Below are 55,603 nucleotides of genomic sequence, written 5' to 3' on the forward strand. Positions count from 1 at the left end.
CGGCGCCGTCGCCTCGGTCGGCTCCAAGGGCGACTCGTACGACAACGCGATGGCCGAGGCGTTCAACTCCCTCTACAAGGCCGAACTCGTCCGCAACAAGGGCCCGTGGCGTGGGCTCGACGACCTGGAGATGGCCACCGTCGAGTACATCGACTGGTACAACAACCGGCGCCTACACGGCGAGCTCGGACACGTCCCACCCGCCGAACACGAAGCACTACACGCGATGACCCACCCAGTCACCGCACCCCTGAAAACCAGCTAACCAACTCTCCATCAAACCCGGGGCTTGACAGCCAGCTTCTCCCACCCACCGACGACCAGCCAAGACGACACCTCACCCGAAGTGATTCTCGGTGTCGATACGCACAAGGACGTCCACGTCGCCGCAGTCGTCAGCATCCACGGCGTCCTACTCGGCAGCCGCAGTTTCCCGACCACGGCAGAGGGTTACCGCACGATGCTGGACTGGGCCGCCGCACTCGGCCGAGTGCGGCAAGCAGGGGTGGAGGGCACCCATTCCTACGGGAGCCGCGCTGACCCGCCACCTGCTGAGCGCCGGAATCGGCGTCATCGAGGTCAACCAGCCGGACAAGGCCCACCGTCGCCGCCGCGGTAAGACCGACGCCATCGACGCCGAAGCAGCGGCTCGAGCTGTCCTGTCCGGCCGAGCCACCGCCGTCGCCAAAACAGGCCCCGCGCGCGCAGGACAGCGAGCACGCGGCTCACCTCGAGGCGCTCTGATCTGACAGGGGACTGCCGCCGACCGCACGCTTCCGACTTGGGCCCCGGTTACGAGACCAAGTCGCTGAGTTCCGCGACGAGACGTCGCATGTCCTCACCGGCGTCAAGGGCCACCATGACAGATGCCTCCCATGCACCCGGCTCGTGTATCGATCTGAAGGTCGTACATCCGCCGCAGCGTGCCGTCATCGGTCCTGTCCTCTACGTCGACGTTCAGCACAGTGCGAATGCAGGCGGCAGCATGCGACTCGCGAGGCTTCGTCAGTTTGGACATCCGAGGCACCTACTGTCGTGCGGGTACTCACCGCGGCGCTCCCGCTGGGGCTGGGTTGCGTCCGTGCGCGGTTACGGAAGGGGAGCCACCCGCCGCCATCAACCCAGCGGCCAGCAGGACGCCGCGGTGCCAGACGTATTCCTCTGGCGGCACGGCCGCGCTCTGGACGTCGGCACCCGACCGGAGACCTCCAGGACACCCCTAGCGGTGACGAGACGGTTCGACCTGACCGACGTGCAGTGGGCGGTGCTGGAGCCGTTGCTGCCGGCGCCGAAGCGGCCAGGTCGACCGTCGTAATGGAGTAGACGGCAGTTGATCGACGGGATCCGGTGGCGGATCCGGGTGGGTGCCCCCTGGCGGGACGTGGTTTGCACCACCGCTTCCAGCCACACCTCACCGATCGCATCAGGCAGCCCTTTGCGCCCGTCGCAGACCACCATGCACGCGTCCGCCGCGCCCCGGTTCTTGAGCTCGGTGAGGACCTGAAGCCAGAACTTGGCGCCCTCGCCGCCATCGCCGGCCCACAGACCGAGGATGTCGCGGGTGCCCTCGACGGTGACGGCCAGGGCCAGGTAGATGGGCCGGTTGGCGACCTTCCCGTCGCGGATCTTCACGTGCACCGCGTCGAGGAAGATCACCGGGTAGACCGGGTCCAGGGGCCGTTCTGCCACTCGGTCATCCCCTCGACGACCTTGTCGGTGATCGTTGAGATCGTCTGCCGTGACACGTCGGCGCCATACACCTCCGCCAGGTGGGCCTGGATCTCCCCGGTCGTCAGGCCTTTGGCCGACAGCGAGATGACCATGTCGTCAACGCCGAACAACCGACGCTGGCGCTTGCGCACAATCTGCGGTGTGAACGACCCGTCGCGGTCACGCGGCACCTCAATCTCGACCGGGCCGACATCCGTCAACACCGTCTTGGCCCGCACACCGTTGCGGGAGTTCCCGCCGTTCTTGCCCGCCGGGTCGCCCTTGTCATAGCCCAGGTGATCGGTGATCTCACCTTCCAGGGCTGACTCCAGGACACGCTTCGTGACGAGGGCCAGCAAGTCGGCCGCTTCGGCGGCCCGGGGATGGCGTCAGTCCCGCAGGGCGGTGAGGGTGGCTTGGAGGAACTCGGCGATCGTGGCTGCCAGTTCTGTGTCGATGAGGGGGGTCGGGTTGTCCGAGTAGCCGGTGATGTCGAGGTAGAGGTAGAGGTTGCTGGCGACGACGCGCAGGGTGTGTATGCCGTCCTGGCCGTTCGCTGGCGGCTGGTAGGTCCAGTCGAGCGCGTCGACGTCGAGCGTCACCGCTCCCGGACCGGTGGGAGTCAGGGACGCGGGTTGGTGGGCTTGGTGGAAGTTGATGGCCTGTTGGGCGGTGTCGTGGCGTCGGATCCAGAGCGCGATAGTGCCACCTCGGCTCTTCTTTCCGGTGCCGGTGGTGCGCAGGCTGCAGTACGCGGTGCCGTGGTAGATCTGTTCGTCCGGGTAGCCGAGTTCCGGGTCACCCAGCCGGTCGTGGAACATGTCCAGCGGTAGCTTCCGGCAGAATCCCTCGCCCGGCGCCGGGTAGTCCGACGATGCCTTCGCCTTCCTGGGGCGAGGCGTGGGGCGGGGTGGGTTGCCTCGCAGCCGGCGGATGCTCTCGGTCACGAACTCGCCGGTGGCGGTGCGGAGGGTGTCCACGGTTGGGGAATTCGCGCCCTTGTCTCCCGCTCTGACCAGGACGGTCATGACGAGGTTCCGGTCGAGGATGTGAGCGGTGAGTTCGGATGCGAAGCCCGAATCGGCACTTTGGTCCTGCCAGACCACCTTGTCGACGTCGATGGTGGTGTCCGCTGACGTCGGGGACGGACCCACCCGCTGGACACGAGTGTGGTGCGCGGTAACGGCTTCGGTCGTGGTCGGGTAGGTGTACAACCACACCGCCAGGCCACCGTACGGTCGGTCGTAGGGGTCGGTGCTCTTGGTGGTGTCCAGGTGGCACTCAGCCATCAGCGTGTCAGTGACGCCTACGACCTCGGCTGTCCCCCAGGCGAACTTCCAGGCGCCGAAGTCGGCGTACGGACGGCCGACAACCTGTTCCAACAGAGGGATGGGAAGAGTCCGGCAGATGCCATGCGACGGATCGGCGTAGAGCACCGCTGTTTCCGCCGACGGCGCGTCCTCGCCGGGAGTGGAGCAGGCGCCGGCGGTCAGGAGCGCGACCATCACCACGGCCAGCAGGCGACGCCGCGCACACACCTTCGTGCTACTCACCCGGAACCTCCGACCCCGTAGAAGGTGACGCGACACCCTACCGAGCGCGCCGCTCCCAGTACGTCCCGGGCAGCGCCTGCTGGAAGTGGCACGGATCCTGAGAGGGCGGTTCGGAGTGTTAGGTCCGTTTCGGGGCGAGGGTGAATACTCCGGGTTCGTCCTCGGTGAGGACGTGGCGGTTGACCATGCGTTTCAGCTTCGCGCGGGTGCCTTCGACGTTCTTCGGTGAGGGCTCGACGTCGAGTGCGAGGCAGATGCCTTTGGCCCGCATGCCGTGGGGCGCGGTGCCGAGGACATGCAGGATCTGCTGGTAGGGCCCACTGGCGATGGTGGGATCGTCGGTGGTGAACTCGGCGGCGGCGAGAGTGCGCAGGGTGGTGCGGGTCGTGGCCAGGTCGGCCAGTTCGCCGTCGATGCGGGCGAGTTCGCCGGTCAGGGCGGTGATCTGCTCGCGGAGCTGGTCGGCGTGCCGACGTGCGGTGGTCTCCCGGTCGGTGATCAGGTCGAGGACGGTAGGGAGGTTCACCGGTGCCGCCAGGAGGGTGTGCTTGTTCCGGTCAGCCGCCGCACGATGTTCGCCGTCGAGGCCCACAGTGTTCGGGACACCGAGGATTCGGGGCGGCTCTCGTACTCGCGCACGAGACGGCGGTGCAGCATCAACGTGCCGTTGACCTGCTCGACGATCCACCGCTTACGGATCGGCACGAACCCGGGCCGGGTGTCGGAGCGTTTGACGACCTCGACGTCGACCCCGAGGACGGCACCGTGCAGGGCGAAGTCCTGTTTGAACCCGGCGTCGACCCAGGCGCGGCCCACCGTCGGGGTGTGTGCGACGACCTTGTCGAGCAGCCGGATACCGATGGCATTGTCGGTGACCGACGCCGCGGTCACCACGACCGCGATGACCAGCACCAACGCGTCCACCGCCAAGCCCCGCTTACGCCCCGACACCTTCTTCCCAGAGTCCTTGCCGGTCGTGGAGGCCGGCACATGGTTCGCTGCGCGGATCGACTGGGTGTCCAACACGACCGCGCTCGGATCCTCCCGACGGCCGACCTTCTCCCTCGCCTGGCAGCGCAGCAGATCGTGGACCACCTGGTCGGTGCCGTCGTCACGCCACAGCGCGAAGTAGTAGTAGGTGGCCGACTTCGGCGGCAGGTCGTGCGGCAAATACGCCCACTGACAGCCCGTCCGGTTCTGGTAGAAGATCGCGTTCACGATCTCCCGCAGGTCGTAGTCACCTGGCTGGCCCGACACCGACACCGCAACGCGCTTGGCCTTCCACGCCTGCAGAAACGGTCCGATCAGCTCCCACTGCTCATCGCTGACATCGCTCGGGTACGGCTTTCGATCACCCATGACCGGGCTAACGCCCGATGCGCCCGGGCGGTCACGACCAGAACTCACATTCAACCCATCGACTGGCCGCTATCCCTAGCGAACCCGCCGGAAGATCACCAATCGGACGCAACGCATAGATCAGATCAAGTTACTGCGGACCGCCCTCTGAGGAACTTCGGTGAGGAACTGGTCGCCGTCGTGGACGCGGAAGGTGGTGTCGGCGTCTTCGACGGTGAGGGTTCGACCGGCGTGGCCGATACCGACGTGGATCTTCTGGCCGGCGATGACGAGAACGCCGCGGCTGCTGACACGTCGTTCGACGCGAAGTGGCTGGGTCGCTGGGGTGGGTGGGGGTCCGGCGGGGCGGGCGTCGCGGATGCGGGCCTGCTCTTGCGGAGTGAGCGGGTTGGGCAGGCTGCGCAGCAGCGTCCGGTCGGCGTCAAGGAGGTGCAGCACGCCCCGGTCGAGGGGACCCACGAACTCGTACGCCGACAGGGGTCAAGGCCGGTGAGGGCCATGAGCCCTCGACGGCAGATCTACGGATGTTCCCTGGGCTTACTCCGACAGTGGGGGAGGGGTGAGCCAGGCGAGGGGTTGTCCGCTGAGGGCGGCGTCGGCGAGGCGGTGGGCGCTGGTGGTCTTGAGTGCCGCTCGTGAGCTGTCAATCCAGCGCTGGACATTATCGATGCCCTGGTGGCGGTATTCCACTGCTTGCACGAGGCATTCGAGCTTGTCAGCGTCGCGAGCGACGACGGCCTCCAGCGTCTCGCCGGCTTCGTACTCGGCGACGGCGGCGGTGATGACTTCGGCGACGGCCCGCGGGCAGGCGGCGACCTGGTCGGCGGTGACGGCGGTGTTGGGTACGGCGGTGAGGTAACGCTTGGCGATGTGTGGGATGTCGGTGATCCGGGTTTCCTGGGTGTCGTGCACGACGCACAGCATCGACACCCGGGCCGGGTCGGCGCCTTCCATTGCGGCGAGCATCATCCCGATGAGCGCCGTGCGGAACGAGTGTTCGGCGATGGACTCGGGGTGCTTTACGCCGGCGAACCACCAGCCGGTCCGGGCGGCACGCTTGAGCACGCCGGCCTCGAAGATGAAGCTCATCGCTCCGGCAGCGTCATGGTCGTCGGTCATCTGCCCGTCCCTGTGCCGGTGAGTCCGTCCGCCCGCAGGCTGTAGACGATTGAGGTTAGTTCCTGCCGCGACTGCGCGGAGATCCGATCACTGTCCAGGAGCGGGACACTGCGGTCGAGGGGTGCCCGAGTCGCGGCGGGGTTGTCGAGAGCAAGGCCGCGTCGTGCGGCCAGCAGAGCCCAGACGTTGTGAATGTTGAGGTCGACGAAGGGGTGCTCTGGGTCGAGGCGCTGGACCAGGTGCCGAAGAAGGATCGAACCATGCCAGTCAGCGAGCGCTTCGGGCATGAAGGAGTCGTCGCGGTGACGGTACGGGATCTCGCCCACCCAGTAGGCCGAGTAGTTGAGGGCTGTTCGCTCGCAGGCGTCGTCGGGGTGTGCGCGAGCGATGAAGTCCCGCAGCGGTTCCGGGTCGCCCTGGTTCGCGAGGGACGTGACGACGGAGCGTGCGTCGGGCCACAGCGGTGACCAGGTGCGGAAGGTGGTTACCCGGCGGGCGCGCGCGGTGGTCTGGGTGAGCCATCCTGCCGCTGCCTTGGTGGGGGTCCATGCCGGAGAGGAAACAGGCTTGCCGGTGCAGCAGCACGTTCCGATGCCGTCCGGCTGCGGCGCGCTCGGCGAGCACGTGAAGGTGAGCGAAGAACGCGCGTTGCTCGTCAACGGGCAGGGTCGGCCCGGACGCGACCGGACCCCGCCGGGGACGGGCGATGGGTAGCCCTCTGGCGAAGGCCGGTGTCTGCCCGAGGACGGCCCAGAGGATCAGGTCGGTCAGACGGTGGGTGAGTACGGACCAGCCCAGCGGTTGCTCGGCGATGTCGCAGCGGTCCATCTGTTCGTCGAGGACGGCGGCGATGATGAGATCCGCCTCGGCGGCGTCGTCGAGTGCGGCGAGCAGGACTGTGTTCGCGCCGAGCCGTCCGAGCCTGCGCCGGACGGCGATCGCTTGTCCGAGCGGCACCGCGGTGAATGGCCGGCGCCCGGATTCCCAGCTCTGCACGGTCACGCGATCGACGTCCAGGTCGACGGCGAGCTGCTCCTGCGTGAGCGGGATGGACTCCCGGATCAGCTTGAACAGGTAGCCGGTCACCTCGCCACGATGTGGTGCTGGTCGTCCGCGACCTGTCATCCGTCATCCCTACGTTGACCGGTGGTCGACGTTCCCGCCGTGGAATCAATGCTGCGGCAGCACATCTGGCCTGCTCACTCGTACTGCGGGTGAGTCCAGCCGCCGCCGTCGTGATCGTAGCGTCGTAGTTACCGAACGTTCCAGATCCGGTCCCGTGGTTCGGGGTCGGCCATGGAGTGCTGCCCGGTGGAGGGAGCCAGCGCCACGGGGACGGGACGTTTCACTACAGCGACGGCTCCCACACGTGGATCCCGCCGGATCCCGACTACGACCAGAAGGTCTGGGATGAGCAGGTTCGCCAGCACAAGCATGGGCACCTGAGAAACGAGCGCCCCAAGGCCCGCATCCAGCGCCTCGTGTGATGCCAGCAGTACAGCAGCGAAGAACAGCAACCGTGCCAGCCGATGGCGCCGCCGAGCGACTTTAATCCATTGTGGACGTACGCTACGCTCTCCGCCGGGCCTGCCGACTCGACCGGTACGTGCGGCGGAGGCAGCCACCGGCAACGGTGGCCGACGTCGAACGCAACCCGGGTGACCTGGGGCGATCCACGGACCCCGGGGCCGCTCCCGAGTGGGTTTCCCTGCCGCCGCTACCTGCGCCGCCGCCGCCACATCTACGAAGGACCGATACAGTTGTACGACGCGATCGTTATCGGTGCCCGCTGTTCGGGTGCGTCCACCGCTCTGTTGCTCGCCCGGCGTGGACACCGGGTGCTGGTGGTGGACCGCTCCTCGTTTCCCAGCGACGTCATCTCGACGCACTTTCTCTGGCCACACGGGATGTCCTACCTGAACCGGTGGGGACTGCTGGATGAGGTCCTGGCGGTCACTCCGGCGCACACCACGGTCGAGGTGGTCAACGACGGGATCTCGCTGACCGGTTCGGTGCCGACTGAACTGCTGCACGAGTACTTCCGGGACCTGCACGGCGACGACTCGGGCGTGGTGCAGAGCTATGCGTCCGTGCGGCGCCGGGTGCTCGACGAGATCCTGGTCGGCGCGGCCGCCAAGGCCGGCGCCGAGGTGCGAACCAACTTCACCGTTCGTGAGCTGATCGTCGAGAACGGGCAGGTCGTCGGCATCCGGGGGCGTGCGGTCGGCGGAGAGCTGGTCGAGGAGCGGGCCCGGATCGTGGTTGGTGCCGACGGCCGGAATTCGTTCGTCGCCCGCGCCCTCGCGCTGCCGAAGTACGACGAGCGGCCCCGCTGCACGTTCGCCTACTGGAGCTACTGGTCCGGCTTCGACCTCGGCCCGGCACAACTGCACCGGCGCGGCCGGCTGGCCTGCGCGGTGGTGCCGACCAACTTCAACCAGAACATGGTCCTGGTCTGGGGGCCGAGTGAGTGGTCGCGGGAGTTTCGCGGTGACGTGCCGGGCAACTACCAGAAAGCGTTGGACTTCGTCAGTCCGGAGCTGGGCGAGGTGGTGCGCACCAAGGGGACCAGGGAGGAACGCATCTACGGCACCCTGGACCAGTCGGCCTTCCTCCGGCCGCTGCACGGGCCCGGGTGGGTGCTCGTCGGTGACGCCGAGTCGGCCAAGGACCAGTGCACCGCGATCGGCATGACCCACGCCTTCCGTGACGCCGAGCTGGTCAGCGTCGCACTCGACCGGTGGCTCCGCGGTGACGCGTCGATCGACGAGGCGATGACCGCCTACGGGGACCGCCGCCGAAGCCAGAACGCTGCCGCCTACCACGACTACGTCTGCACCCTTGCCGAGATGCGTCCGTATCGGCACGACGAGTTGCAACTGTTCGTTGCGTTGCGGGGCAACCAGCAGGAGATCGACCGGTTCATCGCCACGCACGCCGACGTCGCACCGGTGTCGGAGTTCTTCCAGGCCTCCAACCTCTTCCTGCTCAACGACGCCGCGAAGGAGTCCTCCGCCGACCACCCGGTCTTCGAGAACTTCGCGGAGACCTCCCGCAGCTACCAGCAGAACCTCTTCGCCTGATGATCCACCAGGGAGACGACACCGTGACCATCGAGCTGGACCAGCGTGAAGACGGCGAGCTGATCGGGATCATCCTCGAGGCGGCACACCGCCGGGACTTCGAGACCATGACGCGTACCGCGACCGAGGTCTCCGAGATGACCCGCAACTGGGCCACCCACATTCCGTGGGACGACCTCGCGTCGCTCGAAGGCGACGACGACGAACTGGCCCAGGTGGTCGCCGACCTCACCGAGATGTGGGAGCCGGCCCACCTGCGCAACCCCGTCGACCCCGACGAGGAGTACGCCCTGGACAAGAACGCGTACGACTTCTACCGGCCCGCCGGCTGCAACCTGCTGACCCGCACCGAGGACTTCTACGGCTGGGTGCAGGCCCGTCGCCGCACGGAGACGTGGCAGTACTCCCGAGTGTTGGAGGCGGCACCGGACAGTGTCGCCCAGATCACCAACGACCTGGGCCGGCGGGCCCGGGGCATCAACTTCAACTCCCAGGACTACCTGTCGTTCAACACCCACCCGGCAATCCGGGAGGCGGCGGCCAGGGCGATGCGCGACTACGGGCCGCACAGCGCCGGCTCGCCGATGGTGCTCGGCAACACCCGCATCTCCGACGATCTGGAGGCGGCCCTCGGCGACCTGGTCGGGCTCGACCACGTGACGCTCTTTCCGACCGGCTGGGCGGCCGGCTTCGGCGCGGTCGTCGGTCTGGTCCGGCAGTCCGACCATATCCTGATCGACCGGCTGGCCCACTCCTGCCTCCAGCAGGGGGCACGGGCGGCCACCCGGAACGTGGTCCGCTACGAGCACCTCAACGTCGAGGCGGTACGCCGGCACCTGACCGAGATCCGGGCCACGGACACCCGCAACGGCATCCTGGTGGTCACCGACGGGCTCTTCTCGGTGGACGCGGACTGGCCGGACCTCGTCACCCTGCAACGCGTCTGCCGGGAACACGACGCCACGCTGCTGGTCGACGTGGCGCACGACCTGGGCTCGATGGGGCCCGGCGGCACGGGCGTGCTGGGGATGCAGGACCTGCTCGGCAGCGTCGACATCGTGATGGGCGCCTTCTCCAAGACGTTCTGCTCCAACGGTGGCTTCGTGGCTTCCAACTCGCCGGCGTTGAAGCAGTACATCAAGATGTTCGGCGGCTCGCACTTCTTCTCCAACGCGCTGTCGCCGGTGCAGACCGCGGTGGTGCGGGAGGCCACCAGGATCATCCGGTCGGCCGAGGGGGACGTGCTGCGGGCCCGGCTCTTCACCGCGATCCACGCCCTGCGTGACGAGCTGACCGGCCGGGGCCTGACCTGCATGGGTGAGCCGTCACCGATCGTGCCGCTACTGATCGGCAACGAGAAGCTGGCGCGGACGGCCAACCGCCTGCTCTTCGACCGAGGGGTGCTGGCATTCATGGTCGAGTTCCCGGTGACCCCGACCGGCTCGTCCCGGTTCCGGCTTCAGGTGCAGGCCGGGCACCGGCCCGAGGAGGCCCGCGAGGCGGCCCGGATCATCGAGGGCGCCATCGCCGACTCCCGGGCGTACCTGTCCAGCGCCTTCGGCAGCGCTCCCCGCTGAGGGACGTCTCGTGACTCGACGAAGGCGAGCTGCCCGACGCCCGGACTGGACCGTCAGCCGGGTGGTGGCGCATCCGGGGCACGCATGCGCCACGCGTCGGTGACGAGTTCCTCCAGGCGGTCGACGTCCACCTGCGCCAGCCGCAGCATGACCAGGGGCAGCCCGTGGTACGCGGGTGTGGTGAAGAAGACCTCGGGCTCGCCGAGGAGCAGCGCCTGCTTCTCGGCCTCGTCCCCGACGTACAGCACCGCGATGTCGGTCCGGATGCGGCGTGGCGTACCCGGTCTGCGCTCGGGATAGGACCAGACGAATCCTCTGCCGCCGACCCGGAAGTCGAAGCCCTGACTGTCGATCTCGATCACGTCAGGCAGCGCCAGTGCCAGGCGACGGACATCGTCGGCGTCAGCCATCGAGATTGCTCCGGGACACCGCCTCCTGCATACGCACAGGCTAACCGTCGCCTCGGACACCGTCTCCGCCGGCTCGCAGGACCCGGCCGCGAGCCGACCCGCCGTCCACCCGTGGCCGGGCCGCCGTCAAGCCCTCGACGCCGACCTCCTCGCCCGCCCGGCGACCGCTGCTCTGATCACATCTGGTGGCGGGGCGCCACGAACCCGGGAGCCGGCTGTGGGGATTGGCCACTGACCTGCGTGATGATCTCCGAAGCGACGTCGCGCAGCTTGCGGTTACGGTGCTGCGATGCCTGCCGGAGCAGGGCGAAAGCCTCCGTGGCGGTGCACCGTTGTTGGCCCATCAGCACCCCGAGGGCCTGGTCGATGACGCTGCGGGAGGCCATCGCGTCGGTGAGTTGCTGATGCAGGAGCGCCTGGTCGGCCTGGCGGAGGATGATGGTCAGCGCCGCCGTCCCCTGGGCGGCGAACGCCTCGGCGTGCCGACGCGCCGTCCCGGTGAAGGCTGCGGGACGGGTGGCGTAGAGGTTCAACGCCCCGACGGTCTCCCGTTCGACGGTCATCGGCAGCGACAGCGAGCTGACGATGCCGAGGCGGAGCGCGTGTTCCCGGTAGCGGCACCAGCGTCCGTCCTCGCGTAGGTCGTCGACCTCGACGATGCGTCCACGACGCAGGGCTTCGAGGCAGGGTCCCTCGTCGGCGCCGTACTGGATCTCGTCGCCCTGGGCGGCGAGGTCGCCGCTGCTGGCGACGGTGAAGGCGCCGCCGTCGCGGCGTACGGTCAGCCCGCAGGCCACCGCCGGGGTGACGACCTCCGCGGCGACCCGGACGATCTGGTCGAGGAACGGGTCGACGTGGAGTGAATCCGCGAGCAGGGTCAACAGCCGGCCGTACGCCGAGGCCAGGCGCGAGTCTGCGGCATCGGACACCACCGCCACCTCCCGAAGACCATGTGTCCGTGGTTGCACCGAGTGCACTGCCTCGGCTCGCCCCCGGGCGGCCGCCGGCCGGTGCGGTTCATCGCCGCCCTGTCCGCGCCTGCCGGTGGGCATGGTGCGGATCGGGCGGGAGGCGGCTAGGGTCGGTGTGGGTTCGGACATGAGCCCAGGACCAGTGCCGCCCGCCGACGGTGGGCCGAGCGCCGACCCGGTCCCGACATCCTCACCGAGGAGCTGCTCATGTCCGTCCATCAGGCACCGCCCCTGGCGACGCGGGAAACCACCTGCCAGCCGATCCTGTCCCTCGCGGTCGCCCGGGAAGGCCCGGCGACGGTGGTGGTGGTCCGTGGGCCCCTCGACATGGACACCGCCGGCCTGCTCGTCGACCTCGTGGACGACGTGATGTCCGGCCAACCGCCTCCGGTGCTGGTGCTCGACCTGAGCGGGGTGGCCTTCTTCTGCGCCGCCGGGGTCACGGCGCTGCTGGCGGTACGCCGGCGAGTCACCTCGGGCGGATGCGCGCTGGTGGTACGCGAGCCGTCCCGGATCACCGTCGCCGTCCTCGAGATGGTCGGCCTGCGGCACGAGTTCACCACTGACGGACCTGCCTTTCCCTCCACGTCTGTCGGGTCGTAACCGGTGCTGACGCAGGTGGACCTACCCAGCAATTGATCAACTCAAACCCGCCGCGCCTGCGCCGGGAGCAGGAGCGCCAGGCAGCTGCGGGGGCCTCCCGACGGCTGGTGGTTGTTAGACTCCGCCCTCCACGATCATCACGGGGGAGGGATCATGGACGCCGGCGTTGCGGGCGGTGGCGGTGTGCTGGACCCGGACGGCGCGATGGAGCGGCTGTCGGCCTGGAAGGGCCGGATCGACAAGGTGGCGGCCGACACCAGGGCCATGAGCGACCGTCTTCAGCAGCTGCGGGTGACCGCGGCCGACGACAACGGCCTGGTCGAGGTCACGATCGATGCCGCCGGCGCACTGGTGGACCTGCGGTTGGGTCGCCAGATCCAGCGGGTCGCGCCCGAGGTCGTCGCCAGGACGATCATGAGCACCATTGGTGCGGCCAAGGGGCAGTTGGCCGACCGGTCGCAGGAGATCATCGCCGAGACCGTGGGGACCGGGTCGGCGGCGGCGCGAGCGATCGCCGAACGGGTCGGGCAGCAGTTGCGTGGCCCGGATCCGGTCGCCGGGACCGCCGACGACCACCGAGGTTGGCGGTGAGTCCGACGGGTGACGGATTCGCGGTCGACGCGGAGGAGATCCGCACGCACGCGTACCAGATCGAGGCGCTGAAGGCGCGCTTCGAAGCGGTGAAGGCCGCCAGCGCGCACATCACGCAGGACGACGCGGCGTACGGGTTGCTGTGTGGCTGGATCTCCGGGGTCCTGGAGGGTCGGCACGCGCGGCAGGACGAGCTGATCGCCGCCGTCGAGGAGAACCTGTCGTTGGCCGCGAGCGGACTGCGCAGGACCGCCGACAGCTACGACTCCGCCGACTCCGACAACGCCACCCTGATCAGCAGGGTGGGAAGCCGGTTGGGCGGGTGAGGACGGCGCGATGACCGACACGTCGCTGGTCGCCGACGTCCGCTCGACCCGGGAGGTCTGGACCGGCGCCTCGCTCGCCGACAGCCTCGAGGGCCTGGTCGACGCGGTCAGGAGTGAGGGCTGGGTCGACGATCTGCTCGCCGGCGCCGGACTCGGGATCGAGGTAGTGGCGTCCGCGATCGACCCGTTCAGCGCGCTGCTCGCCAACGGGCTCGGTTGGGCGATGGAGTACTTCGAGCCGCTGCGGGAGATCCTCGACGGCCTCACCGGGATGCCCGATGTCGTCGCCGCGCACGCGGCCACCTGGGACAACATGGCCGCCGAGCTGCGCGGCATGGCCGGCGACCTGCGGTCGCGCCTCGACGGGGACCTGCCCGAGTGGCGGGGGCGGGCCGCCGAGGCGTACCACGGGTTGATGGCCCACAACGTCGAGGCCATCGGCGGGCTCGGCGCGGTCTCCGCCGCGATGGCGGCGGCCACCCAGGCTGCCGGGAACCTGGTGGCCTTCACCCGCGACATCGTGCGCGACCTCATCGCCGACCTCGTGGCGCGGGTGGTCGTCTGGGCGGTCGAGGCCATCTTCGTCGTCACGATCCCGGTGATCGCCGCGCAGATCGCGGCGGCCGTCGTCAAGTGGGCCGGGCGCATCCTCACCTACGTCGGCGCCCTGGTCACCAGCCTGACCAACCTCTCCCGGCTCCTCAACGGATAGGGCATCCATGGCGACCCCCAAGAAGCCCGACGGCCCGGACGGTGGTGACGGCACCGCCGGCAAGCCCTCGAAGTACGGCAACATCGACGCCGGCAAGGGCATCTCCAGCGCCCAGGCCGCCATCGCCCAGGCCGCGCAGAAGGGCCACCCCGGGGGCGGCGGCCAGGGACCGACCCCTGCGTCGAAGCCGCCCAAGCTGGACCCGTCGTCCAAGCCGGCCGCGCCGCCCGACATGGACGACATCCACCACAGTGAGACGTCGCGGCAGCACATCGTCGAGGGCGACGGCGGCCGACAGGGCGGTCATCTCGCGGGCACCGGCTTCTCGAAGAAGACGGAGTTCCCGAAGGACTGGGACGAGTCGAAGATCCTCGACGCGGCGCACCGGGTGACGCAGCAGGGGCCGCCGGTGAAGGGGCCGTACCTGACCAAGGACGCCGACGGCAAACCGGCGTGGGCCTACGACTACCAGGGCACGGTCGACGGTGTCGAGGTCAAGACGACCGTGCTCGCCAACGGCGAGATCCGTACCGCCTATCCGCCGAACGGCGCCGATCCGGGCGTCATCACCAACCCGCCCGCCCCGAACCCCGCCCCGAAGGGTGTGCCGGTGAGCAACCCGCCCCGTTACAGTCACCCTGATGTCGGGGGCGACGGCAGTTGGACGTGGGAGGGCCCGAAGGGCGGCAAGATCATCAGAGTCGTCCAGGACGCCCAGGGCAACGTCACCACGACCGAGCTCGGCGACTACAAGAAGAAGTGAACGTCATGGATGCGAAGACCTACGCGGCGGTCGCCGACGTGTGCGCGCGGCTCGCGGGCCGGCTGTCCGACGACACCCTGGGCACCGTGCGCGAGCACTACGCCGCCGGTGAGTGGGACCTGGCCGACGCCACGCTCCTGCTCAACCTGGCCTTCGAGGGCGTTGGCATCACCCGTGCGGAGCAGGAGCTGATCCGCTCCTTCCTCGGCGACCCGGACAGCCCCGAGCTGCACGACGTGCCGGTCGTCGCCGAGGTGCCGTCACCGCCGTACCGGTTCAGCCCGACCGGCCCCGCGGACGCGCCCGACCCGACCCGGGCGGACGGCGTGCTGTCCGCCGACGCCCCGCGCCACGGCGGCCACCGGCTGTACCGGGCGTGGCGGCACCCCCACGACGGCGCGCCCGACGGGGCGGCCTGGGTGTACGTGCTGCTGGTCGCCGAGGGCACCGATCCTCTCTCGGCGTACTCGGGCCTGTCGTCGCGGCTGTGGACGGCACTGAAGGAGAAGTGGCCGCTGGAGGTGGTCGTGGAGGGTGGGGCTCTGCCGCCGTACCAGGCCGCCGCGCTGGCGTCGGCGAGCCTCGTCCGGGCCGACTGACGCCTGGTGTGAGATCACGCCGGCCACGGCACCGCGTACGTCGGCGGCGCCGTCGTCAGGCCGTGGCGGCGCGGTGCGCGGCGGCGAGTCGCTTCGGCGCGCGGGCGTACCAGGCGTCGAGGATCAGCTCCGCCAGCTCCGGCTCGGGGATCCGGTCCAGCCGCACCAGCACCGACCGGTGGCCGTCGAAGTGCGGCGTGGTGAAGTGGACCGTCGGGTCGTCGGCGAGCAGGGCCTCCTTGACACCGAGGTCCGCCACCAGCACGCCGAGGACGGGCCCGTCCGGCGCGGCGTCGCCCAAGGCCTCGCGGTCCGCGCGGCGCAGCGGCCGTTCCCAGACGAACGCCTTGTCGCGGACCCGCCAGGCAGGCAGACCGTCGTACGACGGCCGCTCCGTCGTCTCCGGCAGGGCGAGTGCGAGCCGGCGTACGTCGTCCCAGGTGGCCATGGTCCGACGATACGGCGGCCGGGCCCGGCGCAGGGGGGCGTATCCGCCCACGAGGACGGCATCGCCCTGCTCCCCGCGCGGTAGGGTGCGGCGTGACCGATCATCCGCCGTCGATCGTGACCGTGCGGGCGCTCACCGCCGCCGACTGGCCGGCGCTCTGGCCGATGCTGCGCGACATGGGCGTCAACGACCAGCCGCCCGAGGCGCAGCGGGACCGCTACCTGCTCCTGCTCGCCGATCCGCGCTGGGCGATCCTCGGCGCGGAGGCCGACGGTGAGCTGCTCGGCTACGCCGCCGCCCAGGACCACGGTCCGCACCTGCGGGCCGGCGACGACCATCGCACCGCCCGGCTGCACGACCTGTACGTGAGCCCGCACCGGCGCCGGGGCGGGGTGGGTCGGACGCTGCTGGCGGCGGTCCGGGACTGGGCAACCGGCCGGGTCCGCCACCTGGAGTGGCAGGCCCACCACGAGCGGGCGGCCCCGTTCTACGAGTGCCTCGGCCACCACGGCGACCCCTGCCCCCAGCCCGACTATCCCACCTTCCACCTGGACCTGCGTCCCTGACCGTCCCCGTCCCTCCCGGGAACCTCGGGTCTGCGGGGCGAACGGCCCTTCCCGGTCGAACCGGGGTGCGGTGGGAGTCAGGGGACAGGGTGGGAGATGTCGCGGGCGTGGTCGGCGATGGCGGCGGCGGTGACCGTCGCCTCCAGCGGGAGCATCTCCAGGCAGCGACGGACGGCGGCGGCCATCAGCGTGTTCGGCACCCGCATGGAGAGGGTGCAGTGCGGCACCCAGCGCCCCGGCAGGTACTGCTCCGACAGGGCGATGCCGGCCCGGGCCAGCCGTCGGTGCACCAGGGCGTGGTGGGCGAGCAGGTCGGCGGTGGGGGTGACACCGAGCCACAGCACCCGGCCGACGAACTGGCCGGCGTACTGGAAACTCAGCCGCAGCGGGGCGGCCACCGTCGTTCCGTGCAGTGCCTCGGCGACCCGGTCCGGGTCGAAGCGGGGCGCCACCGCCAGCGACACGTGCGGGCGGTGCCGCTGCTCCAGCAGCGAGCGCATGCTCTGCACCCCCTCGGCCTCCAGCGCGTCCCAGAGCACCCGGATACGCCGGGTGGCGTCGGTGTCCAGATACAGCTCGAGCGCCGCGACCACGTGATCACCCTAGAGGCCGGGGTCTTCCGCCCCGGGCGGCGGTACGGAGCCGGGAGACGTGGCCGAGGACGGCCTCCCGCACGTCGGCCAGGCCGCCGACCTGCCTGGGCCGGTGGCGTCGGGCTGAGCCGTACGGCGCAGGGCGGCGTGGGCCGGCCCGGAGCGACCCGCGGTCCCGGCGTACGTCGGTCAGCGCGCGCCGGCGGGCCGGCCCTCCACGGCGTCGTCGGTGCCGGTGCGTGGCGCGGGCACGGCCGGGTCGACGGCCGGCCGGGGACCAGGCCGCCGGGACAGCCCCCGGTCGACGCCGACGAAGAGAAGCCCGAGCAGCCAGAACGCGAAGGCGAAGAAGGCCGCGCTGAGCGAGACGCCGCCGTAGCCGAGCTGCCCGGCGTCGATGAACGGGTACGGATACCGGTCCACGATCAGCCCACGCACCAGGGCGAAACCGAGGTACGCCAGCGGGAAGGCCAGCCACCAGGCGGCGTACCGGACCCGCAGCCGACCGCGCTGGTCGAACAGCGCCCAGTCGGCGATGGCCAGCAGCGGTACGACGGTGTGCAGGAACTGGTTGCCCAGCGCCTCGCCGAGCGCCCGGTCCGGCTGGGGCATCGCGAACGGGCTGGCCGGGTTGGCCAGGACCAGGTGGTAGACCACGCCGGTGATGGTGATGTAGAGCGTCACCGCGCCCTTGAGCGCCGACGGCGGCTCCGGCAGCTCCTGCCAGGCCCGCCAGGCGGCGTGGCCGGCGAAGAGACCCACCGCCACGTTGCTCTGGATGGTGAAGTACGGCAACAGGCCGGTGACCGTGGCCGGACCGAGCGCGGTGAGCACGATCCCGGCCAGCACACTGATGACGATCGCCAGGCGGAAGACCACCGCCAGACGTCGACGCCGCAGATTCATCGGGGCAAGCTACCAGCTCGGGCGGTCACGGGCGCGCGCCGGTCACCGGAACGGAGCCCGCCCCGGTACGGTGGTCAGGTCGACGTCCACCCATGTCATCCGCTGGTGGCGGCCCGATCACGACGGGAGCCGACCGTGCCGCTCACTGAGGGGTCCTCCGCCGGGGGTGTCCGGCCGTTGCCGCCGGGCCAGCAGGTCGCGCCGCTACGCCGTTTCGGGCTGCCGTGGTTCGCGAGCCGGGTCCCCGCCCCGCCCGTCGCACCGGTGATCACCGTCGGTGGGATGGTCCGTCGGCCCACCCAGGTCCCGGTCGCCGAGCTGATGGCCCTGGGCCCGCGCCGCGACCTCGTCGCCGACCTGCACTGCGTCACCACCTGGACGGCGACCGGGCTGCGCTGGGGCGGGACGCCGTTCGCCACGGTGCACCTGCACCTCGCCGACCTGGTGCACCCGCATCCCCGGGCCCATTGGATCGCGGTGACCGGTCTCGACGGCTACCGGGCCTGCCTGCGGCTCGACGACGCGCTCGCCGACGACGTCCTGCTCGCCGACACCTTCGGCGGCGCGCCGCTGACCGGCCCGGTCGGCGCCCCGGTACGTCTCGTCGCTCCGCGCCAGTACGGCTACAAGAGCGTCCGGCACGTCTGCGCGATCGACTACCTGCTCGACCACGAGGGCGGCTCGGCCGGCTGGCTCGGGCATCCGCGGGCCCGGGTGGGACGGGAGGAACGCAGTCGTTTCCTGCCCGGCCGGGTGTGGCGGCCCGTCTGGCGGTGGGCCCAGCCCCGGGTGCGCCGTGCCTTCCACGCCGTCGACCGCTGACCCGGCCCGCCCTGGGGCGCGTGTCGAGGCCCTCGGTCGAGCCGGGGACCTCGACACACCCGTCAGTCGGGGCGGGGCGGGTCCGTCCGGTCCGGTGCCGGCAGGGTCGGCTTGCCGGCCGGAATGGACGGTTCGGCCGGAACCGGCGGCGTCGCCGGAATGGGTGGGATCGTCGGAACGTCGGTGGAATGCGTGGGACGCCCACTCGACCCGACGGTGGGGGTGGCGTCGCCCCGGTCGGGCGTCGGGGCGCCCGGTCGCTCCGCGTCCTTGACCGCCCGTTCGCAGTAGCCGGCGACCTTGTTGCGGCCTCCGGCCGTCACGACGAGGTCTCGGTAGACCGGGTTGTCCAAGGTCTGCTTGGGCTTGTCGCCGGCCTCGGTCTGGAAGGCGCGACACAGGCCGAGGATCGACGCCGGGGGCGAGGACGGCGGCGTGTCCGTGGTGGCGGGAACGCCCGACGGGCCCGTGTCGGCCGTGGCCGACGGGGTGGTCGCCGGGGCGGCGGACGGCCGCGTGCCGGGATCGTCCCGGTGTGGCTGCCCGGGCAGCGTGCCGGTGACGGCGGCGAGCGCGACGCCGCCGGTCGCGGCCACGGCGAGGGCGGCCAGCGCGAGCTTCAGCCCGGCCAGCCCGGCCAGGACACCCGGTCGGGCGGGCAGGGCGCGGACCGGGAGCGGCGCTCCGGCGCGCGCTCGGTGGAACGCCTGCATCGCGGCAGCCTCCCCCCGCAACTCGGCGGGGTGGGGCGCGGCCCGGACCGCTGCCAGGAGTCGTACCAGCGACGCCGGGCCGTCCTGCGGGTCGACGACGGAACCGACGAGCAGCCGCTCGACGGTCTCCTGGTCCATCCGATGTGCGTTCATCTCGTGTTCCTCAGCGCCGCCGGCCGCCGGGACGTCACATCCATCGGGGTCGGGGTGGCGCCGATCACTCGGAGGACCGGGGACGCGCCGCCGCGGCCACCGGCTCCGGCGGGGACCGTGCCCGCCGGAGCCGCCGGGGTCAGCCCATCGTCTTGGCCCCGTCGATGCTCTCGCGCAGGATGTCGGCGTGCCCGGCGTGCTGCGAGGTCTCGGCGATCAGGTGCAGCAGGACCCGACGCGTCGACCACGTCGCACCCGGCGCGAACCAGGGCGCCTCCGGCAGCGGCCGGGCGGCGTCGAGGTCGAGGGTGGCGATCAGGTCGTCGGTGCGGGCGGCGACCTCGGCGTACCGGTCGAGGAGGCCGGCCAGGGTCTCGCCCTCGGTCATCCGGAACCCGTTCTGCCAGTCGGTCGACTCGGCCAGCATCGCCTCGGCGCCGCCGAGGATGAACCGCACCCACCGCTCCTCCACGATCGTGACGTGTTTGATGAGCCCGCCGAGGCACAGCTCGCTGACCGTGCTGCGCGTGGCGGCCTGCTCGTCGGTCAACCCGCGCACGGTCTGCCGCAGAAAACCGCGGTGCAGGGCCAGGGTCTGCGCCAGGTCCGCCCGCTCGCCGGTGAGAACCCGCTCCGAAGTGGTCATCCGTCCGCCTTCCGTCGATGTCGTCGGCGTCAGCGTAGGCAGGGCCACCGACAGTTTCCGCCCCGTCGCGGGTTGCCCTGGCGGTCGGTGCGGGTAGCACCGGACGACATGGGTGAGATTCGAGTGGGCACCTCCTCCTGGGCGGACCAGACGTTGCTGCGGGCGGGGGCGTTCAGCATCTTCACCGGACACCCGACCCCGGTGAAGATGCTGCCCCGGGATCTGCGGCCGGCCACCGGCCCGACCCGGGTCCGCCGCCGTGATCTGCCCGAGGAGTCGTACGAGGAGTTGTGGCGCCGGTTCCGGGCGGCGCTGGAGCCGCTGGCGGCGGCCGACCGGCTGGGTGTGGTGCTGTTGCAGTTCCCACCGTGGCTGGTGTGCGGCGCGGCCGCCCGACGACGGATCGTCGAGCTGGCCCGGCGGTGCCGCCCGTGGCGGGTGGCGGTGGAGCTGCGGCACGGTTCCTGGTTCGACGGCGTGGCCGCGGCGGAGACGGTGACCTTCCTGGCCGACCACGAGCTGAGCATGGTCTGCCTGGACATGCCGCAGGGGCATCCCTCCTCGGTCCCGCCGATCATGATCGCCACGGCCGAGCCGGGGCTGGTCCGGTTCCACGGGCACAGCGCGCACTGGGCGGGCGGCGGCAAGGAGGACCGCTTCCGGTACGCGTACTCCGACGGCGAGCTGCGTCGCTGGGCGGGGCTGCTGTCCGACCTGGCCGGCACCACCGGCGAGCTGCACGTGCTGTTCAACAACTGCTGCGAGGGGCAGGCCCAGCGCGACGCCGGCCGGCTGGCCGCGCTGCTCGGCGTGACCCCCGCGACGGAGCCCGCCGAGGTCTGATCATGGTCGATTTGTGCCCCGGCGGGGCGGGTACCGCCAGGGACGACAGGGAGGTGCGGTGATGACGCACGAGCAGCAGCGACCGGGCGTACCGGACGACGCGGCGGCCCGACGGGTCCGCGAGGCCGAGGAGGCGCACGGCGGCAGCATGGCCCCGGGCGTGGTGGACGAGACCGGCCGGCCGGTGGCCGAGCCGCCGCCGGCCCCGGCCGGCGACGAGGACGGCACCGGCTCCTGACCGGTCCGGGTACGGGCGACGCCCGGGACCGCCGCGTGGTGACGGCGGTCCCGGGCGTCGACGTGCGCGCGTCCGGTGTGGACCCCGGGTGCGGGGACGCGGCGCATGCGTGCCGGCGACGGGGAGCGTCACCGGCCGTCGTGCCGCCGGTCAGCCGGTGGTGGCGCTCAACGCCGGCAGGTAGCCGGCGGAGTGGCCGCTGGCGTTCGGGTGGTACGACTCGACGATCGGCCAGGTGGTCCCGTTGATCCACGGGCTGGACGCGCACACCCCGTGCCCGGCGAACCGGCCTCGGACGTCGACGTAGCTGAAGCCGGCCGCCCCGGCGCGCGCGGAGATCACGCTGGACATCGTGTCCGAGCCGCCGTTGAGCAGCTTGCGCTTGTACTCGCTGATGCTGCCGAAGCCGCAGTAGCCCAGCTCGAACAGGCGCGGGTAACCGAGCACCACCACCCGGGCCCCCGGCGCGCGGCTGCGGATCGCCCGGTACGTCTCGTCGAGGCGTCCCGGCAGGGTGTTGGTGATGTACGACTTCGCGGTGTTCACCGCGCTGGCGCAACTGCTGTCGCTGCCGAGCCGGCAGGTGGTGACCACGTCGGCGAAGCCGGCGTCGTTGCCGCCGATGGAGACGGTCACCAGGTCGGTGCCGGAGTTCAGCGCGCCGAGCTGGCTGCTCAGCACTTCGCGGGTGGTGGCGCCGGAGCAGGCGACGAAGCGGAAGGTGGCCACGGTGTGGCTGTTGGCCCACAGCTGCGGGTACGCCTTGGGGCTGCGCCGGCAGGAGCCGCTGGTGCCGTCGTAGCTGTTGATGCCGACGCCGGAGGAGTACGAGTCGCCGAGCGCGGCGTAGTCGGTGCCGGCGGCGGCCGCCGGGGTGGCGAGTCCGAGGGTGAGGAGCAGGCCGGCGACGAGGGAGCCGACCGCGGGGGTGGTGCGGAGACGCATTCAGGGACCTCCGTGGTGATGGAGGCCACTTCGTAGCATGACGTCTACTGGTTGGTAACATTTCGATGGGCCGATCCCGCGCTTGGCGAAAAGGTGGGCGGTTCGGGGTTGCCGATCGACGTTTTATCGAACACTATGGATGCTTTTGTGCCCGCCGCGCCAGCGCTCCGGGCACCATGACGCGGCCCGGCCGCACGAGGCGGCGGGTGGGCGCACGACGCGGCGGCCCGGACGAGATCCGGACCGCCGCGTACCGAAGCGGATCAGGTCGATGCAGCACGACGAGCTTCCGCCGACCGGGGGTGACCAGGCCGTGGATCTCGCCGTTCGTCGCGTCGGCCCGGTCAAGAGCGCCGTGCGGACCCGGTGCCCGTCACGTCGAGGGTGTGCACCGCGCGGTGCCGGAACGGGGGTCGGCGCACCGGATCCTGGATCGCGGGTGACCGGGTGGCCTGGCCCTGGGCGAGAGCGAGCGGGGACGTCCGGAGGCGAGCGGGCCGTGCCCGGGGGCAGGAGCCCCCGGGCACGGCCCGCTCGCATCGTCGCGTCAGTCCCGGCTGACCCCTTCCGGGTGCATCCCGGTGGCCTCCTCCAGGGCGTTGTCCGGCAGGTCGCCACCCGCCGTGTCGTCCGGGAAGGTGCGGCGGGCCGGCGCCGGGTCGGGCGGGGCGCCGGGGCCCGCCTCGGGGGCCCGGGTCGGCTCGACCGGGCCGAAGCCGTGTCGTCCGGCCGGGCCGGAGGGCCCTGCCGGCTCTCCGGCCCGGCGGTCGCCCCGCCGCCCCGGCGGCACGGCGGTCTCCTCGCTGCCCTCGCCCATCGGGTCGTCCTCGCCCGCGCCCCAGGGCGGGCCCACGTCGAAGCCGCCGGTGGTGCCCCAGGGGGCGGCGGACTCCGGCCCGCGTTCGGCGCCGCCCGTCGGTCCCTCGTTCGCCGTCATGGTCACCTCGCTGCTCGTCGTGGCGTCCCGCCCGACCCCGGCGCGGCGGCCGCCGTCGGCGCAGCGACGCGCGGCCGCGCACCGGCCTGATCGGGTACGACCTCAGTCCGCCATCGCCATCCGGCGCTTCGCCGCACCCATCGCGGCGATCTTCCCCATCGTCTTCGGCGCGCTCATCATTCCGCCGGCGCGACCGAGCATGCCCCGGAACACCTGACCGGGCTTCTGCTGCTCGCCCATGTACGAGGTGACCACCACCAACGCCCCGGTCAACGCCGGGATCGTCCACTGCAGCACCTTCATCTTCCGCTGGCAGGACGCCACGTCGCCCGGCGTCTGGTAGTTCGGCTCGGTGGTCCCCTCGACCGGCTGGTTGCCGGCCTTCTCCAGCCGCATCCCGAGCAGCCGGCTGTACCCGGTCACCGCGAGCGCGCCGACGGTGAGCGCCGTCTTGACCGCGCTCATCCGGCCCACGCCCCGCTGGGTCATGACCCGCGGGCTCTCGGTGATCAGTTCACCGGCCGCGCCGGCCAGGTGGGCCCCGATCGCCGCCGCGTTCACCGGCGTCCATCGGGACCACCCTGCCGAGGCGACCGGCAGCCGCTGGGTCGAGTCGCTGATCTGTGCCGCCGCCCCGTTCACGCCGAGCGCTCCCATCAGGGAGCCGCCGAACCAGGCCGCCAGGCCCAGGTCGTGCATGGAGCGTAGTGCGGTGTGCCGTTCGGACATCTGATCCCCCTCCACCGTGTTCGGGCGCAGCGCTTACCCATCGTCGGCGCGGCTACGCACCCGGGCCCGGTACGTGCCCGGTCACGCCCTTCGTCCGGTCCGCCGGTGCGAGGAGGATCAGCCGGCCGGTGGACCGCGACGACGGCGTGGGTGGGTCAGCGGGGCGGCAGGCCGGCGGCGAAGTCGGCCACCCGCCGGGCCAGCGGCGCGCCGGCCCGGACCCAGGTGAAGTGGTCCAGCGCGGCGCCGGCCTCGGCGACGGTGTACCGGTCCCGGGTCACCGGTGCGGCGGTGAGCTTCGCGCAGAGGTGGTCCAGCGTGGGGTGCGGGGTGTACTGGTCGTCGTCCATGCTCACCGCGAGCACCGGGGTGGCCAGTCGCCGCACGGCCGCCTCGGCGTCCACCCCGTCGAGCACGGGGAACCGTCCGGTCCGCGCGGTGTACGCCCAGTCCCGGATCACCCCGCGCGCCTGGCGTCCGCCGAAACCCCACCCCGGCCAGACCCCGAGCGTGCGCGCCACCGCCGAGATCCCCTGGGTGTACGGCAGCACGCCGTACCCGCGCAAACCCGGGTAGCTGCGCCAGTACGGCACGCCGACGGCGAGCAGGGCCAGCCCGTCGACCGCGTCCGCGCCGTGCAGGGCGAGGTGCAGCAGGGCCGCCTGCCCGCCGAGGGAGTGCCCGAGCAGCAACCGGGTGCGCCCGTCCAGCCGGGGCTTGAGCGCGTCGAGGACCGCGCCGACGTCGGTGGCCAGCTCGGCGTAGCCGTACCGGCAGGCGCGCCCGGGTGGGGGAGTGCTGGCCCCGGTCCCCCGCAGGTCGGCCACGGCCACCGCGAGGCCCGCGTCGCGCAGGGTGGCCGCGAAGGGGCGGTAGTAGCGGGCCCGGACCCCCATCGCCGGCCAGATCACCACCATCGGCGCGCCGGGCGGGCCGTCCGGCTCCGGGTACACCTGGACGCCGATGCGTGCCCCGTCGACGTCGACGTGTTCCTGCGTGTACTCCGGCTCCCCGCTCATCCGTCCAGCGTACGACGAAAGCTACCGGCGGGTAACCAAGGGGTGCCGCGGGTCGCCGCGCCCGTCAGGCCACCGCCGGGGCGACGCGGCCGACCTGGGCGACCGTGGCGTAGACCGCGCCGAGCTGCTCGGCGCAACGCTTCCAGGAGTACCGGCTGCGGATCCGGTCCACCGCCGCCGTGGCGTACGCGAAGCGGCGTACCTTGTCGGTGAGCAGCCGGCGCAGCGCGGTGCCCAGCGCACGGGGGTCGCGCGGCGGGACCAGGTCGCCGGTGAGCCCGTCCACGACGGTGTCGGCGATCCCGCCGACGTTCGTGCCGATCACCGGGACGCCGCAGGCCATCCCCTCCAACGGGGTGAGCCCGAACGGCTCGTACCAGGGGGCGGCGACCAGCACGTCGGCGGAGCGGTACCAGGAGCCCATCTCCTTGCGCGGCACCGCCCCGAGCAGCTTGACCCGGTCGGCGACCCCGCAGGACTCGGCGAGCGCGGAGAGCCGGCGGGCGAATCCGTCGGCCGGCAGCAGCTCGGCGGGCGGTCCGCCGACCACCACGCACTCGGCGTCCGGCACGGTGGGCAGCGCGCGGATGACGTCCTGGAAGCCCTTGCGCTCGACCATCCGGCCGACGGTGAGGATCCGGTGGCGGGCCGGGTCGCGCGGAGCGGCCGGCCCCTGCGGGTGGAACATCTGCTCGTCGACCCCGGACGGGACCAGCGCCATCTTCGACCGGGGCACGCCGAGGCGGACCAGCTCGCCGACCTCGTCCTGGCACTGGACGACCACCCGGTCGGCGGCGCGTCCCAGCGCCCGCTCGTAGCCGATCCGGCCCGGTGGGCTGGTGTCCCTCGCGCCCCGGTGCCGGCGCTTCACCGTGCCGAGCCCGTGGTACGTCAGCACCACCGGCGTGTTGGTGCGCCGACCCGCGTGCAGGGTGGCCAGGCCGCTCATCCAGAAGTGGGCGTGCGCCACGTCGGGCCGCCAGTCGCCGTGCCGCCACTGGTCGGCCAGCCAGCGGCCGAACTCGCCCACGTATGCCAGCAGCTCGTCCTTCGGCACCCGCTGCGCCGGCCCGGCCGGCACGTGCCGCACCTGGTAACCGGCGGAGGCGTCCACCACCTCGGGCAGCCCCGACGAGTCGCGGCGGGTGTAGACCCGCACCTCGTGGCCCTCGCCGACCAGCGCCGCCGCCAGCTCGGCGACGTGTGTGTGCTGACCGCCGGCGTCCTCCTCGCCGAGGACGGCGAGCGGGCTGGCGTGCTCCGAGATCATCGCGATGCGCATGTGTCCTCCTCCAAGATCCCGTCCCGGGCGGCGAGGAACCGGTCGCTCCGCCTCGGCGGCGGCCACCACCTGTCCGCCGACCACCAGGGCGGTGGCCGGATCGTGGAAGATCGCATTGGTTCCCAGGACGCGCATGCGTCGTCCCTACCCCGGCCGTCGCCTCCTAACCGGTAGGTCGTCAACTTCACGACGGGGCCGCGAATCTCCACCGTGGAGATTCGCGGCCCCGGGCCGGTCTCAGACGCCGCCGCGCAGCATTCCCGGACCGAACACCTCGTAGGCGATCCGCTCCACCGGCACTCCCCGGCGCAGCAGCCCGCCGCGGATCTGGTTCATGAACGGCAGCGGCCCGCACAGGTGCACGTGCGCGTCGGGGGAGATCGGGATCAGCTCCGGGTCGACCCGGCCGCTGGACACCTCGGCGGTGAGCGCGTCCAGTTCGTCACCGTCGCTGGTCTGCTCGTACCAGAGCTTGAGGCGCAGGTTGGGCAGCCGGTCGTACAGCCGGGGCAGCGCGTCGCGGTGCGCGTGCGCGGCCCCGTCCCGGTCGGCGTGCACCAGCACCACCGGCCGCTCCGGCGCGGTCTCCGCCAGGTGCTCCAGCGCGGACATCGCCGGGGTGAGCCCGATGCCGGCGCTGACCAGCAGCAACGGCCCATCGCCGGCGACGGCGCTGACCTCGCCGAAGGGCGGGCTGAGCCGCAGCGTGTCCCCGACCGCGACCCGCTCGTGCAGGAAGGTGGAGACCGTCCCGTCGGGTGCGCCGTCCTCACCGCGGACCCGCTTCACGGTGATCCGCCACTGCGGGGCGCCCGGGCGGCCGGAGAGGCTGTACTGCCGGATCTGCTGGCCGAGGCCGCCGTCGAGGTCCACGGCCACCGAGACGTACTGGCCGGGGACGAAGTCGGGCACCGCACCGCCGTCGACCGGGGCGAGGGTGAACGACCGCACGTCGGTGGCCTCCGTGGTCACCTCGGTGACCCGCCAGTCGCGCCAGACCGACTCGCCGTCGGCGAGCCCGGCCTCGGTGTAGAGCCGGGCCTCCCGGGCGATCAGCTCGCAGGCCAGCAGCCAGTACACCTCGTCCCAGGCGGCGGCCACCTCGGGCGTCACGGCATCGCCGAGCACCTCGCCGATCGCGCCCATCAGGTGCCGGCCGACGATCGTGTACGAGGTGGCGGTGATGCCGAGCGAGGCGTGCTTGTGGGCGATGCGGTCGAGGATCGGCCCCCAGGGTGCGTCGCCGGTGCCGGTCAGGTGCTCCGCGTACGAGACCACGGCGGCGGCGAGGGCGGCCTTCTGCTGCCCGGTGGCCTGGTTGCCCCGGTTGAACAGGTTGAGCAGCTCCGGGTGGGCGGCGAACATCCGCGGATAGAACCGGCCGGTGATCTCCTCCCCGTGCGCCCGTACCACGGGCAGGGTCGCGGTGACGACGGCGGCTGACGATTCCGAGAGCACAGCTCCTCCTTGTGTGTTGCCTACGCCGCCCACCTAAACAGGAATCCGCGATTCCTATTTAGGGTCGAAGGTCCCGGGTCCGCTGTTGCCGCCGTCACGGACCTCGGACCCCTGTCCGGCCCCGGCCGCGCTGGCTAGGGTCGGTACGTGAAGCTCAACCGGTCCACCGACATGGCGCTGCGGATCGCCATGCTGACCGCCACGGCGTCGACCCGGAGCACGGTCGAGGAACTGGCCGAGCAGCTGGACCTGCCCCGCAGCCACGTCGCCAAGGTGGTGCAGCGGCTGCAACGCATCGGCGTGCTGGTCACCATCCGGGGACGCTCCGGGGGCGTCGCCTTCGCCGAGGGCGCCGATGAGCTGACCGTCGGCCAGGTGGTGCGCGCGTTCGAGGGCGAGGAGGAGGTCGTCGCCTGCGAGGAGTCCGGCTGCACGCTGCGTGCCGGGTGCCGGCTGCGGGGTCACCTCCGCCGCGCGCAGGCCGCCTTCCTCGCCGTCCTCGACGACGTACGCCTCGGCGACCTCGTCGACACCCCCGGCGCGCCCCTCCTGCTCACCCTCACCCGCCGTCCCTGACCCCCCACCTGTCTCTCCCGGCGCCCGGCAGCGGCGGCGGTGATCGGCGGGCGCGCGGTGACCCGGCCGGAAACGCAGGTGGGGGCGTCCGGCAGATGCCGGACGCCCCCACCTGCGGGTCGTCGTCCGCTCAGCTCACCGTGATCGTGCCGTCCGGCGCCCGGACGCAGGCCACCGCGCGGGTCGCCGTGCTGGCCGCCCCGCTCAGGCAGCGGCCGAGCACGCGGTGTCCGGCCGCGTTCGGGTGCCAGGACTCCTGGCAGGTCTGGAAGTACGTCCCGCAGGTGTTCGCGATCCGCTGGATGTCCAGCTTGTCGTAGCCCGAGAGGCTGGTGACGAAGACGCCCGAGGGGCCGTCCTGGAGCCGGATCGGGGTGGCCAGCGCGCCGGTGGGGCTGGCGGACTGCTCGCAGAGCCGGGCGCCGTCGAAGGCCCGCTGCACGTTGAGCCCGACCAGGTCGGCGTTGGGGAACTCGGCGGCGAGGGTGGTGCGTACGGAGTTCACCAGCGTGCCCAGGCCCTGGGAGAAGCGGTGACCGGGGGCGAGACTGGCCCGGTGGATGGGGCAGCCGCCCGCGTACCGCTCGGCGCCCAGCGCGCGGAACTTGTCCCGGGTGTCGCTGCGGCTGTCCTCGGTCCAGAACTTCGACGCCAGCTCCGGCGGCAACGGGTTGGTGTAGTCCTGCAGCACGATCCGGTGCTGGCCGTCGGCGTCGATCTGGGCGAGCGTGGTGAGGATCTGCCGTACCGCCGCCGTGGTCTCCGCGGTGGCGGCGTTGAACTGCGCGGCCGTGGCCAGGTCGGCGTCCGAGCAGGGCTCCTGCGGCACCGGTCCGCCGAGGTACGCCCAGAACTCCCACCAGCCGGTCCAGGCATCGGCGATGAACCGGTTGGCGCACTTCTCGGCCACGCTGCCGAAGGTGAAGGAGCTGTTGTTCGAGCCGAGGCCGACCAGCACCAGGTCGATGTCGTGGGTCTGCCCGACCGCCCGGAGCTGGTCGAGCTGCGCGGCCACCTGCCGTCCCTTGGCCCGGCTGGCGGAGGCGTTGGCGATGTCGTACGGCTGGCCACCCGAGCAGGCGAGGTTGAACCGGGCCTGGATGCCCGGCAGGTCCGCCTGGAACAGCGAGGCGTTCGCCGAGCGGTGGCAGAAGTAGGCGTTGCTGTTCGGGGCGGACCAGCCCGGGAAGGGCCGCGCGACGCCGTTGAGGTCGACCACCGGGGAGTACGCCCCGGCGCCCTCCCCGCTGATGAAGCTGTCGCCGAGCGCGACGGCGGCGGTGGGCGGCGCCGCTGTCGCCGGAGCCGCCGATCCGACGGCGGCTGACAGGGCGGCGGTGGCGACGGTCAGCGCCGCCGCGAGCGCGGTACGACGGAACCTTGACATGACGTCCCCCATCTGTCCATGCAAATGCGAAAGATCCTCTGGAGGCGCGATCAGATCATCTCGTGCAATGAACGTCAATGGCTCGTAACGTGATCGTTCGAGGGGTGAAACATCCGCCCGCTAGGGGTCGCCAGGACCCCCGGTGGCCCCGTACGGCCCGGCGCGGTCGGTTCCCGGCGACCCGCTGCGGCCGTCCGGGGCGGGGCGTCGTGGCGGCCCTCCCGGCCCGGGCAGGGAAGATGGCGACGGCCTGCCGCGTTGCGCTCCACGACGCCCGGCCGGCCGTTCGCCGCGCGGCGGGTCGCGCGGGGGTTCATGGTCGTGTCGGGCCGTGCGGCTAGGCTCGCTGCGGCACGCCGCGCGTGGAGATCGAGACGGTGAGCGGCACCACACCGCCGAGACCGGGGAGTACGACCAGTTGACCGCACAGCCTGAGACCCTCTACGGGGCCGACGACCTCACCCACCTCGAGGGCCTGGACGCCGTCCGCAAGCGTCCCGGCATGTACATCGGCTCCACCGACAGTCGTGGCGTGGGTCACCTCGTCAACGAGATCCTCGACAACTCGACCGACGAGGGTGTCGCCGGTCACGCCACGAAGATCGCGGTCATCCTGCACGCCGACGGCTCGGTGCAGGTCGACGACGACGGGCGGGGCATCCCCACCGACGTGCACGCCAAGTCCGGCATCTCCGGCGTCGAACTGGTGCTGACCCGGCTGCACGCCGGCGGCAAGTTCGGCGGCTCGGGCTACAAGACCTCCGGCGGCCTGCACGGCGTCGGCGCGTCGGCGGTCAACGCGCTCTCCCGGCGGTTCGACGTCACCGTCCGGCGCGGCGGCAAGATCCACACGATGTCGTTCCGGCACGGCGTGCCCGGCGTCTTCGACGGCGACGGCCCGGACGCCGGCTTCACCCCCGGCCCCGGCCTGCAGATCGTCGGGGCGATGAAGCGCGGCCAGCGCACCGGCACCTCGATCCGCTACTGGCACGACGCCCGCTACTTCGAGACCGGCGCGACCCTCGACGCCGAGGCCGTCCGGATGAAGCTGCGCAACACGGCCTTCCTGGTGCCCGGGGTCGACTACCGGCTGCGCGACGAGACCGGTGAGCAGCCCGCCGAGGAGCGCTTCCACTTCCCGAACGGCCTCACCGACATGGTGGAGTTCCTGGCCCCGGCCGGTGACCGCCCCGTCTCCGGCACCCTGCTGGTCACCGGCGAGGGGACCTACCGGGAGAACGCCGCCGACGCCAACGGCGTGATGCAGTCCAACGTGCAGCGCCGCGCCGAGGTCGAGGTGGCCTTCCGTTGGGGCACCGGCTACGAGCGCACCGTCGAGTGCTTCACCAACACCATCCGCAACGCCCACGGCGGCACCCACCGTAAGGGCTTCGAGCGGGCGCTGGCCCGTACCCTCGCCGACGCCGTCCGCAACACCCGCGGCCTGCTCAAGGCGAAGGAGGAGCCGCCCACCCTGGACGACGTGCTGGAGGGTATGACGGCGGTGGTGCACGTGCGGATCCCCGAGCCGCAGTTCACCTCGCAGACCAAGGACGAGCTCTCCACCGCCGGCATCACCAAGGTGATCCAGTCGCTGACCGAGCAGCACGTCAAGGCGTGGCTGGAGGACCGGCGGACGAAGACCGAGGCGCGCACCGTCCTACAGAAGATCGTCGACGCGGCCCGGGTGCGGCTGACCCAGAAGCAGCAGAAGGACGCGGCCCGGCGCAAGACCGCGCTGGAGGGCGCGGCGATGCCGGCCAAGCTGGTCGACTGCCGCGCGGCGGGGATCGAGCGCAGCGAGCTGTTCATCGTGGAGGGCGACAGCGCCCTCGGGACGGGGCGACTTGCCCGATCCGCCGAATATCAGGCGCTGCTGCCGATTCGCGGCAAGATCCTCAACGTGCAGAAGGCCAACCTCCAGCAGGTGCTGGACAACGCCGAGTGCGCAGCGATCGTGCAGGTGCTCGGCGCGGGTTCGGGGCGGACGTTCGACCTGTCGGGGATGCGGTACGGCCGGGTGCTGATCATGGCGGACGCCGACGTGGACGGCGCGCACATCCGTACCCTGCTGATCACGCTCTTCGCCCGGTACATGCGGCCGCTGATCGAGGCCGGCCGGCTCTACGCCGCGATGCCGCCCCTGCACAAGATCACCACCAAGGGGCGCAACCCGCAGACGGTCTACACCTACACCCAGGCCGAGATGGAGGCGACGGTCCGCAAGCTGGAGAAGGCCGGCAGGCAGATCGTCACCCCGATCCCGCGCTTCAAGGGCCTCGGTGAGATGGACGCCGACGAGCTGTGGGAGACCACCATGAACCCGGCCACCCGCGCGGTGCGCCGGATCACCCTCGACGACGTCGACGCCGCCGAACGAATCCTCGAACTGCTGATGGGGGAGAAGGTCGAGCCGCGCCGCAACTGGCTGATCGAGTCCTCCGACCGGGTCGACCGGGAAGCGATCGACGCATGAGCCCGCTGACCGCCGCGCACGCAGAAGGAAGCTGAACGATGGCACGCCGCAAGGACGACCGCGCCAAGGTGGACCTGTCCGCCTTCGACCAGGCCGGCGCGCGGGTCTTCGACAACCCGCTGGTCACCGAGGTCTCCGACTCCTACCTGGAGTACGCCTTCTCGGTCATCCACTCCCGAGCCCTGCCCGACGCCCGCGACGGCCTCAAGCCGGTGCACCGGCGCATCCTGTACTCGATGCACGAGAACGGGTTCCGGCCGGACCGCGCGCACGTGAAGTCGGCTCGCGTCGTCGGTGACGTGATGGGGCGCTACCACCCGCACGGTGACACCGCGATCTACGACGCCATGGTACGGATGGCCCAGGACTTCTCGCTCAACGTGCCACTCATCGACGGGCACGGAAACTTTGGAAGCCCGGACGACGGTCCGGCCGCGGCGCGTTACTGCGTCACCGGTGACACTCGTATTCGTCTCGCCGACGGCACCAGCCCTCGGATTGCTGATCTGGTGAACCTCCCGCCGGACAGCGAGGCTGATGCCGACTTTGAGGTCCTTGACAAGGACGGCAAGGCCATCCGCGTCGACAAAGTCTTCAACTCCGGTGTGCATCCGACGATCCGAATCGCCACGCAAGCGGGATTCTCGCTCCGGGGTAGTGAGAACCACCTGCTGCTCTGCCTCGAGTCACCCATGGGCGTCCCGGTCTTGCAGTGGCGACGACTCGACGAGATCACTGCTGGCACGATCGTTTGTATCGCGCGTAACGCGTGGTCTCAGGTCATCCCCACCGCTCGCGAGTACATGCTGGGCGTGCTCGGCGGAGCGTGGGCTTCTGAGGGGTTCGCGAGTGAGTCCCGGGCGGGGTTCAACAACACCGACCAGCACTTCTTTAGCGAAGTCCTGCACGCGTACGACCAGATCGTGGGCGGTCGGCGCTACGTCAGTGAGCGGCAGACTCGCCGTGATCGTAAGCGCATCCAGGAGTTGGATGTACAGGATTTCGCCGGTGGTATGGATGCCTTTCGTGCGAGTCCGTTGAGTGAGTTTATTGGTCACCAGGCGCGGGACAAGTCCGTTCCGGAGTTCGTGTGGAACGGCGGCCCGGGGGTGAAACGGGCTTTCCTGATGGCCCTCTTTGAGGGTGACGGTGGGGTCCGCGTTGCGAACGGCAGCTTTACCGTCCAGTACACGAGCTACAGCGAACGACTGACCAGAGATGTTCAGGAGTTGCTCGCCGAGTTCGGCATCATCGCATGCTGGCGTCAGTACAGGCGTCCTAGCGGGTCACTCGAACATCGCCTCGTCGTCTCCGGTCTCCGGAACATCAAGGCTTTCGCCGGCCGGGTCGGTTTTCTCCGCACCAAGCAGAGAGAGCTGAGCCAGGTACTGCGGCACTCGCCCTTGCGCCTACATCGGTTGAGCAAGGATCACGTTCCGTTTGTCGCTGAATACGTGCGCAGCGCTCTTGACTTTGACCGACGGGGCAGTGGACGTAAGTGGCTGACGCGGCACAACTTCGACCGTGTAGAGCGGTGGGAGACTGAGCGCCTCCGCATCATCGATCGGATCAAGGACACGGAGGTCCTTGCGACCATCCTTCCCATCATGGACTCTGGATACCGATTCGAGCAGGTGACGGAGGTGACCCGCGGCGAACGGGCAGAGGTCTACTCCGTCCGGGTCGTGTCTGAGGATCACTCCTTCCTTGCCGGTGGTTTCGTCAACCACAACACCGAGGCACGCATGTCCCGTGAGGCGATGCTGCTCGTCGGTGAGCTGGGCGAGGACACCGTCGACGTCGAGCCGAACTACGACGGCTCGCTGACCCAGCCCACCGTGCTGCCCGCCGCCTTCCCGAACCTGCTGGTCAACGGCGCGTCCGGGATCGCGGTCGGGATGGCGACCAACATGATCCCGCACAACCTCGGCGAGGTGGTCTCCGCCGCCCGCTGGCTGATCAACCACCCGGACGCCACCCTCGACAGGCTGATGGAGTTCGTCCCCGGCCCGGACCTGCCCACCGGTGGCCTGCTGCTCGGCCTGGACGAGGTGCGCCGGGCGTACGAGACCGGGCGCGGCGTGGTCCGGATGCGGGGCCGGGTGGAGATCGGCCCGCTGGAAGGCAGCCGTGGCCGCCAGGCGATCACCGTGGTCGAACTGCCGTACGGGGTCGGTGCGGAGAAGGTCATCGCGGCGATCACCAACGAGGTCACCAGGACCAAGCGGCTGACCGGCATCGCCGACGTCAAGGACCTCACCGACCGGGAGAGCGGCACCCGCCTGGTCATCGAGTGCAAGGTCGGGGTGAACCCGCAGGCCCTGCTGGCCGACCTCTACCGGCTCACCCCGCTGGAGCAGTCCTTCGGCGTCAACAACCTCGTCCTGGTCGACGGCCAGCCGCGGACCCTCGGGCTGAAGGCGCTGCTGGAGGTCTTCCTGGCCCACCGGTATGAGGTGGTCACCCGGCGCAGCTCGTACCGGCGGCGCAGGCGTGAGGAGCGGCTGCACCTGGTCGACGGTCTGCTGATCGCCCTGCTCGACATCGACAAGGTGGTCAAGCTGATCCGGGCCAGCGAGGACGCGCAGGCTGCGAAGGACGGCCTGATGCAGAAGTTCAGGCTCTCCGAGATCCAGGCGACCTACATCCTGGACACCCCGCTGCGCCGGCTGACGAAGTACGACCGGATCGAGCTGGAGGCCGAGCAGGAGAAGCTGCGCGGGGAGATCGTTGAGCTGTCGAAGATCCTCGACGACGACAAGGTGCTCAAGAAGGTCGTCTCCGACGAGTTGTCGGCGGTGGTGAAGCAGTTCGGTGCGCCGCGCCGCACCACCCTGGTCGACGGTGACCTCAAGGAGGTGCTGGCCGCGTCGGTGCCGGCCGGCCCGCTGGAGGTCGCCGACGACCCCTGCCAGGTGATCCTCTCCGCGACGGGGCTGGTCGCCCGGACCGCGGCCGAGTCGGAGGAGGCCGCCGAGGGGCGCCGGCGCAACGGCCGGGTCAAGCACGACACGGTACGCGCGGTCGTGCACACCACGGCCCGGGGCCGGGTGCTCCTGGTGACCAGCGCCGGCCGGGCTTTCAAGATCGATGTGCTGCCGCTGCCGGTGCTGCCCGAGCAGGCCGGCACGGTGTCGCTGCGCGGTGGCATGTCCGCCGCCGAGCTGGTGCCGTTGGAGCCGGGGGAGACGGTGGTCGGCCTGGCCCCGCTCGGCCCGGCCGCGCAGGGCTCACCCGGTCTGGCGCTCGGGACCCGGCAGGGTGTGGTCAAGGTCTGCTCCCCGGAGTGGCCGGTGCGCTCGGACGAGTTCGAGGTGATCTCGCTGCGCGAGGGGGACGAGGTGGTCGGGGCGACCTGGCTGACCGACGGCGCCGAGACGCTGGCCTTCATCACCAGCGAGGCGTCTCTGCTGCGCTTCGCCGCCTCGCTGGTCCGTCCGCAGGGGCTCAAGGGCGGCGGCATGGCCGGCGTCAACCTGCCGGGGGAGGCCCGGGTGGTCTTCTTCGGCGCGGTGCGCACCGACGATCCGGGGCACGGCGAGCCGATGGTGGTCACCTCCACCGGCGCGACGGTCAAGGTGACGCCGTTCGGGGCGTACCCGGCGAAGGGGCGGGCGACCGGCGGCGTGCGCGCGCAGCGGTTCCTCAAGGGCGAGGAGGACCTGGTGGTGGCCTGGGTCGGGCCGCGACCGGTCGGCGCGACGGCGACCGGCGACCCGGTCGAGCTGCCGCCGGCGGATCCGCGCCGCGACGGCAGCGGCTTCGCCGTGATGCTCGGCCCGACGGTCGTCGGCCACCTCATCGAACGCGACTGACCCTTCGACGGCGCAGGGCCCGGGAGCGTGCTCCCGGGCCCTGCGCCGTCCCCCATCCCCTTGCGCAGCGATCGCAGCCGTCGATCATGAAGTTATCGCCCTTCCCATCGGGGCGTGTCGCGGCAATAACTTCATGATCACCGGGCCGGGGAGCCGGGCCGGGTCGGGCTGGGGGGTGGGGTCAGAGTTCGGGTTCGGGGCCTCGGCGGGACTCCGCGGTGGTGCCGCGGAGGCGGGCGACCAGGCGCATGCCGTGGTAGATGACCAGGGCGGCGGCGGTGCCGAGGGCGATGCCGTTGAAGGACAGGTCGCCGGCGGTGAGGGTGTAGTTGGCCGCGCCGACGATCACCGCGACGGCGGCGGTCATCAGGTTGACCGGGTCGTGGAAGTCCACCCGGGCCTCGATCCAGATCCGCGCGCCGAGGATGGCGATCAGGCCGTAGAGCGCGGTGGTCGCGCCGCCCAGCACCCCCGCCGGCACGGTGAGGATCAGCGCGCCGAACTTCGGGCTGAGCCCGAGCAGCACCGCCGCCAAACCGGCCACCCAGTACGCGGCGGTCGAGTAGACCCGGGTCGCCGCCATCACGCCGATGTTCTCCGCGTACGTGGTGGTGCCGGAACCGCCGCCCGAGCCGGCGAGCACGGTGGCCAGGCCGTCGCCCAGGAAAGCCCGGCCCATGTCCTTGTCCAGGTTGCGCCCGGTCATCGCGGCGACCGCCTTGACGTGCCCGGCGTTCTCCGCCACCAGCACCAGGATCACCGGGATGACCAGCACCACCGCACGCAGGCTGAAGCTCGGCGCGTGGAACTCGGGCAGCCCCACCCAGGCCGCGTCGCGCAGCCCGTCGACCGCCTTCGGGTCGAGGTCGCCGAGGATCGCGGCGAGCACCCAGCCGACCACTACACCGAGCAGGATGGACAGCCGGGCCAGGAAGCCACGGAACGCGACCGTGGCCAGCAGGATCGCGGCCAGGGTGACCATGGCGATCAGCGGCTGCGCCTTCACCCCGGTGCCGCTGCCCCCACCGTCCCAGGCCACCGGGGCGAGGTTGAGCCCGATCAGCGCGACGATCGCGCCGGTGACCACCGGTGGCATCAGCGCGTCGATCCAGCGCGCCCCGGCGCGCTGCACCACCAGGCCGACCAGGGCGAGCGCCACGCCGGCCACGACGATCCCGCCGAGCGCCGGACCGATGTCACCGCCGGCCTTCGCCGCCAGCACCGGCGCGATGAAGGCGAACGACGAGCCGAGGTACGACGGCAGCCGGTTGCCCGTGATGACCAGGAACAGCAGGGTGCCGAGGCCGGAGAAGAAGAGCGTGGTGGCCGGCGGGAACCCGGTGATCAGCGGGACGGTGAACGTGGCGCCGAACATCGCCACCACGTGCTGCACGCCGACGCCGACCGTACGCGGCCAGGAGAGCCGCTCGCCCGGGTGCACCACGTCGCCCGGGGTGACCGAGCGGCCGTCGCCGTGCACCGTCCACGGGGACCAGCGGGAGGAGGGGGACTGGGTCATGGGGCGCCCTTCGCGTCGTCAGGTGACGGGGGCGTGATCGACCCTGAGAGTTGTTTCTAGCACGAGACGGGTGGGATCAGGCGACGCCGGTGGGGCGGAACTGGACGCTGACCCGGGGGCCGACCGGGCGGGTCGTCTTCGGAATGGCGTGCTCCCAGGTGCGCTGGCAGGAACCGCCCATCACCACCAGGTCGCCGTGGCCGAGGTGGAAGCGCAGGCTGTCGCCGCCCCCGCGCGGGCGCAGCAGCAGCGCCCGGGGTGAGCCGAACGAGACGATGGCGACCATGGTGTCGGTGTGCGCGGAGCGGCCGAGGGTGTCACCGTGCCAGGCGACGCTGTCCCGGCCGTCCCGGTAGAGGCACATCCCGGCGGTCACGAACGGCTCGCCCAGCTCGGGGGCGTAGTGCCGGGTCAGCGCCGCCCGCGCCACGGTCAGCACCGGGTGCGGCAGCGGCCGGCCCTCGGCGTACCAGCAGAGCAGGCGGGGGACGTCGACCTCCGTGTCGTACATGGTGCGGCGTTCGGCCCGCCAGGGCACCTCGGCCAGCAGGGTGTCGAGCACGGCGTCGGAGCCGCGCACCCAGCCGGGGAAGTGGTCGACCCAGGCACCTCGGGTGAGCACGTGCCGGCGCAGCGAGCCCGGCAGTGCGGCCGGCGCCGGCCCGGCGTCGGCGAGGTCGAGCATCGACGGCTGGTAGGCGGCCTGCGTCATGCCGCCACCCTATCAGCGGTTTAGCACACCCGTACGAGACAGGACGGCGTCGGCGACGCGGGCCCGACCCTGCCCGTCGACGGTGGCCCAGCCGCGTGCGGAGAGCACGGCCCGCCGCCGGGGTGAGGTGAGCAACCCGCGCAGGGTCCGCGCCGCTGCCGCGCGGGCGGTCCGCCCGGTCACCCCGGCCGCCGCCAGTTCCGGCAGCTCGCCGAGGCCGGCGGCGAGCCCGTGGGCCACCACCCGGCGGTACGACTCGCGCTGGTTGTCCACCACGCAGACCAGTGCGGACGGCGCCCCGAGGCAGCAGAGTTCCCAGGTGGAGGTGCCGGCGGCGCTGACCACCAGATCGGCCGCGCCGATCAGCGCGGGCAGCCCGTCGGTGGGCGGCACCGGGTGCAGTGTCTGCCCGCGTCCCGGGGTGACCTCCTCCAGTTCCGCCTCGATCTCCGGCCGCCCGACCACCACGGTCAGCTCCATCGGGTGTCCGGTGCCGAGCAGCACCCGGGTCAGCACCGGGGCCGCGCCGACGGCGTCGGTGCCGCCGAAGAAGGCGAGCACCCGGGGCCGCCCCACCGACGTCGCCGCGCGGGGCGCCGGGGGCCGGGCCGCGATCACGGAGTCGCGCAGCAGCGCGTACCCGGTGCCGGCCAGCAGCCGGCCGTCGCCCGTGCCGAGCATCCCGGTCACCGTGCCCGGGACGGCGTGGGCGGTGTCGGCGCCGAAGTTCTGGTCGAGGTAGAGGTCGGCGTCCTGGCCCCGGGTGTCCCCGTCGACGATGGTCAGGGTGGTCACGCCGGCCGCGCGCAGCGCCCCCGACCCGGCCGGGTCCAGGTCGTACGAGTCGAGCACCATCGCGTCCAGCCGGTGCGTCCGGGCCGCCTCGACCAGCTCTTCCGGGGTGTCCGGCCCGGGGTGCACGGGGATGCCCCGGGCGGTGAGCTGTGCCGCCGCCCAACCGACCCGCTCGATCGTGCCGAACAGCTCGACGGTGGCTCCCCGGGCCAGGAACTCCTCGCCGAGGGCCAGGCAGCGCACCAGGTGTCCGACGCCGCGCCGGGGCCCGGCGTCGCAGCGCAGTCCGATCCGGGGCGTGTTCAGGACTCCTCCAGGCGCTTCTGTCGTACGGCGGCGTTGAGGGCGCGCAGCGCGGGCTGGCCGTCCAGCCAGTCGGCGAGCTCGGCCAGCGGCACGCTGACGTCGCCGAAGTGGTCGGTCACCGCGCGGACCAGCGCCCAGTCCTGTTCGGTGTCCAGGGTCAGCCGCAGGTCCGAGCGGTCCGGGGTGAGGGTCACCCCGAGCACCCGGAACAGTTCCGGGTGGGTGTACGCGTACGAGGTCACGTGCACCCGGTGGTGACCGGTGGCGAGCCGGTCGAGGGTACGCAGCACGTCCGCCCGGACGATCTCCACGTCCAGCCCTCGGGGCAGCGTACGGGCGATCGAGGTGCTGGCGTAGTCGAGTCCGGGCACCGCCCGGTACACCGCCGCCACCAGCGCGACGATCTCCGGGTCGAGCAGCGGGCAGTCGGCGGTGAAGCGCAGGACCGCGTCGCCGGGGTGGGCGTCGAGCGCGCCGACGAACCGGGCCAGCACGTCGTCGACGGGCCCCCGGTGCCACGGCACGTCCAGCCGGCGGCACTCGGCCACCACCGCGTCGTCCACCGGGTCGGTGCTGGTCGCCACGACCAGGTCGGCCAGCGCTCCGCTGTCCCGGGCGGCCTGGACCACCCGGCCGAGGACGCTGCGTCCGGCCAGCGGACGCAGCACCTTGCCGGGCAGCCGGGAGGAGCCCATCCGGGCCTGGACGATCCCCACGGTCCGTGGGCCGTCCGTGCCGCCGCCACCGCCCGCCCGGGCCGGCCCGCGCTCCGGCCCGGAAAGCCCGGGCCACGCTGCTGCGGGCCCGTGCTCCGGCCCGCCCGCCCCTGCCCGCCCGGGCAGCGCGGGACTCGGTCCTGTGGACCCGCGCTCCGGTCCGGCAGACCCGGGTTCCGGTCCGGCAGACCCGGGTCCCGGTCCGGCAGACCCGGGTCCCGGTCCGGCGGGCCCGCGTTCCGACCCGCCGGACCCGATGGCAGTTGAGGCGCCGGTCGTGTCCCCGTTCACTGCTGTTCCTCCGGCGGCCGGCGCTGGCTCAGCGCGGCGGTGGCCCGGCGCTTGGCGGCCCGGGCGCCCCGCTTCGCCAGCCGGGCCGGGGTGATCGCGAGCCGGCCCACCCGGTAGCTCAGCGAGCCGCTGAGCAGGTTGATGGTGGCGTCGGCCCGGCGCAGCGCCCGCTCCCGGGAGGTCAGCAGGTCCTCGGTCCACTTCAGCAGCGCGGCGAGTCGGGTCATCTCCTCGCGCTGGCGTACCCACGCCTCGCGCAGCTGCTGGTAGCTGCGCGGTCCGGCCGGCGGGTCGGTGGGGGTGACCCCCCGCAGCTCGTCGGCGAGGCGGACCCGCCCGTCGGCGTCGAGGCCGCGCAGCGCGGCGGTGATCGCCGCCTCGGCCTCCACCGCCTCGGCGACGGTCGCCCGGGACAGGTCCCGCCCGGCCAGACCACCGAGCACCACGGTCAGCCCGGCCACGTCCAGGGTGGACGTCCAGGGATGGGCGTACCCGCCGGTCAGCAGCGCGGCGGCGAAGCGCCACAGGCTGCGGGCCAGCGCAACGTCGAGGTCCAGCGGCGTGCTGGCCCGCCAGCTCGGGTCGAGCACGGCGAACGCGGGTGCGGCGTCCGCCGTGGCCGGCCGCGCCCCGCCGTCGGCCACCACCACGTTGTCGGTGCCGGCGAGCGCGGCCGAGCCGGCCAGCCGGCCGTCGGCGTCGGCCCGGTCGGCGAGCCAGTCCGCGTACCCGCGCAGCAGGTGACGCAGGGTGTCCAGGTCGCGGCGCAGGCAGGCGTCGAGCAGCAGGGTGCGCAGCAGCCGCCCCTCGGGCACCGGCCCGTCCAGCGCGTCGGCGTCGCGGCGGGCGGCCTCCCGGGTGGCGAAGGGCGCCGGGGCGGGCCGTGCGCTGCCGCCGGTGGCTTGCCATCGCCAACCGTCCGGCCCGTCCACCACCTCGACCACGCCGACTCCCGCGGACCCGGACTGCACCAGCACCACCGGCAGCGCGTCGGCGTCGGCGAGGGTGGACCGCTGCGGGTCGGGGCGGTGGGCGAGCAGCAGCCAACCCGGGGCCAGTGCCGAGCCGAGCCCTGCGTACAGCGCGTCGACGGCCAGCCGGGCCGGATCCTGGAGCACCGTCGTGCCGGTGAAGCCGCCCGCGCAGGCGCCGTGCAGCACCGCGTCGAACAGCCCCGAGGTGGGGCGCCGGTCCAGTTCGTCGGCGGCCACCAGCACGCTCGGCGCACTCGGGTCGGGGTACGCGGCGAAGCACGCCCCTGCCCGCAGCCCGGCGGCGGTGAGCCGGGCCCGCGCCTGCTCCGGGTTGGCGGGGCGGCCGGTGTCCAGCACCCCGCCGACGGACCACGCCGAGTCGGCCCGGTCGGCGTACCAGGGGGTGGTGGCGACCAGCCGGTGCACGCCGAGCGGGTTGCCCACCTGCAGCAGCAGCGTCCCGCCCGGGGCCACCGCGTCGGCGAGTCGGGCCAGCACCCCGTCCCAGCCCAGCCGGGGTCCCTCCACCGACTCGACGGCGTCCGGGCCGGCGGCGGCGACCACCACGTCCCAGCGCCCGCCGACGGGCAGGCCGGTCGGGCCGCCCACCACCACCCGGGCCCCCCGGTCGGCCAGCGCCACCCCGTCCGGGTGGCTGCGCAGCAGGCAGGTCACCTCGGCGTGCGCCAGCCGGTCCAGCAGCGCCGGGTCGTGCGGGCCGGCGAGCAGCACCCGGGCCCCGGCCGGTACGACCCGGGCCAGCAGCGCGCCCAGCGGACCGCCCTCGACCAGCCGCTGCTCCGGCAGGTCGGACCAGGCGAGCATCTCCCCGCCGGGCAGCGCGATCCGGGGCGCGGTCTCAGTCGTCAACGTCGTCCTCCTGGAGGTTCGCCCACCCGAGCAGCTCGCGCAGCTCGGCCGGCGTACAGCGGTGGTCGGTGCCCAGTTCGGCGCGGGCGATCTCGACGGCGGTGGCCAGGTCGACCTGTTCGCCGTGCAGTTCCGGCCACTGGCGGCGGATACGCGCGGTGCCGCCGAAGGTGGGGTCCTCGTCGGCGAGGATCATCGGGTCGCCGTAGACGGCCGGTTCGCAGCCGGCGGCGATGCCGTAGAAGATGGCGCTGGTCAGCCGGTTGGAGGCGACCCGGGCGTGCCGGCGCAGCTCGGTGAGCTGCTTGTCGAGGAAGAGCGGGTCGGTGTCCTTCCACCAGTGCCCCCGGTAGCCGTGGCAGATCACCCGGAAGCCGGCGTTCTCGTAGAGCCGGCGCACCCGGCGCATGCCGTACTCGTGCCAGTAGAGGCAGACCGTGACCGGGCCGGGCTCGGCGGCCCGGATCCGGGCGATCAGCTCCTTGTGGTCGCCCTTGACGTGCTGACCCTCCCAGCCGTGGAACGGGTACCAGATGGTGCCCTGCCGCTGCGGCTCCGGCGGGTCGTCGGCGCGCAGGTCCAGCAGGTACGCGAACGGCGCGCCGATGGTGACGACGTTGCGCCGCCCCACCGACCAGGCCCGCCGGCGGGTCTGCTCCGACCAGAGCAGGCTGGGGGTGAACTCGGCGTACGGGTGGCCGGGCGCGAGTCCGTCGCCGATGTTCCAGCCGTGCTGGATGTACCCGTTGATCCGCGGCGGGTGCCCGTCGCCCAGCCCGCAGTAGCGGGCCAGCACGTGGGCGTGGCCGTAGAAGTGGTTCGCGTGGTGCATCGGTACCCCGTCAGGCGGCGGGACGCACGGGTGCGCCGCGCAGGGCGGCGCGGAGCGCGTCGATCACGCGGTCCTGGTCGGCGTCGGTCAGGGTGGGGAAGAGCGGCAGGGAGAGCTGCTCGGCGTAGAACGACTCGGCGACCGGGCAGGATCCGCGCCGGTAGCCGAGGTCGGCGAAGGCCGGGTGCCAGTGCGCCGGCAGGTAGTTGACCTGTACGCCGATGCCGGCGGCGCGCATCCGGTCGTACACCTCGCGGCGGCGGCCGTCGCGCACCCGGATCGGGTAGAGGTGCCAGGCCGGGGCGGCCCAGGGGCGGCGGCCGGGGATCGCCACGCCGTCGAGGTCGGCCAGGGCCTCGTCGTAGCGGGCGACCAGCCGGGCCCGGGCGGCGAGGAAGTCGCCGAGGCGGCGCAGCTGGCTGCGGCCGAGCGCGCAGAGCACGTCGGGCAGCCGGTAGTTCAGCCCGAACTCGTGCACCTCCTGGTGCCAGCCGCCCTCGTCGGGCCGGCGCAGCTCGTCGCGTTCCCGGACCAGCCCGATGTTGCGGAACCGGCGGGCCCGCTTCAGCAGCTCCGGGTCGGTGGTGGCGACGGCGCCGCCCTCGGCGGTGGTCAGGTTCTTGGTGGGGAAGAACGAGAAGGTGGTCAGGTCGGCCAGCGATCCGACCGGCCGCCCCCGGTAGGTCGCGCCGATCGAGTGCGCGGCGTCGGCGAGCAGCAGCGTGTCGCGGCCGGCCAGCCCCGCGCGCAGGGCGTCGTAGTCGGCCGGGTGGCCGGCGTAGTCGACGGCGGCCACCACCTTCGTCCGGGAGGTAGTCGCGGCGGCCGCCGCTGCCGGGTCGAGGGTGTAGGTCTCCTCCTCGACGTCGGCGAAGACGACCGTCGCGCCGAGGGCGACCGCGCTGCTCGCGGTCGCCACGAAGGTCATCGGGGGGACGACCACCTCGTCGCCGGGGCCGACGCCGGCCGCCGCGTACGCCACGTGCAGCGCGGCGGTGCCGTTGGAGACCGCCGCGCAGCCGGCCCCGCCGGTCCACCGGGACAGGTCGGCCTCGAAGCCGTCCACCTGCGGGCCGGTGGTGAGCCAGTCGCTGCGCAGCGCCGCGACCACGGCGGCGACGTCCTCGTCGGTGACCGACTGCCGCCCGTACGGGAGCATCGCCATCACGCGGTGATGCCGAGCATGTCGCGCAACTGCTCGACGCTCAGCCACTCGTCGTTGGTGTCCGACTGGTACGCGAACCCGTCCGGCACCGGCTCGCAGCCGACCGGCGGCTGGTAGCCCCAGGTGGCGATGGTGGGCTGGACGATGAAGCGGTCCTTGGCGCGCAGCGTCCGCCGGCTGTCGTCCGGCGCGATCATCTCCTCGTGCAGCTTCTCGCCGGGGCGGATGCCGATCTCGTGGGTGGTGGCGTCCGGGGCGACCGCCTCGACCAGGTCGAGGATGCGCATGCTGGGGATGCGCGGCACGAACAGCTCACCGCCCTGCATCTGGTCGAACGAGTCCATGACGAACTGGACGGCCTGGTCGAGGGTGATCCAGAAGCGGGTCATCCGCTTGTCGGTGATCGGCAGGCTCCTGCCCTCGGCGGCGAGCCGGCGGAACAGCGGGACCACCGAGCCCCGGCTGCCCACCACGTTGCCGTAGCGCACCACGGCGAAGCGGGTGGGGTGCTGGGCGGCGTAGTGGTTGGCGGAGACGAAGAGCTTGTCGCCGACGAGCTTGGTCGCGCCGTACAGGTTGATCGGGCTGGACGCCTTGTCGGTGGAGAGGGCGATGACCTTCCTGACCCCGGCCTCGATCGCGGCGTCCACCACGTGCTGCGAGCCGGTGATGTTGGTGGCGATGAACTCCGACGGGTTGTACTCGGCGGTGTCCACCTGCTTGAGCGCGGCGGCGTGCACGACGTGGTCGACGCCGTGCATCGCCCGGGTGAGCCGGTGCCGGTCCCGGATGTCGCCGATGAACCAGCGCAGCCGGGGGTCGTCGCCCAGCTGCTGGCGCAGCTCGTACTGCTTCAGCTCGTCGCGGGAGAACACCACCACCCGGGCCGGGTCGGCCTCGGCGAGGATGTGCCGGAGGAAGGTCCTCCCGAAGGAACCGGTGCCGCCGGTGACCAGGATGGAGGATCCCGTCAGCTCACTCAATGTGGTGCTCCCATGATCGCAGGTTCTGCGCCGGCGGCCCGGGGCCACGCGACCGGACGGACGCTAGCCACGGCGGGTTAACACCCCGACGCCTGCGGGTGAACCGCCCGCGCTGGTCGCGTGAATGCCGCACGCCCGGCAGGCGAACACTTCCGTCGGGCCCGTCGGGCGGCTGACCAGCGCGGATCTGTCCGACTACAGTGGCCCCGCGCGGTGCTCGGCGCGGTCGGGCGGCCGTACGCCGTGCCCGTGCGGCGTGTCGCCGAGAGTCTCGCGGTGGGCGGCGCGTCCGTCCGACGCCCGCCGGACAGGTGCCACCGGGTGCCCGGAGCACCTGCCCCCGGTCGATCTGGTGACCTGTCCACCCGACGACCTGTCCACCCGCCGGTCCGGGCCCGCTGCCCGACCCTCCGGCATGTCCACGCGGCCACCTCGCGGCGCGACCTGGAGATCTTGGCGAGTTGTCGTTCGGACGGCACGGAAACTCGCCAAGATCTCGCGAGGGTCGGCGCGGCGTCGGGCTCAGGCCGGCGGGATCCACCGCTACGGCGGCAACCACACCACCCGCCCATCCGCCCCGGGCGACGGCCGGGGTCCAGCGAGCAGGAGGCGACGATGGCGTCGGGCACCGACGTGAGAGCACGGCCCGCCGAACCGGCGCGGACGCCGGCCACCCCGAGGCGGCGCTGGCTGGTGCCGGCGCTGCTGGTGGCGGGCTGGCTGGCCGGGGTGGCCTGGCGGATGTGGCTGGCCCGGCACGTCACGCTGCCGATCGCGCACACCGACGAGGACAGCTACCTCAACACCGCCCGCGCGCTCGCCGGCGGCCCGGGCGGCTTCAGCAGCGAGAACGGCCCGCTGCGCCGGGTCGGCTACCCGATGTTGATCTCGCCGGCCTTTCTCGGCGACCGGGGCTTCACCGACAGCTACCGCCTGGTGCAGCTGATCAACGCGCTGGTCAACGCCGCCGCGCTGCCGCTGGCGTACCTGCTCGGCCGTCGGCTGCTCGGGCTGCGCCGCTCGTACGCCCTGGTCGTCGCCGCCGTCGCGGCGACCCTGCCGGCCACCGCCTTCTACGCCCAGGTCGCGATGATCGACGCGGTGCTGGCCCCGTTGGTGCTGGCCTGGCTGCTCGCCGTGCACCGTTGGGTGTCCCGCCCCGGCCCGCTGGCCGCCGCGGCGGTCGGGACGCTGGTCGGCGTGTTCCACCTGCTGCACTCGCGCGGCCTGGTCATCGTGGCGGTGCACGCCGGGCTGGTCCTGCTGCTGTTCGCCCGCCGCCGGGCCACCGCAGCACAGGTGCTCGCCGCGGTGCTGCCGGTGCTGGCCCTGGCACTGGTGAACGAGGCCGGCATCCGGTGGCTCGGCGACCGGGTCTACCTGCTCGGGAACCCACCGGATGGCGGGACCGTCCGGGCGGTCGCCTCCGGGCAGGGCCTGCTGCGGCTCGGCGCGGCGGTCGCCACCCAGCTCTGGTACCTGGTGGTGATCACGTTCGGGCTGGTCGGGATCGCCTGGGCGGCCGCCGTCCGCGAGCTGCGCCGCCCGCAGCACGACGCGGCCGTCCGCTGGACGCTCGGCGTCGCGCTGCTCACCAGCGTCGGGGTGGCCGGCGGGGCGTCGGTGATCCTGGCCGGCATCACCTCGAAGCCGTTGGACGCCATCTACGGCCGGTACGTGCAGATGCTCGCCCCGTTCTGGCTGCTGGTGGGGGCGGGGGCGCTGCTCACCGTGACCGGGCGGGCGCTGCTGCGCCGGGCCGCCGTCGCGGTGGGGCTGCTGGCGGCGGGCGCGGCGCTGATCGCGGCCCGGCTGGCGTACGTGGCGAGCCGCGGCCACGAGCTGCGCTACGGCGGGTTCGGCGCACCCGACCTGATGGCGCTGACCGGCGGCTGGCGGGAGTTCCGCCCGTTCACCGGCGCGGCGGTGGGCGTCGCCGGCTGTCTGCTGCTGGTCGCCGCGACCCGCCGGCCCCGGCTGCGCACGCCGGTGCTCGCCGCGCTGGTCGCGGTGAACGTCGCCACCATGGCGGTGATCACCGACCGGCTGATCCGGCCGGTGGCGGCGGCCACCGTCCCCACGCCGCGCGTCGCCGACCTCGGCGTCCGCCCCGGCGAGCGGGTGTACGCCGCCCTCGGTGTGCACTACACCCTGCGCTTCAACCTCAGCCACCAGGTGACCTGGACCGACGTGCGGTGGTTCACCGACCGGCCGCCGGCCGCCGCCGACGTGGTCTTCACCCGGTGGGCGCCCGGCGAGTCGGACGACTGGGACGGCGCCCGGTACGGCTTCGTCCGCCTCGGCGGCAACCCGGAGCAGCACTGGGCCGCCTGGCGGCGCGACTGAGCCGATCGCGTCGCCGCGCCGGTCGTCCGGCCCCGGCGCACCGGACCTGGCGGGTGAACGGCGGATGACATATCGGTTGCCATCCGGCGGACAATTGTCGAATCACCGCCTACGGCGATCGTCCCGATCCAGGGAAATGGGGATGATCTCAATTTCCTGCCCGTCGACCTCCGCCCGTCGAGGTGTTCCCTCGACGAATCGGAACCGCCGGTTCATCCGCCGTACGACCGTGTTGTGCGCCAGCACCTCCCCGTCGAGCCGGTCGAGGGCGAGCACGTCGAAGGCGTGGTCGACCGCCTCGCGCATCACCTCCAGCCAGGCGGGCAGCGTCTCGCCCCGCGCGGCCAGCCCCTCGGCGTCGAGGTAGAACCCCCAGCCGGCGGTACGCGGGCCGTCCAGCCGCAGGTCGAAGAAGGTCACCACGCCGCAGGGCACCTGCTCGCGGACGTACACCAGGACCTGCCGGGCCGGGTCGGCGCGGACCTGTGACCACCAGGTGGCGTGCTCGGCGGGGGTGATCTCGTGCCTGGTCGTGCTGACCTGCCGGTTGATGTCCTGATTACGCCAGGACAACATCAGGTGAACGTCGTCGTCGGTCGCTTGGCGGAGCATGCCGGCTCCCTTTCCGTTCGATTCCGGGTGGCTCCGGAACCCTACCGGGGAAATGTCGTGGACAATTTCCGGGCGCTACACTCCGCCGCATGGACGAATTGAGTCGCGCGCAGATCCGCGACCTCATGGCGCAGGTGCTGGCCAACCAGGGCAAGGCCCTGCCCGACGACGACGGCACCGACCTTCGCGAGATCGGCTTCCGGTCGCTGGACTTCTCCGAGCTGGCCCTGCGGGTGGAGGACGAGACGGGTGAGGAGCTCAACTTCGACGCCCCGGGACTGCGCCGCATCGCCACGGTCGGGGACGTCCTCGACTTCCTCGTGACCCTCCAGCGCCAGTGACCGTCGCGACCAACGGCCCGGCGACGCCCGGCGCGGAGGTCGCCGGCCTGGGCAACCGGCTCGTCGTCGCCGGGGCCGCGCTGACCTGGCGGGAGCTGGCCGAGCCGGCGTTGCCGTCGCCGGGCGCGGTGCTCGCGTACGGCTCCGCCGACGCCCTGGCCGCTGCCCGGCACCACGCCACGTACGGCACCGAGCTGCTGCTCACCTCCGCCGGCCGGGTGGACCGGGCGATGCGCGACGAGCTGCGCGGGGCCGGCTTCACGGTGACCGAGCTGGCGGCGGGCGAGGCACGGGCCGTCGCGCCGGAGCGGGAGCGGCCCGCCGAGCCGGGCCGGCTCTGGTTGCTCACCTCCGGCTCCACCGGGCGCCCCAAGCGGGTCGGGCACACCCTCGACTCGCTGACCACGGTGCGGGGCGGGCAGCCGGAACGCACCTGGCTCTGCCCGTACGCCCCCGGCACGTACGCCTGGTGGCAGGTGGTGACCCTGTCGCTGACCCAGCCGGGCCAGCACCTGGTGGTCGTAGACCCCGACGAGCTGGACGACTGGCCGGCGCTCGCCGCCGCGCACGGGGTGGACGCCGTCTCCGGCACACCGACGTTCTGGCGCCGTACCCTGCACCGCGACGGCGCGGCGTTGGCCCGGGTGCCGCTGCGTCAGCTCACCCTCGGCGGCGAGCCGGTCGACCAGGCCGTCCTCGACCGGCTCCGGGAGGTCTTCCCGGCGGCCCGGATCTCCTGGATCTACGCCTCCTCGGAGGTCGGGGCGTCCATCGTGGTGCACGACGGCCGGGCCGGCTTCCCGGTCGAGTGGCTCGACCGGGCCACGCCCGGCCGGCCGACGCTCTCCGTCGACGGCGAGGAGCTGGTGGTCACCTCGCCGCACCACGGTGCCGGCCTCGACGGCCCGGTACGCACCGGCGACCGGGTGCAGGTCGTCGACGGCCGGGTGCTGATCACCGGCCGGCTCGACTCCGACGAGATCAACGTCGGCGGCAGCAAGGTCTCCGCCGGCCTGGTCCGCGACGTGCTGTCCGCCCACCCGCAGGTGGCCTGGGCGCGGGTCACCGGCCGCCGCGCCCCGCTGCTCGGCCGGATGGTGGTCGCCGAGGTGGTGCCGGCCGCCGGCCCGGCGCCCGAGGAGGCGGCCCTGGTCCGCTGGTGCGCCGACCGGCTCCCCGACCACGCGGTGCCCCGCCGGGTCCGCCTGCTGCCCGAGATCCCCGTCAAGGAGACGTTGAAGAGCGATGTCTGACACCCCTGTCGTTCCACCCAGCACCGTCGTCCTCGTCTCCGGCGGGTCCCGGGGGCTGGGGCTGGCCATCGTCACCGACCTGCTCGCCGCAGGGACGAAGGTGGCGGCGTTCGCCCGTACCGTCACGCCGGAGTTGGCGCAGCTGGCCGCCGAGCATCCCGACCGGGTGCACGTCGGCGCGGTGGACGTCACCGACCTGCCCGCCGTCCAGGCGTTCGTGCGGGAGGTGGAGCAGCGGCTCGGCCCGGTCGACGGGCTGGTCAACAACGCCGCCGTCGGGCAGGACTCGATGCACACGCACACCTCCACGGCGGACCTCGCCCGGATCGTCGAGACCAACCTGACCGCGCCGTTGCAGCTGACCCGCCTGGTCGTGCGCCGGATGCTCGGCCAGGGGCGGCGCGGTCGCATCGTCAACGTCACCTCGATCTGCGCGCAGCGCGGCTTCCCGGGGCTGGTCGCGTACTCGGCCACCAAGGGCGGCATGGACGCGGCCACCCGCTCGCTGGCCCGCGAGCTGGGCGGCCGGCTGCTGGTCAACGCGGTCGCGCCGGGCTTCTTCGCCTCGGAGATGTCGGCCGTGCTGGGCAGCACCCAGCTCGACCAGATCGTCCGCCGCACCCCGACCGGTCACCTCACCGAGCCGGCGGAGGTGGTGCCGGTGGTGCGGATGCTGCTGCGCGAACAGACCAACATCAACGGCCAGGTGATCGTGGTGGACGGTGCGGCCTCCGTCTGAGCCGGCGCTCGCCGCGCGCCGGCCGGGCTCCGTCGCCGGTCCGCGACCGGTGCCGGCCCTGCTGGGCGCCGCCGAACGGCACCTGCGGGTCGGCACGCCGGCCGAGTTGGCGTACGCGGTGACCCGCAGCCACCTCGGCGACGGACGCTGCGTCGGCTGGTACGGCCCGGCCACGCCCGGCTGGCGGGTGGCGATCGACGCCGAGCGGGCGGACGCCGAGATCCCGCCGGCACTGGCCCGGCGCTTCGGGCGGGCCGACTTCTGGGCCCGGTGGACCCGGGCGGAGAGCCTGTGCAAGCTGGCCGCCGTGCCGGTGGCCGCCTGGTGGCGGCGGCACGGGCTGGCCGTACCCCCGGACACCCCGGCGGTGTGGCGCACCCTGCGGATCGACGACCTGGTGGTGACGGTGGCCTTCGCCCCCTGACCGCCGCCGGGCCCGCGGTGCGAGCGGGCCCGACGGCGTCGGCGTCAGATCAGGTCCCAGCTGAGCGGGGTGCCGCGCGGGACGTCGACGGTGAAGGTGCGACCGAGCACGGTGTCGATCTGCACCGGTGGCAGGCCGCCGGCCGGGCGGATCGAGCGGACGTTGCGCGCGGTCACCGGGTCGCCGGCCCGGACGTCCTCGACGACCCAGAGCGACCGGCGGAAGCGCAACCCCTCCCGCTCGGCCGGGGTCGGGCCGACCCGGGTGCCGCCGAGCGCCGCGTACGCCCGCTGCGACTCCACGACCAGGGCGGCCAGCTCCGCCGGGTCCAGCGAGAAGTCCGAGTCCACCCCGCCGTCGGCGCGGTCCAGCGTCACGTGCTTCTCGATGAAGCAGGCGCCCAGCGCCACCGAGGCGACCGGCACCCCGATCCCGGGGGTGTGGTCGGACAGGCCCACCGGCACGCCGAACAGGTCGGCCAGCACCGGGATCCGGCGCAGGTTGCTGTCCGCCGGCGGCGCCGGGTAGGAGGCGGTGCAGGCCAGCAGGACGATGCCGCCCGCGCCGGCCTCCCGCGCGGTGCGCACCGCCGCGTCGATCTCGGCGACCGTCGCCATCCCGGTGGAGATCACCAGCGGCTTGCCGGTGCCGGCCACCAGCCGGATCAGCGGCAGGTCGACCAGCTCCGACGAGGCGATCTTGTACGCCGGCGCGTCCAGCTCCTCCAGCAGCTCCACCGCGGTCGGGTCGAACGGCGACGAGAAGACGGTCAGCCCGCGCTCCCGGGCCCGCGCGAAGATCGGCCCGTGCCACTCGTACGGGGTGTGCGCCTGCTCGTAGAGGCGGTACAGGTTCTGCCCGCCCCACAGCTCGTGCCCGCCGGAGATACGGAAGGCGGGGGTGTCGACGTCGATGGTGATCGTGTCCGGCCGGTACGTCTGGAGCTTCAGCGCGTGGGCGCCGCTGGCGGCAACGGCGTCCACGATCGCCAGCGCCCGCGCCAGGTCCCCGTTGTGGTTGCCGGACATCTCGGCGACCACGAAGGGCCGCTCCCCGCCCCCGACCAGGTGCGGTCCGATCTTCACTGTCGACGTCATGCCCGACCTCTGTTCGCTGTGCGTCCGCGCTCAGGCGCGGTCCTACCGGTGCCGTCCGTGGACGACGGGAAAACCAGGGCGCCGGGAGCCGGACCGGCTCCCGGCGTCAGGGTGTGCCGACGGAGGTCCCTCACCGGGTGCGGCGGGCGGCCAGCACGTCCGGCCGCGTCACGGGGTCGGCGTCCGGAGCGGGCGCCTCCACGGCGGTCCCGGGGGCGGCGCCCGCCCGTCGTGCCGCGCCGGCCAGCCGGTGGGCCCGCCGCAGCGCCGCGTACGCGAGGTAGCTGTCCCGGCCGACCAGCCGGTGCTTCAGTCCGGCCACCCCGCCCGGACGCGGGTAGCCGCCCTCCGGCAGGTGCTTACGGTACTGCTCGGCCACCCGGCGGAAGAAGGCCCGGCGCAGGTGCGGGTGCAGCCGGTCGTCGTTGCCCACCACCACCAGCATGTGGTTGACCATCAGCCCGAACAGCTCGGCGTGCAGCCGCGGGTCCGGGTGCCGCCGCCGGACCCAGTCCAGCAGCCGGTCGTACTGGTCGAAGGCGTCGAAGTGCCGGCCGCTGCGGGTGGAGGTGATCGCGCCCTGCCGGCCCTGCCGGTAGAGGTAGCAGACCCGGTCCAGCACGGTGATCTTCTCCGCGCCGATCAGCAGTGGGTGGCTGAACGGGATGTCCTCGTACCAGCCGGGGTGGAAGCGCAGTTCCAGCTCGTCCAGGAACGCCCGGCGGACCACCTTGTTCCAGGCGGTGTGCTGTACCCGCAGCAGCTGCGGCCGTTCGGCCAGCCGCACCACGTCCGGCGTCCCGCGCAGCAGCGGGCTGCTCGCGTCGACCTCCCGCCGGCCGTCCTCGTGCACCCGCAGGTGGTCCACGAGCAGCACGTCGGGGTGGTGCGCGCGCAGTCGGTCCAGCACCGCGGGCAGTGTGCCGGCGGGCAGCCAGTCGTCGCTGTCGACGAACCAGACGTACGTTCCGGCGGCCACCTCCAGGCCGGCGTTGCGGGCCGGGCCGAGGCCGACGTTGCGCGTCAGGTGCACCGTGCGCACCCGCGGGTGGGCCGCGGCGTACGCGCGCAGCAGCTCACCGCACCGGTCCGGCGAGGCGTCGTCGACGGCGACGATCTCGACCGCGTCCCGCTCACCGGCCGGGACGTCCGTGCGGATCGAGTCGAGGCACTGGTGCAGGTACGCCTCGACCCCGTGGACGGGCACGACGATGCTGAGCAGCGGGACGGGTGCGGACTGGTTGGCCACGCCGCCACCCTGGTGCACCCGGGTGGACGGGCACGGAACCTGACGTATCCGGCGGAGATGGAGTTACTGAACAGCGCCCGGACGGCGGGTTAACGGCTCAGGATGCGGCGTACCGGCGCGCCGACCACCCGCTTCACCCGGGCCCGCAGCCGCTGCTCCTCCAGCTCCCGCATCCGCCCGTTCAGCTCGGCGTTGCGGTCGCGCAGCCACTGGACCCGTGTCAGCAGGTCGTCGGTGGAGGTGGCGGCGGCCGGCCGGACGGCCGGCGGGAAGGCGGTGGCACGGACCTGTTCGTCGAAGCGGGCGGTGGCGTCGCCGTCGTCGAAGGCGTTGCCGAGCCGGTGCTTGGCGAGGAAGGCCGCCATCGTCGCGTACCGGGCCCGGTGCCCGGCGTGCAGCGCGGTGTAGTCGGCCTCGGCGTAGAGCTGGGCCGCGTCGACGTCGGCGGGCACGTCCTTCATCGCCCGGTGCGGGATGTCGAAGTAGCGGGCCAGTTCCAGGGTGCGGGAGTCGTGCGCGAAGAGGTAGCCGGGGGTGCCGGCGACCAGTGCCGTGATCGTGCCGTGGATGCGGGTGCCGAAGGCGAAGTCGAAGCCGGCGAGGTAGTCCATCCAGGTCCACGGGTCGCAGAACATCCGCACCTTGTCCTCGACGAAGAGCGGGTGCGAGGTGTGGATCGGGATCGGGCTGGTCTTCCCCCGGTGCTCCGGGGCGTCGCCGTAGAGCAGGGTGCCGAGGGTCTTCAGGTCCTGGGGCAGGTAACGCAGGTTCGGGTAGCGCCGGTGGTGCGAGGCCACGATCTTCGCCATCGACTTGACGTACGGGGAGATGGTCAACGCGACCCGGTCGTCGGTCGTGAGCGCCGGCTTGGTCTTCTCGACCGCGATCCGGTCGCCGTGCAGGAACATCGACGGACAGCCGATCACGTCGACGGCCGAGAATCCGAGCGTCCGCAGGTAGCGTTCGGTGATCTCGCCGCGGACACCGACGCTGGGGGAGCGATCGAGGACCGCGCGCATGAACCGGCCGACCACGTCGTCGATCGGGCGCAGGTACTCCCGGTCGCCGGCGAGGTCGGTCTGCACCCCCACGCCGAGCACCACCACGGGGATCTTGAGCTTCTCGATCAGCCGGGTCATCAGCTCGACGCGGTGGGCGTAGCTGCGCCGGAATGCGTTCGCCAGCGGTACGACGTAGACGTCGTACCGCTCGTTGATCATGTCGGCCTCGCGGAGGTCGATTCGGAACGCGGTGGGCGTGATCTCCGCGGTGGTCGTGCTGAGCAGCTTGTGGGCGGCGTGGCTGAACACCAGGTTGCCGTTGTTCTCGCCGATCCAGTCGCCCTCGTACGCCTCCTCCGGCGAACGGACGTCGAAGGGGCCCTTCCTGGCGCGCATCAGGATCCGCTGGTGCATCTCGCTCCGTCCCTCGTCCGCCGGGTGGGGCCGCCGATCGCCTCGCGGCCGGGCGGGGACGTCAGCGGTGGGTTCCGGAATATTAGGACAACGGCCGGCTTCCGCACACCCGACACTGCTCGGCGCGGCCCCCCCCGGCCGGGACGGATCGACCGCCCGAGCCGGTAAGGTGCCCGGGCGGTGCACGTCAGGGCGCCGGGTCGCGTCGCCCGATGGCGGCCGGAGAGGGAGTTGGTGCGGGTGAGCGTGGCGACGGTCGGGTGGCCGGCATGACGAGCGCGGTGAGCGTGGCGGTCCCGGGCGCGGCCAGCCGGCTGCCCTCGCTGACCGGGCTGCGCTGGGTGGCCGCGATGCTGGTCTTCGGCTACCACGCCGGCACCATGCGGATCGTCGGCGACCCCGATGCCAAGGCGGTGGTCGACGGGGTGTTCACCCTCGGCCTGTCCGGGGTGCAGTTCTTCTTCATCCTCAGCGGCTTCGTGCTGGTCTGGTCGGCGCGCGACGGCGAGCGGCGGCGCGACTTCTGGCGCCGGCGGCTCGCCAAGATCTACCCGAACCACGTACTGACCTGGGCGGCGGCCCTGCTGGTGATGTGGTGGTTCGCCGACCCGGTGGTGCCCCGCGCGGCCCTGGAGAACCTCTTCCTCGTGCAGGCGTGGGACCCGACCCCGGGCTACTTCTACAGCATCAACACGGTGAGCTGGTCGCTCTCCTGCGAGCTGTTCTTCTACCTCTGCCTGCCACTGGTGCTGCCGGCGCTGCGCCGGGCCCCCGCCGGTCTGCTCTGGGCGGTGGTGGTGGCGGTGCCGCTGCTGATCGTGGCGCTCTGGCCGGGGCAGCTCCTGGTGCCGAAGGAGAGCACCTGGTGGTTCACCCAGATCTTCCCGCTGGTCCGCTCGACCGAGTTCTGGCTGGGCGTGGCTGCCGCCGAGCTGCTGCGGCGCGGCCGGTGGCGCGGGCCGGCCCTGCCGCTGGCCAGCGCCATCTTCGTGGCCACCTGGGTGGTCGCGGCACAGTGGATCCGGGCCGAACTGTG

The 55,603-nt window shown here is 72.4% G+C and carries 53 protein-coding genes and 6 pseudogenes (1 of these 59 cut by a window edge); 26 read left to right on the forward strand and 33 right to left on the reverse strand.

The window, feature by feature from the left end:
- The 3 genes and pseudogenes from GA0070560_RS18725 to GA0070560_RS29530 all read left to right on the forward strand — a co-directional run.
- Nucleotides 1-265: integrase core domain-containing protein (locus tag GA0070560_RS18725; RefSeq protein ID WP_139131533.1), on the forward strand; the 265-nt coding region annotated here is incomplete at its 5' end.
- 81 nt (nucleotides 266-346) lie between these two features.
- Nucleotides 347-619 carry an IS110 family transposase gene (locus GA0070560_RS29525; protein ID WP_245675598.1) on the forward strand — a complete coding sequence of 91 codons (273 nt, stop codon included), beginning with the start codon at nucleotides 347-349 and terminating at the stop codon, nucleotides 617-619.
- A 606-nt stretch (nucleotides 620-1,225) separates the two neighbouring features.
- Nucleotides 1,226-1,384, forward strand: a pseudogene (locus GA0070560_RS29530) (transposase); the annotation flags it as partial.
- On the opposite strand, the pseudogene GA0070560_RS18740 reads toward GA0070560_RS29530, so the two are convergent.
- The 7 genes and pseudogenes from GA0070560_RS18740 to GA0070560_RS18770 all read right to left on the reverse strand — a co-directional run.
- Nucleotides 1,384-2,069: pseudogene (locus GA0070560_RS18740) on the reverse strand (IS256 family transposase); the annotation flags it as partial. The pseudogenes GA0070560_RS29530 and GA0070560_RS18740 overlap by 1 nt on opposite strands.
- A gap of 30 nt (nucleotides 2,070-2,099) precedes the next feature.
- A complete protein-coding gene (locus tag GA0070560_RS18745; RefSeq protein WP_139131535.1) occupies nucleotides 2,100-3,263 on the reverse strand; it encodes a hypothetical protein in 1,164 nt (387 codons plus the stop codon).
- Nucleotides 3,264-3,381: 118 nt separating this feature from the next.
- A complete protein-coding gene (locus GA0070560_RS18750) occupies nucleotides 3,382-3,789 on the reverse strand; it encodes a hypothetical protein (RefSeq protein WP_091299280.1) in 408 nt (135 codons plus the stop codon).
- Nucleotides 3,786-4,622 (reverse strand): IS5 family transposase, encoded by an 837-nt coding sequence (locus GA0070560_RS18755; RefSeq protein ID WP_091299282.1) that lies wholly within the window; start codon nucleotides 4,620-4,622, stop codon nucleotides 3,786-3,788. Before GA0070560_RS18755 ends, GA0070560_RS18750 begins: the two co-directional genes overlap by 4 nt.
- A 120-nt stretch (nucleotides 4,623-4,742) precedes the next feature.
- Nucleotides 4,743-5,060 carry a hypothetical protein gene (locus tag GA0070560_RS18760; protein WP_211565922.1) on the reverse strand — a complete coding sequence of 106 codons (318 nt, stop codon included), beginning with the start codon at nucleotides 5,058-5,060 and terminating at the stop codon, nucleotides 4,743-4,745.
- Nucleotides 5,061-5,159: 99 nt separating this feature from the next.
- A complete protein-coding gene (locus GA0070560_RS18765) occupies nucleotides 5,160-5,741 on the reverse strand; it encodes an HD domain-containing protein (RefSeq protein WP_091299285.1) in 582 nt (193 codons plus the stop codon).
- A pseudogene (locus tag GA0070560_RS18770) lies at nucleotides 5,738-6,866 on the reverse strand (helix-turn-helix domain-containing protein). The gene GA0070560_RS18765 and the pseudogene GA0070560_RS18770 overlap by 4 nt, the downstream one beginning before the upstream one ends.
- 629 nt (nucleotides 6,867-7,495) lie before the next feature.
- On the opposite strand from GA0070560_RS18770, the gene GA0070560_RS18780 reads away from it, so the two are divergent.
- Nucleotides 7,496-8,824, forward strand: coding sequence for an NAD(P)/FAD-dependent oxidoreductase (locus tag GA0070560_RS18780; RefSeq protein WP_091299610.1), 1,329 nt, complete (start codon nucleotides 7,496-7,498; stop codon nucleotides 8,822-8,824).
- A gap of 23 nt (nucleotides 8,825-8,847) precedes the next feature.
- On the forward strand, nucleotides 8,848-10,401 hold the full coding sequence (locus tag GA0070560_RS18785) for an aminotransferase class I/II-fold pyridoxal phosphate-dependent enzyme (RefSeq protein ID WP_245675587.1): 1,554 nt from the start codon (nucleotides 8,848-8,850) through the stop codon (nucleotides 10,399-10,401).
- A 53-nt stretch (nucleotides 10,402-10,454) separates the two neighbouring features.
- Here GA0070560_RS18785 and GA0070560_RS18790 read toward each other — a convergent pair whose 3' ends face one another.
- Both GA0070560_RS18790 and GA0070560_RS18795 read right to left on the reverse strand, forming a co-directional pair.
- Nucleotides 10,455-10,811, reverse strand: coding sequence for an MmcQ/YjbR family DNA-binding protein (locus GA0070560_RS18790; protein ID WP_091299291.1), 357 nt, complete (start codon nucleotides 10,809-10,811; stop codon nucleotides 10,455-10,457).
- Nucleotides 10,812-10,987: 176 nt separating this feature from the next.
- Entirely contained in the window at nucleotides 10,988-11,740 is a 753-nt protein-coding gene (locus GA0070560_RS18795) for a GAF and ANTAR domain-containing protein (protein WP_170839476.1), read from the reverse strand.
- Between the two features lie 249 nt (nucleotides 11,741-11,989).
- Between GA0070560_RS18795 and GA0070560_RS28285 the strand changes: the two genes are divergently transcribed.
- The 6 genes from GA0070560_RS28285 to GA0070560_RS18820 all read left to right on the forward strand — a co-directional run bounded on the left by GA0070560_RS28285 (nucleotide 11,990) and on the right by GA0070560_RS18820 (nucleotide 15,376).
- Nucleotides 11,990-12,385 (forward strand): STAS domain-containing protein, encoded by a 396-nt coding sequence (locus tag GA0070560_RS28285; RefSeq protein ID WP_139131537.1) that lies wholly within the window; start codon nucleotides 11,990-11,992, stop codon nucleotides 12,383-12,385.
- Nucleotides 12,386-12,538: 153 nt separating this feature from the next.
- Nucleotides 12,539-12,976 carry a YbaB/EbfC family nucleoid-associated protein gene (locus tag GA0070560_RS18800; protein WP_091299297.1) on the forward strand — a complete coding sequence of 146 codons (438 nt, stop codon included), beginning with the start codon at nucleotides 12,539-12,541 and terminating at the stop codon, nucleotides 12,974-12,976.
- Complete coding sequence (locus tag GA0070560_RS18805; RefSeq protein WP_091299300.1) at nucleotides 12,973-13,302, forward strand: hypothetical protein; 330 nt, start codon at nucleotides 12,973-12,975, stop codon at nucleotides 13,300-13,302. The genes GA0070560_RS18800 and GA0070560_RS18805 overlap by 4 nt, the downstream gene beginning before the upstream one ends.
- A gap of 10 nt (nucleotides 13,303-13,312) precedes the next feature.
- The gene (locus GA0070560_RS18810) at nucleotides 13,313-14,014 is read left to right on the forward strand and encodes a WXG100 family type VII secretion target (protein WP_091299303.1); all 702 of its coding nucleotides are present in this window, start codon (nucleotides 13,313-13,315) and stop codon (nucleotides 14,012-14,014) included.
- A 7-nt stretch (nucleotides 14,015-14,021) separates the two neighbouring features.
- The gene (locus GA0070560_RS18815) at nucleotides 14,022-14,777 is read left to right on the forward strand and encodes an EndoU domain-containing protein (RefSeq protein WP_091299305.1); all 756 of its coding nucleotides are present in this window, start codon (nucleotides 14,022-14,024) and stop codon (nucleotides 14,775-14,777) included.
- 5 nt (nucleotides 14,778-14,782) lie between these two features.
- A complete protein-coding gene (locus GA0070560_RS18820) occupies nucleotides 14,783-15,376 on the forward strand; it encodes a hypothetical protein (protein ID WP_091299614.1) in 594 nt (197 codons plus the stop codon).
- Nucleotides 15,377-15,431: 55 nt separating this feature from the next.
- Here GA0070560_RS18820 and GA0070560_RS18825 read toward each other — a convergent pair whose 3' ends face one another.
- Complete coding sequence (locus GA0070560_RS18825; protein ID WP_091299309.1) at nucleotides 15,432-15,824, reverse strand: MmcQ/YjbR family DNA-binding protein; 393 nt, start codon at nucleotides 15,822-15,824, stop codon at nucleotides 15,432-15,434.
- A gap of 92 nt (nucleotides 15,825-15,916) precedes the next feature.
- On the opposite strand from GA0070560_RS18825, the gene GA0070560_RS18830 reads away from it, so the two are divergent.
- Nucleotides 15,917-16,390, forward strand: coding sequence for a GNAT family N-acetyltransferase (locus GA0070560_RS18830; RefSeq protein WP_245675588.1), 474 nt, complete (start codon nucleotides 15,917-15,919; stop codon nucleotides 16,388-16,390).
- 77 nt (nucleotides 16,391-16,467) lie between these two features.
- Here GA0070560_RS18830 and GA0070560_RS18835 read toward each other — a convergent pair whose 3' ends face one another.
- Together GA0070560_RS18835 and GA0070560_RS18840 are read right to left on the reverse strand one after the other, a co-directional pair.
- Nucleotides 16,468-16,983 carry a 2'-5' RNA ligase family protein gene (locus tag GA0070560_RS18835; protein ID WP_091299312.1) on the reverse strand — a complete coding sequence of 172 codons (516 nt, stop codon included), beginning with the start codon at nucleotides 16,981-16,983 and terminating at the stop codon, nucleotides 16,468-16,470.
- Between the two features lie 189 nt (nucleotides 16,984-17,172).
- Complete coding sequence (locus GA0070560_RS18840) at nucleotides 17,173-17,889, reverse strand: Pr6Pr family membrane protein (protein WP_170839477.1); 717 nt, start codon at nucleotides 17,887-17,889, stop codon at nucleotides 17,173-17,175.
- Nucleotides 17,890-18,024: 135 nt separating this feature from the next.
- On the opposite strand from GA0070560_RS18840, the gene GA0070560_RS18845 reads away from it, so the two are divergent.
- Nucleotides 18,025-18,711 carry a molybdopterin-dependent oxidoreductase gene (locus tag GA0070560_RS18845; protein ID WP_091299316.1) on the forward strand — a complete coding sequence of 229 codons (687 nt, stop codon included), beginning with the start codon at nucleotides 18,025-18,027 and terminating at the stop codon, nucleotides 18,709-18,711.
- A gap of 62 nt (nucleotides 18,712-18,773) precedes the next feature.
- Here the strand turns inward: GA0070560_RS18845 and GA0070560_RS18850 are convergent, their stop codons facing one another.
- Together GA0070560_RS18850 and GA0070560_RS18855 are read right to left on the reverse strand one after the other, a co-directional pair.
- Nucleotides 18,774-19,577: a hypothetical protein gene (locus GA0070560_RS18850; protein ID WP_139131538.1), complete on the reverse strand. Its 804-nt coding sequence runs from the start codon at nucleotides 19,575-19,577 to the stop codon at nucleotides 18,774-18,776.
- Nucleotides 19,578-19,716: 139 nt separating this feature from the next.
- Entirely contained in the window at nucleotides 19,717-20,223 is a 507-nt protein-coding gene (locus GA0070560_RS18855; RefSeq protein ID WP_091299322.1) for a DinB family protein, read from the reverse strand.
- Between the two features lie 108 nt (nucleotides 20,224-20,331).
- Here GA0070560_RS18855 and GA0070560_RS18860 point away from each other — a divergent pair, with 108 nt between their 5' ends.
- Complete coding sequence (locus tag GA0070560_RS18860; protein WP_091299325.1) at nucleotides 20,332-21,066, forward strand: DUF72 domain-containing protein; 735 nt, start codon at nucleotides 20,332-20,334, stop codon at nucleotides 21,064-21,066.
- Between the two features lie 61 nt (nucleotides 21,067-21,127).
- On the forward strand, nucleotides 21,128-21,304 hold the full coding sequence (locus GA0070560_RS28800) for a hypothetical protein (RefSeq protein ID WP_170839478.1): 177 nt from the start codon (nucleotides 21,128-21,130) through the stop codon (nucleotides 21,302-21,304).
- A gap of 150 nt (nucleotides 21,305-21,454) precedes the next feature.
- Here GA0070560_RS28800 and GA0070560_RS18865 read toward each other — a convergent pair whose 3' ends face one another.
- The 6 genes from GA0070560_RS18865 to GA0070560_RS18890 form a co-directional block, all read right to left on the reverse strand.
- Nucleotides 21,455-22,249: an SGNH/GDSL hydrolase family protein gene (locus GA0070560_RS18865; RefSeq protein WP_091299328.1), complete on the reverse strand. Its 795-nt coding sequence runs from the start codon at nucleotides 22,247-22,249 to the stop codon at nucleotides 21,455-21,457.
- Nucleotides 22,250-22,796: 547 nt separating this feature from the next.
- Nucleotides 22,797-23,186, reverse strand: a complete 390-nt coding sequence (locus GA0070560_RS18870; protein ID WP_091299621.1) for a hypothetical protein — start codon at nucleotides 23,184-23,186, stop codon at nucleotides 22,797-22,799.
- A gap of 102 nt (nucleotides 23,187-23,288) precedes the next feature.
- Complete coding sequence (locus tag GA0070560_RS18875; RefSeq protein WP_091299331.1) at nucleotides 23,289-23,915, reverse strand: hypothetical protein; 627 nt, start codon at nucleotides 23,913-23,915, stop codon at nucleotides 23,289-23,291.
- A gap of 155 nt (nucleotides 23,916-24,070) precedes the next feature.
- Nucleotides 24,071-24,934 carry an alpha/beta hydrolase family protein gene (locus tag GA0070560_RS18880; protein WP_091299334.1) on the reverse strand — a complete coding sequence of 288 codons (864 nt, stop codon included), beginning with the start codon at nucleotides 24,932-24,934 and terminating at the stop codon, nucleotides 24,071-24,073.
- Nucleotides 24,935-24,998: 64 nt separating this feature from the next.
- Nucleotides 24,999-26,216 carry a glycosyltransferase gene (locus GA0070560_RS18885; RefSeq protein WP_091299337.1) on the reverse strand — a complete coding sequence of 406 codons (1,218 nt, stop codon included), beginning with the start codon at nucleotides 26,214-26,216 and terminating at the stop codon, nucleotides 24,999-25,001.
- Nucleotides 26,217-26,453: 237 nt separating this feature from the next.
- On the reverse strand, nucleotides 26,454-27,674 hold the full coding sequence (locus tag GA0070560_RS18890; protein ID WP_091299340.1) for a globin domain-containing protein: 1,221 nt from the start codon (nucleotides 27,672-27,674) through the stop codon (nucleotides 26,454-26,456).
- 147 nt (nucleotides 27,675-27,821) lie between these two features.
- Between GA0070560_RS18890 and GA0070560_RS18895 the strand changes: the two genes are divergently transcribed.
- Nucleotides 27,822-28,250: an RrF2 family transcriptional regulator gene (locus tag GA0070560_RS18895; RefSeq protein WP_091299344.1), complete on the forward strand. Its 429-nt coding sequence runs from the start codon at nucleotides 27,822-27,824 to the stop codon at nucleotides 28,248-28,250.
- Between the two features lie 130 nt (nucleotides 28,251-28,380).
- Here the strand turns inward: GA0070560_RS18895 and GA0070560_RS18900 are convergent, their stop codons facing one another.
- A complete protein-coding gene (locus GA0070560_RS18900) occupies nucleotides 28,381-29,637 on the reverse strand; it encodes an SGNH/GDSL hydrolase family protein (protein ID WP_091299624.1) in 1,257 nt (418 codons plus the stop codon).
- A gap of 418 nt (nucleotides 29,638-30,055) precedes the next feature.
- Between GA0070560_RS18900 and GA0070560_RS18905 the strand changes: the two genes are divergently transcribed.
- The 4 genes and pseudogenes from GA0070560_RS18905 to GA0070560_RS29925 form a co-directional block, all read left to right on the forward strand.
- On the forward strand, nucleotides 30,056-32,113 hold the full coding sequence (locus GA0070560_RS18905) for a DNA gyrase/topoisomerase IV subunit B (protein WP_091299627.1): 2,058 nt from the start codon (nucleotides 30,056-30,058) through the stop codon (nucleotides 32,111-32,113).
- A gap of 38 nt (nucleotides 32,114-32,151) precedes the next feature.
- Nucleotides 32,152-32,559: pseudogene (locus GA0070560_RS29915) on the forward strand (DNA gyrase subunit A); the annotation flags it as partial.
- 12 nt (nucleotides 32,560-32,571) lie between these two features.
- Nucleotides 32,572-33,453, forward strand: a pseudogene (locus GA0070560_RS29920) (LAGLIDADG family homing endonuclease); the annotation flags it as partial.
- Between the two features lie 393 nt (nucleotides 33,454-33,846).
- Nucleotides 33,847-35,928, forward strand: a pseudogene (locus GA0070560_RS29925) (DNA gyrase subunit A); the annotation flags it as partial.
- A 181-nt stretch (nucleotides 35,929-36,109) separates the two neighbouring features.
- Here GA0070560_RS29925 and GA0070560_RS18915 read toward each other — a convergent pair.
- From GA0070560_RS18915 to pseB, 8 genes are all read right to left on the reverse strand, one after another.
- Nucleotides 36,110-37,447, reverse strand: coding sequence for a uracil-xanthine permease family protein (locus GA0070560_RS18915; protein WP_091299351.1), 1,338 nt, complete (start codon nucleotides 37,445-37,447; stop codon nucleotides 36,110-36,112).
- Between the two features lie 76 nt (nucleotides 37,448-37,523).
- Complete coding sequence (locus GA0070560_RS18920; RefSeq protein ID WP_091299354.1) at nucleotides 37,524-38,159, reverse strand: alpha-ketoglutarate-dependent dioxygenase AlkB; 636 nt, start codon at nucleotides 38,157-38,159, stop codon at nucleotides 37,524-37,526.
- Between the two features lie 12 nt (nucleotides 38,160-38,171).
- Nucleotides 38,172-39,260 (reverse strand): PseG/SpsG family protein, encoded by a 1,089-nt coding sequence (locus GA0070560_RS18925; protein ID WP_091299630.1) that lies wholly within the window; start codon nucleotides 39,258-39,260, stop codon nucleotides 38,172-38,174.
- Nucleotides 39,257-39,976, reverse strand: coding sequence for a cytidylyltransferase domain-containing protein (locus GA0070560_RS18930; RefSeq protein WP_281184564.1), 720 nt, complete (start codon nucleotides 39,974-39,976; stop codon nucleotides 39,257-39,259). Before GA0070560_RS18930 ends, GA0070560_RS18925 begins: the two co-directional genes overlap by 4 nt.
- Nucleotides 39,977-40,263: 287 nt before the next feature.
- Nucleotides 40,264-42,066 (reverse strand): hypothetical protein, encoded by a 1,803-nt coding sequence (locus GA0070560_RS18940; RefSeq protein WP_091299633.1) that lies wholly within the window; start codon nucleotides 42,064-42,066, stop codon nucleotides 40,264-40,266.
- 34 nt (nucleotides 42,067-42,100) lie between these two features.
- Nucleotides 42,101-42,943, reverse strand: coding sequence for a hypothetical protein (locus tag GA0070560_RS18945; RefSeq protein ID WP_091299364.1), 843 nt, complete (start codon nucleotides 42,941-42,943; stop codon nucleotides 42,101-42,103).
- A gap of 10 nt (nucleotides 42,944-42,953) precedes the next feature.
- The gene (locus GA0070560_RS18950) at nucleotides 42,954-44,111 is read right to left on the reverse strand and encodes a DegT/DnrJ/EryC1/StrS family aminotransferase (RefSeq protein WP_091299368.1); all 1,158 of its coding nucleotides are present in this window, start codon (nucleotides 44,109-44,111) and stop codon (nucleotides 42,954-42,956) included.
- Nucleotides 44,108-45,091, reverse strand: coding sequence for a UDP-N-acetylglucosamine 4,6-dehydratase (inverting) (pseB, locus tag GA0070560_RS18955; protein ID WP_091299371.1), 984 nt, complete (start codon nucleotides 45,089-45,091; stop codon nucleotides 44,108-44,110). The genes GA0070560_RS18950 and pseB overlap by 4 nt, the downstream gene beginning before the upstream one ends.
- Before the next feature lie 615 nt (nucleotides 45,092-45,706).
- On the opposite strand from pseB, the gene GA0070560_RS18960 reads away from it, so the two are divergent.
- Complete coding sequence (locus tag GA0070560_RS18960) at nucleotides 45,707-47,437, forward strand: hypothetical protein (RefSeq protein ID WP_091299375.1); 1,731 nt, start codon at nucleotides 45,707-45,709, stop codon at nucleotides 47,435-47,437.
- Nucleotides 47,438-47,539: 102 nt separating this feature from the next.
- Here GA0070560_RS18960 and GA0070560_RS18965 read toward each other — a convergent pair whose 3' ends face one another.
- The gene (locus GA0070560_RS18965) at nucleotides 47,540-48,049 is read right to left on the reverse strand and encodes a GNAT family N-acetyltransferase (protein WP_091299379.1); all 510 of its coding nucleotides are present in this window, start codon (nucleotides 48,047-48,049) and stop codon (nucleotides 47,540-47,542) included.
- Nucleotides 48,050-48,138: 89 nt separating this feature from the next.
- Between GA0070560_RS18965 and GA0070560_RS18970 the strand changes: the two genes are divergently transcribed.
- Genes GA0070560_RS18970 through GA0070560_RS18985 form a run of 4 tightly spaced genes read left to right on the forward strand, consistent with a single transcriptional unit; the run spans nucleotide 48,139 to nucleotide 50,806 of the window.
- The gene (locus GA0070560_RS18970) at nucleotides 48,139-48,390 is read left to right on the forward strand and encodes an acyl carrier protein (protein ID WP_170839479.1); all 252 of its coding nucleotides are present in this window, start codon (nucleotides 48,139-48,141) and stop codon (nucleotides 48,388-48,390) included.
- Complete coding sequence (locus tag GA0070560_RS18975) at nucleotides 48,387-49,643, forward strand: AMP-binding protein (protein ID WP_091299382.1); 1,257 nt, start codon at nucleotides 48,387-48,389, stop codon at nucleotides 49,641-49,643. The genes GA0070560_RS18970 and GA0070560_RS18975 overlap by 4 nt, the downstream gene beginning before the upstream one ends.
- Entirely contained in the window at nucleotides 49,636-50,382 is a 747-nt protein-coding gene (locus GA0070560_RS18980; protein ID WP_091299386.1) for an SDR family NAD(P)-dependent oxidoreductase, read from the forward strand. Before GA0070560_RS18975 ends, GA0070560_RS18980 begins: the two co-directional genes overlap by 8 nt.
- A complete protein-coding gene (locus GA0070560_RS18985; protein ID WP_245675589.1) occupies nucleotides 50,366-50,806 on the forward strand; it encodes a hypothetical protein in 441 nt (146 codons plus the stop codon). The genes GA0070560_RS18980 and GA0070560_RS18985 overlap by 17 nt, the downstream gene beginning before the upstream one ends.
- A 44-nt stretch (nucleotides 50,807-50,850) precedes the next feature.
- Here GA0070560_RS18985 and pseI read toward each other — a convergent pair whose 3' ends face one another.
- The 3 genes from pseI to GA0070560_RS19000 all read right to left on the reverse strand — a co-directional run bounded on the left by pseI (nucleotide 50,851) and on the right by GA0070560_RS19000 (nucleotide 54,567).
- A complete protein-coding gene (pseI, locus tag GA0070560_RS18990; RefSeq protein WP_091299390.1) occupies nucleotides 50,851-51,903 on the reverse strand; it encodes a pseudaminic acid synthase in 1,053 nt (350 codons plus the stop codon).
- Nucleotides 51,904-52,033: 130 nt separating this feature from the next.
- Complete coding sequence (locus tag GA0070560_RS18995; protein WP_245675590.1) at nucleotides 52,034-53,152, reverse strand: glycosyltransferase family 2 protein; 1,119 nt, start codon at nucleotides 53,150-53,152, stop codon at nucleotides 52,034-52,036.
- An 89-nt stretch (nucleotides 53,153-53,241) separates the two neighbouring features.
- Nucleotides 53,242-54,567, reverse strand: coding sequence for a polysaccharide pyruvyl transferase family protein (locus GA0070560_RS19000; protein ID WP_091299393.1), 1,326 nt, complete (start codon nucleotides 54,565-54,567; stop codon nucleotides 53,242-53,244).
- Between the two features lie 269 nt (nucleotides 54,568-54,836).
- Between GA0070560_RS19000 and GA0070560_RS19005 the strand changes: the two genes are divergently transcribed.
- On the forward strand, nucleotides 54,837-55,603 hold the 5' portion of the coding sequence (locus tag GA0070560_RS19005; RefSeq protein ID WP_091299647.1) for an acyltransferase family protein. 493 nt of this gene lie beyond the right edge of the window; the window shows 767 of its 1,260 coding nt (coding positions 1-767); the start codon lies at nucleotides 54,837-54,839; the stop codon falls past the right edge of the window.

The organism is Micromonospora halophytica (assembly GCF_900090245.1).
Lineage (GTDB): Bacteria > Actinomycetota > Actinomycetes > Mycobacteriales > Micromonosporaceae > Micromonospora > Micromonospora halophytica.

Coding starts and splice junctions, on each gene's coding strand:
- GA0070560_RS18755 (WP_091299282.1), bottom strand. CDS start 4,622: ATGGGTGATCGAAAGCCGTACCCGAGCGATGTCAGCGATGAGCAGTGG.
- GA0070560_RS18765 (WP_091299285.1), bottom strand. CDS start 5,741: ATGACCGACGACCATGACGCTGCCGGAGCGATGAGCTTCATCTTCGAG.
- GA0070560_RS18790 (WP_091299291.1), bottom strand. CDS start 10,811: ATGGCTGACGCCGACGATGTCCGTCGCCTGGCACTGGCGCTGCCTGAC.
- GA0070560_RS28285 (WP_139131537.1), top strand. CDS start 11,990: ATGTCCGTCCATCAGGCACCGCCCCTGGCGACGCGGGAAACCACCTGC.
- GA0070560_RS18800 (WP_091299297.1), top strand. CDS start 12,539: ATGGACGCCGGCGTTGCGGGCGGTGGCGGTGTGCTGGACCCGGACGGC.
- GA0070560_RS18810 (WP_091299303.1), top strand. CDS start 13,313: ATGACCGACACGTCGCTGGTCGCCGACGTCCGCTCGACCCGGGAGGTC.
- GA0070560_RS18815 (WP_091299305.1), top strand. CDS start 14,022: ATGGCGACCCCCAAGAAGCCCGACGGCCCGGACGGTGGTGACGGCACC.
- GA0070560_RS18820 (WP_091299614.1), top strand. CDS start 14,783: ATGGATGCGAAGACCTACGCGGCGGTCGCCGACGTGTGCGCGCGGCTC.
- GA0070560_RS18825 (WP_091299309.1), bottom strand. CDS start 15,824: ATGGCCACCTGGGACGACGTACGCCGGCTCGCACTCGCCCTGCCGGAG.
- GA0070560_RS18840 (WP_170839477.1), bottom strand. CDS start 17,889: ATGAATCTGCGGCGTCGACGTCTGGCGGTGGTCTTCCGCCTGGCGATC.
- GA0070560_RS18850 (WP_139131538.1), bottom strand. CDS start 19,577: ATGAACGCACATCGGATGGACCAGGAGACCGTCGAGCGGCTGCTCGTC.
- GA0070560_RS18855 (WP_091299322.1), bottom strand. CDS start 20,223: ATGACCACTTCGGAGCGGGTTCTCACCGGCGAGCGGGCGGACCTGGCG.
- GA0070560_RS18860 (WP_091299325.1), top strand. CDS start 20,332: ATGGGTGAGATTCGAGTGGGCACCTCCTCCTGGGCGGACCAGACGTTG.
- GA0070560_RS28800 (WP_170839478.1), top strand. CDS start 21,128: ATGACGCACGAGCAGCAGCGACCGGGCGTACCGGACGACGCGGCGGCC.
- GA0070560_RS18865 (WP_091299328.1), bottom strand. CDS start 22,249: ATGCGTCTCCGCACCACCCCCGCGGTCGGCTCCCTCGTCGCCGGCCTG.
- GA0070560_RS18870 (WP_091299621.1), bottom strand. CDS start 23,186: ATGACGGCGAACGAGGGACCGACGGGCGGCGCCGAACGCGGGCCGGAG.
- GA0070560_RS18875 (WP_091299331.1), bottom strand. CDS start 23,915: ATGTCCGAACGGCACACCGCACTACGCTCCATGCACGACCTGGGCCTG.
- GA0070560_RS18880 (WP_091299334.1), bottom strand. CDS start 24,934: ATGAGCGGGGAGCCGGAGTACACGCAGGAACACGTCGACGTCGACGGG.
- GA0070560_RS18885 (WP_091299337.1), bottom strand. CDS start 26,216: ATGCGCATCGCGATGATCTCGGAGCACGCCAGCCCGCTCGCCGTCCTC.
- GA0070560_RS18900 (WP_091299624.1), bottom strand. CDS start 29,637: ATGTCAAGGTTCCGTCGTACCGCGCTCGCGGCGGCGCTGACCGTCGCC.
- GA0070560_RS18915 (WP_091299351.1), bottom strand. CDS start 37,447: ATGACCCAGTCCCCCTCCTCCCGCTGGTCCCCGTGGACGGTGCACGGC.
- GA0070560_RS18920 (WP_091299354.1), bottom strand. CDS start 38,159: ATGACGCAGGCCGCCTACCAGCCGTCGATGCTCGACCTCGCCGACGCC.
- GA0070560_RS18940 (WP_091299633.1), bottom strand. CDS start 42,066: ATGCTCGCCTGGTCCGACCTGCCGGAGCAGCGGCTGGTCGAGGGCGGT.
- GA0070560_RS18945 (WP_091299364.1), bottom strand. CDS start 42,943: ATGCACCACGCGAACCACTTCTACGGCCACGCCCACGTGCTGGCCCGC.
- GA0070560_RS18960 (WP_091299375.1), top strand. CDS start 45,707: ATGGCGTCGGGCACCGACGTGAGAGCACGGCCCGCCGAACCGGCGCGG.
- GA0070560_RS18965 (WP_091299379.1), bottom strand. CDS start 48,049: ATGCTCCGCCAAGCGACCGACGACGACGTTCACCTGATGTTGTCCTGG.
- GA0070560_RS18970 (WP_170839479.1), top strand. CDS start 48,139: ATGGACGAATTGAGTCGCGCGCAGATCCGCGACCTCATGGCGCAGGTG.
- GA0070560_RS18980 (WP_091299386.1), top strand. CDS start 49,636: ATGTCTGACACCCCTGTCGTTCCACCCAGCACCGTCGTCCTCGTCTCC.
- pseI (WP_091299390.1), bottom strand. CDS start 51,903: ATGACGTCGACAGTGAAGATCGGACCGCACCTGGTCGGGGGCGGGGAG.
- GA0070560_RS19000 (WP_091299393.1), bottom strand. CDS start 54,567: ATGCACCAGCGGATCCTGATGCGCGCCAGGAAGGGCCCCTTCGACGTC.